The organism is Enterococcus sp. 6D12_DIV0197, assembly GCF_002174385.1.
GTDB classification, from domain to species: Bacteria; Bacillota; Bacilli; order Lactobacillales; family Enterococcaceae; genus Enterococcus_D; species Enterococcus_D casseliflavus.
Genome location: NZ_NIBN01000001.1, coordinates 2,800,337 through 2,858,007 on the forward strand (window position 1 = coordinate 2,800,337; position 57,671 = coordinate 2,858,007).

The 57,671-nt window shown below is 42.0% G+C and carries 50 protein-coding genes, 2 tRNA genes, 1 rRNA gene, 1 other RNA gene and 1 other annotated feature (2 of these 55 running past the window's edge); of the genes, 19 read left to right on the forward strand and 35 right to left on the reverse strand.

The window, feature by feature from the left end:
• Nucleotides 1–167 (reverse strand) — a sequence feature (23S ribosomal RNA rRNA prediction is too short) (it extends 605 nt beyond the left edge of the window).
• 179 nt (nt 168–346) lie between these two features.
• The 10 genes from A5867_RS13090 to dnaE all read right to left on the reverse strand — a co-directional run bounded on the left by A5867_RS13090 (nt 347) and on the right by dnaE (nt 13,917).
• Nucleotides 347–419: transfer RNA gene (locus tag A5867_RS13090), tRNA-Ala, on the reverse strand.
• 76 nt (nt 420–495) lie between these two features.
• A 16S ribosomal RNA gene (locus tag A5867_RS13095) occupies nt 496–2,055 on the reverse strand.
• 614 nt (nt 2,056–2,669) lie between these two features.
• Nucleotides 2,670–4,175 carry a HAMP domain-containing histidine kinase gene (locus A5867_RS13100; RefSeq protein WP_034696083.1) on the reverse strand — a complete coding sequence of 502 codons (1,506 nt, stop codon included), beginning with the start codon at nt 4,173–4,175 and terminating at the stop codon, nt 2,670–2,672.
• Between the two features lie 14 nt (nt 4,176–4,189).
• Nucleotides 4,190–4,876 carry a response regulator transcription factor gene (locus tag A5867_RS13105; RefSeq protein ID WP_005229193.1) on the reverse strand — a complete coding sequence of 229 codons (687 nt, stop codon included), beginning with the start codon at nt 4,874–4,876 and terminating at the stop codon, nt 4,190–4,192.
• 139 nt (nt 4,877–5,015) lie between these two features.
• Entirely contained in the window at nt 5,016–6,437 is a 1,422-nt protein-coding gene (gene gndA, locus A5867_RS13110) for an NADP-dependent phosphogluconate dehydrogenase (RefSeq protein WP_005229192.1), read from the reverse strand.
• Nucleotides 6,438–6,621: 184 nt separating this feature from the next.
• Nucleotides 6,622–6,801: a 50S ribosomal protein L32 gene (rpmF, locus tag A5867_RS13115; RefSeq protein ID WP_005229191.1), complete on the reverse strand. Its 180-nt coding sequence runs from the start codon at nt 6,799–6,801 to the stop codon at nt 6,622–6,624.
• 56 nt (nt 6,802–6,857) lie between these two features.
• Nucleotides 6,858–7,418, reverse strand: coding sequence for a DUF177 domain-containing protein (locus A5867_RS13120; protein ID WP_010749661.1), 561 nt, complete (start codon nt 7,416–7,418; stop codon nt 6,858–6,860).
• Nucleotides 7,419–7,613: 195 nt separating this feature from the next.
• Complete coding sequence (gene pyk / locus A5867_RS13125) at nt 7,614–9,398, reverse strand: pyruvate kinase (protein WP_005229179.1); 1,785 nt, start codon at nt 9,396–9,398, stop codon at nt 7,614–7,616.
• An 83-nt stretch (nt 9,399–9,481) separates the two neighbouring features.
• Nucleotides 9,482–10,444 carry a 6-phosphofructokinase gene (gene pfkA / locus A5867_RS13130; protein WP_005229169.1) on the reverse strand — a complete coding sequence of 321 codons (963 nt, stop codon included), beginning with the start codon at nt 10,442–10,444 and terminating at the stop codon, nt 9,482–9,484.
• Between the two features lie 161 nt (nt 10,445–10,605).
• Nucleotides 10,606–13,917: a DNA polymerase III subunit alpha gene (gene dnaE / locus A5867_RS13135; protein WP_087627787.1), complete on the reverse strand. Its 3,312-nt coding sequence runs from the start codon at nt 13,915–13,917 to the stop codon at nt 10,606–10,608.
• Between the two features lie 147 nt (nt 13,918–14,064).
• Here dnaE and A5867_RS13140 point away from each other — a divergent pair, with 147 nt between their 5' ends.
• Complete coding sequence (locus A5867_RS13140; protein WP_008377814.1) at nt 14,065–14,247, forward strand: YjzD family protein; 183 nt, start codon at nt 14,065–14,067, stop codon at nt 14,245–14,247.
• 47 nt (nt 14,248–14,294) lie between these two features.
• Here A5867_RS13140 and A5867_RS13145 read toward each other — a convergent pair whose 3' ends face one another.
• Both A5867_RS13145 and A5867_RS13150 read right to left on the reverse strand, forming a co-directional pair.
• Nucleotides 14,295–15,500, reverse strand: a complete 1,206-nt coding sequence (locus A5867_RS13145) for a multidrug efflux MFS transporter (RefSeq protein ID WP_005231893.1) — start codon at nt 15,498–15,500, stop codon at nt 14,295–14,297.
• A 101-nt stretch (nt 15,501–15,601) separates the two neighbouring features.
• Nucleotides 15,602–17,041: an NCS2 family permease gene (locus A5867_RS13150; RefSeq protein ID WP_005237180.1), complete on the reverse strand. Its 1,440-nt coding sequence runs from the start codon at nt 17,039–17,041 to the stop codon at nt 15,602–15,604.
• Between the two features lie 261 nt (nt 17,042–17,302).
• On the opposite strand from A5867_RS13150, the gene A5867_RS13155 reads away from it, so the two are divergent.
• The gene (locus tag A5867_RS13155) at nt 17,303–18,106 is read left to right on the forward strand and encodes a Cof-type HAD-IIB family hydrolase (RefSeq protein WP_005229159.1); all 804 of its coding nucleotides are present in this window, start codon (nt 17,303–17,305) and stop codon (nt 18,104–18,106) included.
• A 54-nt stretch (nt 18,107–18,160) separates the two neighbouring features.
• On the opposite strand, the gene asnB is transcribed toward A5867_RS13155, so the two are convergent.
• Complete coding sequence (gene asnB / locus A5867_RS13160; protein WP_010749664.1) at nt 18,161–20,056, reverse strand: asparagine synthase (glutamine-hydrolyzing); 1,896 nt, start codon at nt 20,054–20,056, stop codon at nt 18,161–18,163.
• 466 nt (nt 20,057–20,522) lie between these two features.
• Here asnB and A5867_RS17995 point away from each other — a divergent pair, with 466 nt between their 5' ends.
• Nucleotides 20,523–20,672 (forward strand): hypothetical protein, encoded by a 150-nt coding sequence (locus A5867_RS17995; RefSeq protein ID WP_005229155.1) that lies wholly within the window; start codon nt 20,523–20,525, stop codon nt 20,670–20,672.
• A gap of 59 nt (nt 20,673–20,731) precedes the next feature.
• Here the strand turns inward: A5867_RS17995 and A5867_RS13165 are convergent, their stop codons facing one another.
• On the reverse strand, nt 20,732–20,920 hold the full coding sequence (locus tag A5867_RS13165; RefSeq protein WP_087627788.1) for a hypothetical protein: 189 nt from the start codon (nt 20,918–20,920) through the stop codon (nt 20,732–20,734).
• 228 nt (nt 20,921–21,148) lie between these two features.
• Here A5867_RS13165 and A5867_RS13170 point away from each other — a divergent pair, with 228 nt between their 5' ends.
• Nucleotides 21,149–21,808, forward strand: coding sequence for an Ltp family lipoprotein (locus A5867_RS13170; RefSeq protein ID WP_087627789.1), 660 nt, complete (start codon nt 21,149–21,151; stop codon nt 21,806–21,808).
• Between the two features lie 215 nt (nt 21,809–22,023).
• Here the strand turns inward: A5867_RS13170 and A5867_RS13175 are convergent.
• A tRNA-Ser gene (locus A5867_RS13175) sits at nt 22,024–22,111 on the reverse strand.
• Nucleotides 22,112–22,195: 84 nt separating this feature from the next.
• Complete coding sequence (locus A5867_RS13180; RefSeq protein ID WP_010749693.1) at nt 22,196–22,762, reverse strand: TetR/AcrR family transcriptional regulator; 567 nt, start codon at nt 22,760–22,762, stop codon at nt 22,196–22,198.
• Nucleotides 22,763–23,040: 278 nt separating this feature from the next.
• On the opposite strand from A5867_RS13180, the gene A5867_RS13185 reads away from it, so the two are divergent.
• The 4 genes from A5867_RS13185 to A5867_RS13200 all read left to right on the forward strand — a co-directional run bounded on the left by A5867_RS13185 (nt 23,041) and on the right by A5867_RS13200 (nt 27,029).
• Nucleotides 23,041–23,799 (forward strand): threonine/serine exporter family protein, encoded by a 759-nt coding sequence (locus tag A5867_RS13185; protein WP_010749694.1) that lies wholly within the window; start codon nt 23,041–23,043, stop codon nt 23,797–23,799.
• Nucleotides 23,796–24,266 carry a threonine/serine exporter family protein gene (locus A5867_RS13190; RefSeq protein WP_016608602.1) on the forward strand — a complete coding sequence of 157 codons (471 nt, stop codon included), beginning with the start codon at nt 23,796–23,798 and terminating at the stop codon, nt 24,264–24,266. Before A5867_RS13185 ends, A5867_RS13190 begins: the two co-directional genes overlap by 4 nt.
• 188 nt (nt 24,267–24,454) lie before the next feature.
• Nucleotides 24,455–25,054, forward strand: coding sequence for a VTT domain-containing protein (locus A5867_RS13195; RefSeq protein WP_005229140.1), 600 nt, complete (start codon nt 24,455–24,457; stop codon nt 25,052–25,054).
• Between the two features lie 172 nt (nt 25,055–25,226).
• Nucleotides 25,227–27,029, forward strand: a complete 1,803-nt coding sequence (locus A5867_RS13200; protein ID WP_087627790.1) for a glycerophosphodiester phosphodiesterase — start codon at nt 25,227–25,229, stop codon at nt 27,027–27,029.
• A gap of 61 nt (nt 27,030–27,090) precedes the next feature.
• Here the strand turns inward: A5867_RS13200 and A5867_RS13205 are convergent, their stop codons facing one another.
• The 3 genes from A5867_RS13205 to gdhA form a co-directional block, all read right to left on the reverse strand.
• Nucleotides 27,091–27,300 (reverse strand): hypothetical protein, encoded by a 210-nt coding sequence (locus A5867_RS13205; RefSeq protein ID WP_005229136.1) that lies wholly within the window; start codon nt 27,298–27,300, stop codon nt 27,091–27,093.
• A gap of 361 nt (nt 27,301–27,661) precedes the next feature.
• The gene (locus A5867_RS13210; RefSeq protein ID WP_005229134.1) at nt 27,662–29,008 is read right to left on the reverse strand and encodes a glucose-6-phosphate isomerase; all 1,347 of its coding nucleotides are present in this window, start codon (nt 29,006–29,008) and stop codon (nt 27,662–27,664) included.
• Nucleotides 29,009–29,110: 102 nt separating this feature from the next.
• On the reverse strand, nt 29,111–30,460 hold the full coding sequence (gdhA, locus tag A5867_RS13215) for an NADP-specific glutamate dehydrogenase (protein ID WP_087627791.1): 1,350 nt from the start codon (nt 30,458–30,460) through the stop codon (nt 29,111–29,113).
• A gap of 160 nt (nt 30,461–30,620) precedes the next feature.
• Here gdhA and A5867_RS13220 point away from each other — a divergent pair, with 160 nt between their 5' ends.
• Together A5867_RS13220 and A5867_RS13225 are read left to right on the forward strand one after the other, a co-directional pair.
• Nucleotides 30,621–31,883, forward strand: a complete 1,263-nt coding sequence (locus A5867_RS13220) for an NAD(P)/FAD-dependent oxidoreductase (protein ID WP_087627792.1) — start codon at nt 30,621–30,623, stop codon at nt 31,881–31,883.
• 137 nt (nt 31,884–32,020) lie between these two features.
• Nucleotides 32,021–33,058, forward strand: coding sequence for a tagatose 1,6-diphosphate aldolase (locus A5867_RS13225; protein WP_087627793.1), 1,038 nt, complete (start codon nt 32,021–32,023; stop codon nt 33,056–33,058).
• Nucleotides 33,059–33,113: 55 nt separating this feature from the next.
• On the opposite strand, the gene ybaK is transcribed toward A5867_RS13225, so the two are convergent.
• The 3 genes from ybaK to A5867_RS13240 are packed head-to-tail and all read right to left on the reverse strand — an operon-like array spanning nt 33,114 to nt 35,583.
• Nucleotides 33,114–33,605, reverse strand: coding sequence for a Cys-tRNA(Pro) deacylase (gene ybaK, locus A5867_RS13230; RefSeq protein WP_087627794.1), 492 nt, complete (start codon nt 33,603–33,605; stop codon nt 33,114–33,116).
• Nucleotides 33,606–33,655: 50 nt separating this feature from the next.
• Complete coding sequence (gene aroD / locus A5867_RS13235; RefSeq protein WP_005229128.1) at nt 33,656–34,408, reverse strand: type I 3-dehydroquinate dehydratase; 753 nt, start codon at nt 34,406–34,408, stop codon at nt 33,656–33,658.
• A 5-nt stretch (nt 34,409–34,413) separates the two neighbouring features.
• A complete protein-coding gene (locus tag A5867_RS13240) occupies nt 34,414–35,583 on the reverse strand; it encodes a class I SAM-dependent rRNA methyltransferase (protein WP_283160467.1) in 1,170 nt (389 codons plus the stop codon).
• Between the two features lie 237 nt (nt 35,584–35,820).
• Here A5867_RS13240 and A5867_RS13245 point away from each other — a divergent pair, with 237 nt between their 5' ends.
• The 3 genes from A5867_RS13245 to A5867_RS13255 all read left to right on the forward strand — a co-directional run bounded on the left by A5867_RS13245 (nt 35,821) and on the right by A5867_RS13255 (nt 39,276).
• Complete coding sequence (locus tag A5867_RS13245) at nt 35,821–37,905, forward strand: LTA synthase family protein (RefSeq protein WP_087628183.1); 2,085 nt, start codon at nt 35,821–35,823, stop codon at nt 37,903–37,905.
• 181 nt (nt 37,906–38,086) lie between these two features.
• Nucleotides 38,087–38,824, forward strand: a complete 738-nt coding sequence (locus A5867_RS13250) for a hypothetical protein (RefSeq protein ID WP_010749703.1) — start codon at nt 38,087–38,089, stop codon at nt 38,822–38,824.
• Nucleotides 38,803–39,276, forward strand: a complete 474-nt coding sequence (locus tag A5867_RS13255) for a hypothetical protein (RefSeq protein WP_005229123.1) — start codon at nt 38,803–38,805, stop codon at nt 39,274–39,276. The genes A5867_RS13250 and A5867_RS13255 overlap by 22 nt, the downstream gene beginning before the upstream one ends.
• A gap of 117 nt (nt 39,277–39,393) precedes the next feature.
• Here A5867_RS13255 and A5867_RS13260 read toward each other — a convergent pair whose 3' ends face one another.
• Genes A5867_RS13260 through A5867_RS13270 form a run of 3 tightly spaced genes read right to left on the reverse strand, consistent with a single transcriptional unit; the run spans nt 39,394 to nt 41,898 of the window.
• Nucleotides 39,394–40,854, reverse strand: a complete 1,461-nt coding sequence (locus A5867_RS13260) for a HAMP domain-containing sensor histidine kinase (RefSeq protein ID WP_087627796.1) — start codon at nt 40,852–40,854, stop codon at nt 39,394–39,396.
• A complete protein-coding gene (locus A5867_RS13265) occupies nt 40,854–41,567 on the reverse strand; it encodes a response regulator transcription factor (protein ID WP_010749704.1) in 714 nt (237 codons plus the stop codon). The genes A5867_RS13260 and A5867_RS13265 overlap by 1 nt, the downstream gene beginning before the upstream one ends.
• On the reverse strand, nt 41,548–41,898 hold the full coding sequence (locus tag A5867_RS13270) for an SdpI family protein (protein ID WP_015510109.1): 351 nt from the start codon (nt 41,896–41,898) through the stop codon (nt 41,548–41,550). Before A5867_RS13270 ends, A5867_RS13265 begins: the two co-directional genes overlap by 20 nt.
• 145 nt (nt 41,899–42,043) lie before the next feature.
• Between A5867_RS13270 and A5867_RS13275 the strand changes: the two genes are divergently transcribed.
• Together A5867_RS13275 and ssrA are read left to right on the forward strand one after the other, a co-directional pair.
• Nucleotides 42,044–42,814, forward strand: a complete 771-nt coding sequence (locus A5867_RS13275; RefSeq protein WP_005231883.1) for a Cof-type HAD-IIB family hydrolase — start codon at nt 42,044–42,046, stop codon at nt 42,812–42,814.
• Between the two features lie 62 nt (nt 42,815–42,876).
• Nucleotides 42,877–43,240, forward strand: a transfer-messenger RNA (tmRNA) gene (ssrA, locus tag A5867_RS13280).
• Between the two features lie 586 nt (nt 43,241–43,826).
• Here ssrA and A5867_RS13290 read toward each other — a convergent pair.
• Entirely contained in the window at nt 43,827–44,072 is a 246-nt protein-coding gene (locus tag A5867_RS13290; RefSeq protein WP_087627797.1) for a nitrogenase subunit molybdenum-iron protein alpha, read from the reverse strand.
• Nucleotides 44,073–44,563: 491 nt separating this feature from the next.
• Between A5867_RS13290 and A5867_RS13295 the strand changes: the two genes are divergently transcribed.
• Nucleotides 44,564–44,932 (forward strand): ACT domain-containing protein, encoded by a 369-nt coding sequence (locus A5867_RS13295; RefSeq protein WP_010749708.1) that lies wholly within the window; start codon nt 44,564–44,566, stop codon nt 44,930–44,932.
• A 508-nt stretch (nt 44,933–45,440) separates the two neighbouring features.
• Nucleotides 45,441–46,541: a mandelate racemase/muconate lactonizing enzyme family protein gene (locus A5867_RS13300; RefSeq protein WP_081116486.1), complete on the forward strand. Its 1,101-nt coding sequence runs from the start codon at nt 45,441–45,443 to the stop codon at nt 46,539–46,541.
• 53 nt (nt 46,542–46,594) lie between these two features.
• Here A5867_RS13300 and A5867_RS13305 read toward each other — a convergent pair whose 3' ends face one another.
• On the reverse strand, nt 46,595–48,010 hold the full coding sequence (locus A5867_RS13305) for a glycoside hydrolase family 1 protein (RefSeq protein ID WP_087627798.1): 1,416 nt from the start codon (nt 48,008–48,010) through the stop codon (nt 46,595–46,597).
• A 15-nt stretch (nt 48,011–48,025) separates the two neighbouring features.
• Nucleotides 48,026–49,330 (reverse strand): PTS transporter subunit EIIC, encoded by a 1,305-nt coding sequence (locus A5867_RS13310; protein WP_015510115.1) that lies wholly within the window; start codon nt 49,328–49,330, stop codon nt 48,026–48,028.
• Between the two features lie 171 nt (nt 49,331–49,501).
• Here A5867_RS13310 and A5867_RS13315 point away from each other — a divergent pair, with 171 nt between their 5' ends.
• Nucleotides 49,502–50,203, forward strand: coding sequence for a GntR family transcriptional regulator (locus A5867_RS13315; protein WP_010749712.1), 702 nt, complete (start codon nt 49,502–49,504; stop codon nt 50,201–50,203).
• A gap of 53 nt (nt 50,204–50,256) precedes the next feature.
• On the opposite strand, the gene A5867_RS13320 is transcribed toward A5867_RS13315, so the two are convergent.
• From A5867_RS13320 to A5867_RS13335, 4 genes are all read right to left on the reverse strand, one after another.
• Nucleotides 50,257–51,021 carry a serine hydrolase gene (locus A5867_RS13320; protein WP_087627799.1) on the reverse strand — a complete coding sequence of 255 codons (765 nt, stop codon included), beginning with the start codon at nt 51,019–51,021 and terminating at the stop codon, nt 50,257–50,259.
• 36 nt (nt 51,022–51,057) lie between these two features.
• Nucleotides 51,058–51,969 carry a C40 family peptidase gene (locus A5867_RS13325; protein ID WP_170927538.1) on the reverse strand — a complete coding sequence of 304 codons (912 nt, stop codon included), beginning with the start codon at nt 51,967–51,969 and terminating at the stop codon, nt 51,058–51,060.
• A gap of 21 nt (nt 51,970–51,990) precedes the next feature.
• On the reverse strand, nt 51,991–53,064 hold the full coding sequence (locus A5867_RS13330) for a dipeptide epimerase (RefSeq protein ID WP_060792528.1): 1,074 nt from the start codon (nt 53,062–53,064) through the stop codon (nt 51,991–51,993).
• A 188-nt stretch (nt 53,065–53,252) separates the two neighbouring features.
• Nucleotides 53,253–54,914 (reverse strand): peptide ABC transporter substrate-binding protein, encoded by a 1,662-nt coding sequence (locus A5867_RS13335; protein ID WP_016608695.1) that lies wholly within the window; start codon nt 54,912–54,914, stop codon nt 53,253–53,255.
• A 710-nt stretch (nt 54,915–55,624) separates the two neighbouring features.
• Here A5867_RS13335 and A5867_RS13345 point away from each other — a divergent pair.
• Nucleotides 55,625–55,960, forward strand: coding sequence for an antibiotic biosynthesis monooxygenase family protein (locus A5867_RS13345; RefSeq protein WP_005229087.1), 336 nt, complete (start codon nt 55,625–55,627; stop codon nt 55,958–55,960).
• Between the two features lie 74 nt (nt 55,961–56,034).
• Here A5867_RS13345 and A5867_RS13350 read toward each other — a convergent pair whose 3' ends face one another.
• The 3 genes from A5867_RS13350 to A5867_RS13360 form a co-directional block, all read right to left on the reverse strand.
• The gene (locus tag A5867_RS13350; RefSeq protein ID WP_087627801.1) at nt 56,035–56,808 is read right to left on the reverse strand and encodes a hypothetical protein; all 774 of its coding nucleotides are present in this window, start codon (nt 56,806–56,808) and stop codon (nt 56,035–56,037) included.
• A gap of 158 nt (nt 56,809–56,966) precedes the next feature.
• The gene (locus A5867_RS13355; RefSeq protein ID WP_005229082.1) at nt 56,967–57,194 is read right to left on the reverse strand and encodes a hypothetical protein; all 228 of its coding nucleotides are present in this window, start codon (nt 57,192–57,194) and stop codon (nt 56,967–56,969) included.
• Between the two features lie 178 nt (nt 57,195–57,372).
• Nucleotides 57,373–57,671, reverse strand: the 3' portion of a protein-coding gene (locus A5867_RS13360; protein WP_015510123.1) for a GAF domain-containing protein. Its footprint extends 163 nt past the window's final position; 299 of the gene's 462 nt are visible here — the last part of the coding sequence; its start codon lies beyond the right edge, outside the window; its stop codon occupies nt 57,373–57,375.

Genomic DNA, 57,671 nt, shown 5'->3' on the forward strand with positions numbered 1-57,671 from the left:
ATGTATTCACGCAGACGTAACATCCTATAAAAGATGCTGGGTTCCCCCATTCGGAAATCTCTGGATCATAGCTTACTTACAGCTCCCCAAAGCATATCGGTGTTAGTCCCGTCCTTCATCGGCTCCTAGTGCCAAGGCATCCACCGTGCGCCCTTATTCACTTAACCTTTGACCTTACGGTCGGTTTTGAGTACTTCTTCTAGCGATAGAAGGTTGCTCAAGAAAATAAGCGTTGAACTTATTAAAAAACTCTTTTAACATTTCAACTCGGTGTGTGTTACTTGTTTTGATTATTTCTTCGATATCCAGTTTTCAATGAACAAAGCTTAACGACCATTGTCGTTAATGGAGCCTAGCGGGATCGAACCGCTGACCTCCTGCGTGCAAAGCAGGCGCTCTCCCAGCTGAGCTAAGGCCCCGGGTATTTACTTGAGAGTAGACCTCTCAAAACTGAACAAAGGCAAACGATGTGTAGTCTTCCGAAATATTCCTTAGAAAGGAGGTGATCCAGCCGCACCTTCCGATACGGCTACCTTGTTACGACTTCACCCCAATCATCTATCCCACCTTAGGCGGCTGGCTCCAAAAAGGTTACCTCACCGACTTCGGGTGTTACAAACTCTCGTGGTGTGACGGGCGGTGTGTACAAGGCCCGGGAACGTATTCACCGCGGCGTGCTGATCCGCGATTACTAGCGATTCCGGCTTCATGTAGGCGAGTTGCAGCCTACAATCCGAACTGAGAGAAGCTTTAAGAGATTAGCTTAGCCTCGCGACTTCGCAACTCGTTGTACTTCCCATTGTAGCACGTGTGTAGCCCAGGTCATAAGGGGCATGATGATTTGACGTCATCCCCACCTTCCTCCGGTTTGTCACCGGCAGTCTCGCTAGAGTGCCCAACTAAATGATGGCAACTAACAATAAGGGTTGCGCTCGTTGCGGGACTTAACCCAACATCTCACGACACGAGCTGACGACAACCATGCACCACCTGTCACTTTGCCCCCGAAGGGGAAGCTCTATCTCTAGAGTGGTCAAAGGATGTCAAGACCTGGTAAGGTTCTTCGCGTTGCTTCGAATTAAACCACATGCTCCACCGCTTGTGCGGGCCCCCGTCAATTCCTTTGAGTTTCAACCTTGCGGTCGTACTCCCCAGGCGGAGTGCTTAATGCGTTTGCTGCAGCACTGAAGGGCGGAAACCCTCCAACACTTAGCACTCATCGTTTACGGCGTGGACTACCAGGGTATCTAATCCTGTTCGCTCCCCACGCTTTCGAGCCTCAGCGTCAGTTACAGACCAGAGAGCCGCCTTCGCCACTGGTGTTCCTCCATATATCTACGCATTTCACCGCTACACATGGAATTCCACTCTCCTCTTCTGCACTCAAGTCTCCCAGTTTCCAATGACCCTCCCCGGTTGAGCCGGGGGCTTTCACATCAGACTTAAGAAACCGCCTGCGCTCGCTTTACGCCCAATAAATCCGGACAACGCTTGCCACCTACGTATTACCGCGGCTGCTGGCACGTAGTTAGCCGTGGCTTTCTGGTTAGATACCGTCAAGGGATGAACATTTTACTCTCATCCTTGTTCTTCTCTAACAACAGAGTTTTACGATCCGAAAACCTTCTTCACTCACGCGGCGTTGCTCGGTCAGACTTTCGTCCATTGCCGAAGATTCCCTACTGCTGCCTCCCGTAGGAGTCTGGGCCGTGTCTCAGTCCCAGTGTGGCCGATCACCCTCTCAGGTCGGCTATGCATCGTTGCCTTGGTGAGCCGTTACCTCACCAACTAGCTAATGCACCGCGGGTCCATCCATCAGTGACGCAAAAGCGCCTTTCAACTTTCTTCCATGCGGAAAATAGTGTTATACGGTATTAGCACCTGTTTCCAAGTGTTATCCCCTTCTGATGGGCAGGTTACCCACGTGTTACTCACCCGTTCGCCACTCTTTTTCTTTCGGTGGAGCAAGCTCCGGTGAAAGAAAAAGCGTTCGACTTGCATGTATTAGGCACGCCGCCAGCGTTCGTCCTGAGCCAGGATCAAACTCTCATAATGATTTGTTCGAATGACCATACGGTCATTAAGCTCATAAAAATTAACTTTGCTAGCTATTGCTTGCATGTATTTGTTTCAATATATTGAAACGTCCTACACATTGGTTCGTTTGCTTGCTTTGTTCAGTTTTCAAAGGTCTACCGTGCTGTGTTAGCAACTTTTATATCATATCAGAGCGACGTTTGTTTGTCAACTCTTTTTTTAAAAGTTTTTTCAAGAAGTTGTTATTTAACTTCTTTCTTAACCTCAGCGACTTTTTTATCTTACCATCTCAACCGTTATATGTCAAACACTTTTTTGAAAAGTTTTTTTGATTTATTAGGTTTTTCAGAGATGATATTTTTTCGACTTTGTTATAATAACACTTGTAAAATGTTTCGTCAACAACTAATTTCAAAAAAGATCAATCAGTGTTTGTTACAAATGCCTTAACAAGGACAAGTAATAATATAGCAATTCTTAAAGGAAAAATCAACTAAAAAAATAGGCTTTTTGGCAACTATTTTTATAAGCGAATTATTCATTGTCAAACGATTCGAACGTTCGTTTATAAGAAGTATTTTGCGGCTAAATCTATCATTAATGGATAAAAAAAGAGAACTTAAGCTTTTCGCCTAACGTTCTCTTTTCGTCCGATCTTCTGATTGAACGATCGGTATATAGATTCGAAAGATCGTTCCTTGACCGATGACACTCTCTGCTGAAATTTTTCCTTTATAGCTTTCCAATAACTGTTTCGCAATAGAGAGCCCTAGCCCGTTTCCGCCTTTGGTTCTAGCACGGGCTTTATCTACCCGATAGAAACGATTAAAGATCTTGTCGAGGTCTTCTTTGGAGATCCCCTCACCAAAGTCTTGAATGGCAATTTCAAAGGATTGCCGATCCAACGAAATGGATAGATGAACTTCTTTTCGATCAGTGGAATATTTCACTGCGTTATCCAAGACAATAATAATGATCTGTTCAAAATGATTGCGATAGATTTTCAGCTTCAACTCATGGTATAAGTCATCATCCAATGTAAAAACAAAATCCGGATACAGTATTTTAAAGTTATTGAAGACTTGATAGACAACTTCTTTTGCATTGGTTGTTTCATTTGCATAATGAACATCCACTTGTTCCGCTCTTGAGAGATCCAACATTTCCTGTACTAGCGTCTTCATCCGACTGATCTCTTGCATACTGGCTGCCAGAGACTCATCCAAAATCTCTGGATCGTCTTTTCCCCAACGCTGCAACAGATTCATATGTCCTTCAATGATCGCCACAGGCGTTCGCAACTCATGAGAAACGTCTTCGACGAATCGCTCTTGCTGTTCAATGTATAGGCGCATGCGATCCAGCATTTCGTTAAAGATATCTGCTAAATCAGACAGTTCATCGTTCGTATTTAATTCTGGCATATGCACCGTTGACTGTGGGTTTTTCCGAACGGTTTCCATCGTATCTCGCAAGACCTTTAACGGCTGAAGGAAATACGCTGATAAAAAGAACCCAAGCACACTACTAAGAATCAGAGAAACGACTTCTAAGATAATCAAAGTCAGCAGCAGTTTGCTGCGTATTTCGTAAAAAGAAGTCAATTCATAAAATGTTTGTGCATAGCCAATCCGCTCTCTGGTGCCTTTTGAATAGATGGGTTGGATCGAGAGAAAGCCTGTGATACCATCCAGCGTTACGATGGTTGGCGCTTTGCGCTGCGTGTCGATCAGTGCTAAATCATTCTCATGGGTTTTAAACACAAGATCCTCATTCAAATTATAAACAAACAAGCTCAACGGCGCTTGGCCTAATTCCGAAATAAAGGAATCGATTTTCATTAAGTTGCCATCGATCGTTGAAGTGCGATCATAAATGCTCGTCGTCCCCGCATCATTTTTGGTTAAATTACGATACGTCCGAACCAATGTTAGTTCTTGATCCGAATTGGCTAAACGAGAAGCAACCTCTGACATCGTCCGCTCCACATTGTTTTCTTCTTTAGCGACGATCAAATTCACCGATGTTTTATAGGTGATCACAGCAAAGATCGTAAATACGACGAATATAAAGAAAGAACTTGCGAAGGCCCACTTTACAGTTAAAGAAGGCCCCTTCAGTTCTTTTAATTTTTTCATTCTTTTTTTAAGGTTCACGACCGCATCACATAACCTGTACCACGAACGGTTTGGATATAGCTTTCCTCCCCTGGCACATCAATTTTATTTCGTAAGTAGCGGATGTAAACATCGACAACGTTGGTTTCAACTTCTGTCTCATAGCCCCAGACTTTGTTTAATAAAACATCTCTGGCTAAAACGACATTGACGTTTTCCATTAAAGTCAACAATAGCTCATATTCGCGTTTTGTTAGTTCAATGACATCTGTTCCACGTCGAACGACACGGTTTTCTTTTTCAATCGTTAGATCGCGGTAAGTGATCGTGGTTTGTTTTGCGACGTTTTTGTCCCCTTCGATATCGATACGGCGAAGCAACGCACGTAAGCGTGCCAGCAATTCTTCAATTGCAAAAGGCTTCACAATATAATCATCAGCACCATGATCCAAACCTGATACTCGATCAATCACAGAATCTCTCGCGGTCATCATGATGATCGGGGTGTTCTTCGATTGACGCACACGTCGGCAAACTTCTAACCCATTTAGCTCTGGAAGCATTAGATCCAATAAGATTGCATCCCATTCATTATTCAGCGCAGCATCCAGTCCCGTCCGTCCGTTGTAATGAACTTCGGTATTATACCCTTCATGCTTCAATTCTAATTCCACAAATCGAGCTAAGTTCTTTTCATCTTCAATGATTAGAATATTACTCATTATTGATAGCCCCTTTATTGATTATTCTGCCTTTAAAATAGACATTATCTGTCTTATTTTATCATGTATCTAAAAAATAAAAAAGAGATTGACCGAAAGTTCTCACTTTCGGCCTTTCTCTTTTGAATTCTCTTGAAGCTTACGCTTCGTCATACCATGAATAATGGAAAATTCCCTCTTTATCTGTCCGTTCATACGTATGCGCGCCGAAGTAATCCCGTTGTGCTTGGATCAAGTTCGCTGGCAAACGATCAGAACGATACGAATCAAAGTACGCGATCGCAGAGGAGAACGTCGGCACAGGGACACCCGCTTGGACAGCTAGCGCAACTACTTCACGTACAGAAGATTGATAGCGTTTGGTGATGTCTTTGAAGTAATCATCTAATAATAAGTTTTCGATGTCAGCGTTCTTGTCATAAGCATCCGTGATTTTTTGTAAAAATTGCGCACGGATGATACAGCCTGCACGCCAAATTTTGGCAATCTCACCAAAAGGAAGATCCCAATCGTACTCTTTTGATGCTGTACGTAATTGCGCGAAGCCTTGTGCATAGCTCATGATTTTACTGAAGTATAAGGCTTCACGGATCTTATTGATAAATTCTTCTTTGTTTCCTTCAAAAGCAACCGCTTCTGGTTTCGGTAATACTTTGCTGGCATTGACCCGTTCTTCTTTGTAAGCTGAGATATAGCGAGCAAAAACAGATTCAGTGATCAATGGCAATGGAACACCTAGATCTAAGGCACTTTGGCTCGTCCATTTCCCAGTTCCTTTATTGCCTGCAGCATCTAAGATCACATCAACGATCGGTTTGCCTGTTCCTTGATCATCTTTACGTGTCAAGATATCCGCTGTGATCTCAATTAGGTAGCTATCCAATTCACCTTTATTCCATTCGGCAAAGATATCAGCCATTTCATCAACAGATAGACCTAAAATGTTTTGCATCAAGTCATAAGACTCCGCAATCAGCTGCATGTCGCCATACTCGATCCCATTATGAACCATTTTTACGTAATGGCCTGCACCATTTGGTCCAATATAAGTTACACAAGGTGTACCATCTTCAGCTTTTGCTGAAATTTGTTCTAAGATCGGTGCAACCAATTCATATGCTTCTTTTTGTCCACCAGGCATGATCGAAGGACCTTTCAAGGCGCCTTCTTCCCCACCAGAAACACCCGTACCGATAAAGTTGATTCCTGAGTTTGCCAACTCTTCGTTACGACGAACGGTATCTTTAAAGAAGGTATTTCCGCCATCGATCAAAATATCGCCTTTGTCTAGATGAGGCAATAGTTCTTGGATCGTAGCATCCGTCGCAAATCCTGCTTTTACCATTAATAAAATACGACGTGGTTTTTCTATTGATTGGACAAATTCTTCTATCGTATAAGTTGCTTTAAAATTTTTATCTGGATGTTCTTTTACTACTTCTTCTGTCTTTGAACCAGTACGGTTAAATAAGGCAACTGAATAACCGCGGCTTTCGATGTTCAACGCTAAGTTTTTGCCCATAACAGCCATACCGACAACGCCGATTTGTTGTTTTGTCATCTTTCATCCTCCTAAGATTCAATTATCTTTTTCATTATAGCGCAAATGTACCTGCTTTTGAACTATTCTCTTTCGATGGACAAAAAATATTTCTGAAAAGTTCCATCTTTTCCAAAAAAACAAAAAAACCTCAGGCTCCATGGTTAGCCTAAGGTTTTAGAATCCTCTTTCTGAAAAAAAGGAATTATGCTTCTTTTGTTGCTACGTCTTTGCCATCGTAATGACCACAGTTAGAGCAGACATGGTGGCTTTTTTTCATTTCACCACAGTTTGCACATTCGTTCAAACCGTTGATTGTCAATTTGTAATGTGTACGACGTTTTGCTTTCTTCGCTTTCGAAGTTTTTCTAGCTGGTACTGCCATTTTGCTACACCTCCTTGTTAATGAACGCAACCTTGAGGCTGCAATTTATTCCAATCCTACGCGTTATCGTCATCTGATTCATTGAATAATTCGGATAATTTTGCAAGACGAGGATCAACTTGTTGAGCTTGCGCTTCTTTTTGATTTGCAAAGTCTTCTTCTGACAAAACAGCCCAATCGTTGCCAGATGGCATTGCTGAACCTTGTTTTTCTTCTTCTGTCAGGACTTGCAAAGGAATCGCAAGTAATAGGTTATCAGCGACCGATTCATCTAAGCTGATGGTTTGACCTTCAATGATCAAAACTTCTTCTTCGACGATCGTTTCATCGCGACGCTGAAATTGCTCTGGTGTCATGAATTGTTCATCCACTGAAAAATCAAAAGGAATCGCTACAGGTGTCAAAGAACGAGTAGATGGCAATGTCATCGTCGTTTCCACTTGATAGTGCAGCAAGTATCCTTGCTTATCAACACTCATCAGCCCTTTTACTTTTACAGGAGACAAATCAATGATCTGTCCATCGCGTTTTATCAGTTGACTTTTTAGGTCAAGTGTTTCTTCAAACATCAGCGGTGTCTCTTGGTATTTTTTTAATTCCAATAAAGACCATTTCATTTTTATCACCCCTAAGCAACAAAAGCAATTATACAGGGCTTCTGAGGCTTTGTCAATGAAATTTTCTTGACACCTTTTTCATTTTTGATCGTGTCATTTTAATGCCTTTTCTCAAGGGATTTCGACACTCTCAAAAAAACAACAGGAAGCGCACAACGTGCACTTGCCTGTTGCTTGATCAATCGTTAAAAATCATTAGATCGCTGTTGTTTCTCCACGATAAACGATACCGCGACGAGAATCAAGAGTAACCAATTCGCCATCTTTGATGGTTGTTGTTGCGTCTTTGGCACCAACGATCACTGGTAGATCTTTCGCGATTCCGACAACTGCTGCATGAGAAGTCAAGCCGCCATCTTCAACAACTAAAGCTGCTGCTTTTTCGATTGCTGGCATATATTCTTTATCTGTTGTTGGTACAACTAAAATCATGCCATCTTTTGCTTTCGCAATTGCTTCTTCGGCACTGTGAGCGATCACGGCATTGGCAACAACTGATTTTTCACCAATTCCTTGCGCTTCAAGCAATTTTGATCCGATCAATTGGATCTTCATTACGTTGGTTGTTCCGCGTTCACCAACAGGAACACCGGCTGTGATTAAGATTAGATCGCCTTCTTTAGCAAAGCCTAAATCAACTGCTTGTTTTGCTGCTAATTCAAACATTTCATCAGTTGTTGATGGTTTTTCAGCAACGGTTGGGTACACACCCCAGTTAAGCATCAAGCCGCGTTTTGTGCGTTCGTCAAATGTGACAGCTAAAATGTCAGCATCTGGACGATATTTAGAGATCATTTTTGCAGTGTAGCCAGATTCAGTGGCAGCAACGATTGTTTTAACCCCTAAGTTTTTCGCTGCACGAGCAACAGATAAACCGATTGTTTCCGTTACATCTGTTTTATCAAATTGGTTGATTTGGAAAGTGCTGTTTTCTGATAAAGCTTTTTCTGCTTCCACGTCGATACGTGCCATTGTTGCTACTGCTTCAACAGGGTAGTCACCGTTTGCTGACTCACCAGAAAGCATTGTTGCATCAGTACCGTCAAAGACAGCATTGGCAACGTCAGAAGCTTCTGCACGAGTTGGACGTGGGTTTTGTTGCATTGATTCTAACATTTGTGTTGCTGTGATAACTGATTTACCAGCAGCGTTACATTTTTTGATGATGCTCTTTTGAACCATTGGTACTTCTTCAGCAGGGATCTCAACACCCATGTCACCACGGGCAACCATGATACCATCAGAAACTTTGATGATTTCATCGATATTATCGATACCTTCTTGTGATTCGATTTTAGAGAAGATTTGCACATGAGTCATGTCTTTTTCTTCTAAAATTTCACGAATTTCTAAAACGTCTTGCGCTTTACGTACAAATGAAGCGGCAATGAAGTCGATATCGTTATCAAGACCAAAACGGATATCTTCTGCATCTTTTTCAGTAATACCAGGTAAGCTGATTGATACGCCAGGAGCATTGACTCCTTTACGTGATCCTAACATTCCAGCATTTTTAACGACAACCACTAATTCACGGGTTGCTTCGTCTTTTTCTTTGATTTCCATGTCGATCAAGCCATCATCAAACAAGATATGTCCGCCCACATGAACATCTTCAAATAAACCAGGATAAGTTACAGCAATTTTTTCTTTTGTTCCTTTGTGTTCTGGATCCATTGAAATACGTGTTTCATCGCCAACGTTGAATTGGATGTATCCAGCACGACCAAAGTCTGCTTCTGTCGTATTTTGTACAGTTGTACGGATTTCAGCACCTTTTGTATCTAAAAGGATACCGACATCTTTACCAGTTTTCTTTACGGCTTCACGAACCATTGTCATACGCGCTAATTGTTCTTCATGATCTCCATGAGAGAAGTTAAAGCGGAAGACATTCGCACCGGCTTCAATCAGTTGAGAAATAATTTCCACACTGTTACTTGCTGGTCCTAATGTACTTACGATCTTTGTTTTTTTCATTACTAAACGCTCCTATTCATTTATTTAAAATAGCTAATAAGCTTTTTTTACAAAATTACTGTTGCGTTGCTTTAAAAATCTCTTTAGAATGAGATTTCTTTGTTCAAGTTATACAAGCTAAGATCTGGTTTGTGACGATTGTTTTCAAGGGTATCGATGATATCAGAAGCAATCATTTCATTGTTTTCGATACCGATACATAGACCGCCTTTGCCTTGTTGCAATAATTCAACGGCATATGAACCAAATTTACTTGCTAACACACGGTCACGAGCGCTTGGTGAACCACCACGGACAACGTGTCCTAGAATTGATACACGGGTATGGAAATCGCCGTATTCAGAAAGTTTGTCAGCAAAATCATTTCCGCCCATCACACCTTCGGCTAAAACGATCAAGCAATGTTTTTTCCCGCGGTCGCGTCCTTCACGGATACGATCAGCAACAACTTGCATGTCAAAATCATGTTCTGGGATGATGATTTCATCCGCACCACCGGCCACACCTGACCATAAAGCGATATCGCCAGCACCACGACCCATTACTTCGATCACGAATGTGCGGACATGTGATGTCGCTGTATCACGGATCCGGTCAATCGATTCCAAGACAGTATTGATCGCTGTATCAAAACCAATCGTGAAATCTGTTCCTGGAATGTCATTATCGATCGTTCCTGGAATCCCGATCGCTGGGAAACCGTGACGAGTAAGTGCCATCGCACCATGGTAAGATCCATCTCCACCAATCACGACTAGCCCTTCGATGCCAAATTTCTTTAATTGTTCGATTCCTTTTAATTGTCCTTCTTGTGTCGCAAATTCTGGATAACGTGCTGAATATAAGAATGTTCCACCACGTTGAATTTTGTCACCAACATCAGCAACATCTAAGCGACGAATGTCGCCTGCGACTAGTCCGGCATAGCCATAGTTGATTCCGTATACTTCAAGTCCGTCAAAAATACCCTTTCTGACAACTGCGCGAATCGCTGCGTTCATTCCTGGTGCATCGCCGCCACTGGTTAGAATTCCAATGCGTTTCATTATTCTTTCACCTCATCAAAAGATTTTGTTTAGGGAAGCCCCTGTTTGCTAGTTTTCAAGTAATAACCACGAGACATATTCTACCATTATTCCATGAAAATGTCTTGAAATAGTGGGAAAAAGTTGAAAAAAGTGTAAGTTGAATTACCGTTTTCGGAAAATTACTTGAAAATTACATTTCCATTTCCTAATAATGCGATCAGTTGTTTGACAAAGTTCGGCTCATCCGTCACCCAGTTTTCTTCTGCTAATAACACTTTTTTGCCACTGCTTTCATAGAACATCACCACTGGAATATTTCCGTGATGCTGCTTCATTTCCTTCGACAATGCTTGCAGGTGCGACGTTTCAGCTTCAGCAGAAATCTTTAAGTAACAAGTTTGTGACGCAATTTTATTTTGAACGTTTTCTGCTAAGTCTATTTTATCAGCAATGAGTTGGATTTCACCATTGTAACGACTTACCTCGACCTTTCCTTCGATATAAAGAACAGCATTTTCTTCAATCAAGGAACGTACTTGTCGATAAACGATGGGAAAAATCGTTACTGACACTTCTTTGCTGGCATCTGTTCCTTCGACAAACGCCATTTGTTCGCCCTTTTTCGTTCGAATCTCTCGAATCTTGCGCACATATAAAAGGATACGCACCCGTTCATTCGGAACCAGATCGGCAATATCAGTGATTTGTTTTAATTGGTGCAATTTTTGAAACTGTTCCACGGGATGGCCAGACAAATAAACACCTAAGTATTCTTCTTCCAAAGCCAGTTTTTCTTCTAGTTTGTAATCGGCAACGGCTTCTTCTTTTAATGCCATAGTTTCTAAGAGATCCAAACTGCCGCCACTATAAGTAATGTTTTGGATCTTTCCTTCTAGCTGGATCAGCGCTTGTTTTCGATTGGGGGCGATCCCATCGAATACGCCGATGCTCAAAAGCGGCAATAAATAATCCAATTTTAACCATTTGCTGTTCCGCTGATTCAAGCGAAGCAAAAATTGATCCATAGACGTGAAATTACCATGCTCTTTTCTTTCTGCCAAAATGTCTTGGATCATGTCGCGTCGGATTCCTTTGATACTGCTGAAACCAAAACGAATTTGTTTTTCATTTTGCAGTTGAAAACTAAACCCACTGGCATTGATCGAAGGCGGCAGTACTTCTACGCCATAACGTGCGGCTTCATTTAAATATTCTTTCATTTTGCTGGCGGTGTTGCGTACCGAGTGTAAGATCGAAGCAAAAAATGGTGCAGGATAGTGTACCTTCAGATAGGCCATTTGAAAGCCGATAAAGGAATAGGCAAACGCATGGGATCGATTAAACCCGTAATTGGCGAACCGCTCGATATAATCATAGACCAAATTGGCGGTCTTTTCATCGTACTGATTGGCCAAGGCGCCTTGCACAAAATGACGACGTTCCTCATCCAAGACGTCTTTTTTCTTTTTACTGATTGCTCGACGCAAAATATCTGCTTGTCCTAAGCTGAAACCAGCCATTTTGGAAGCTACCTGCATGATCTGCTCTTGGTAGACAATGATTCCGTAAGTGTTTTGCAAAATCGGAATCAAGCTGTCATCTGGATAAGAGACACGCTCTTGTCCTTTTTTCCGCTTAATAAAGGTATCGATATTTTGCATCGGTCCTGGACGATACAAGGCATTGACTGCGGCAATATCCTCGATGCTTTCTGGTCCTAACTTACGCAGCACATTGCGTATCCCCGCTGATTCAAATTGGAAGATCCCTGCGGTCTCGCCTTTTTGAAACAAGCGCAATGTTGCTGGATCATCAAGAGGAATCTCCTTTTGGGTAACGATTTGTTGGCTGATTCGTTTAATGCCTTTCAAGGTATTATCAATGATCGATAAGTTTCTCAAGCCTAAAAAGTCCATCTTCAATAGGCCGATGGCTTCTACGTCATTCATGGTAAATTGGGTCAGCCAGATCCCATCGCTGCCTTCTTGTAAGGGAACCAGATCAAGCAAATTCTTGTCACTGATCACCACACCAGCGGCATGAGTCGATACGTGACGTGGCAAGCCTTCTAAAATTTTGGCGACTTGAAACATTACTTGGTTTCGCTCATTAAACGACACCAATTCTCGCAGCTGATTGGATTGTTCATAAGCAAGATCTAAGGTCATTTTCAAGGCACTGGGGATGGCTTTTGACCAGCGATTGGCTTCACTTTGCGAAAGACCAAAGACACGAGAAACATCTCGCAGAACCATTTTGGCCGCCATGGTGCCAAACGTCGCAATCTGTGCCATATATTCTTGCCCGTATTTTTGGCGCACATACTGTAAAATCTCGTCTCTGCGATTGTCAGGAATGTCTAAATCAATATCAGGCATCGTGTAACGTTCTGGATTCAAGAATCGTTCAAACAAAAGATCGTATTTGATTGGATCTACGTCGGTGATCGATAAAACATATGCCACCAGTGCGCCAGCAGCCGATCCCCGTCCAGCGCCGGTAACGATCTCTTGTTGGTGGGCAAAGTCCATGACGTCCCAAATAATCAAGAAATAGTCATCAAAGCCCATCTTATGGATGACGGACAACTCATAATCCAAACGCTGTTCGTACGCCGATGTAACGTGGGCAACACGCTGAGGCAGACGCTCAAAACAAATTTTCCGCAAATAGTCCGCAGCGCTTTCTTCGGCTGGTAGCGGGTAATGAGGCAACAGCCGCTGATGCAGCGGCAGCTCGACGGCGCATTCAGCTGCAATCCGCTGATTATTCATCAATGCCTGCGACCATTCTTCAAATGCCGCGGTCAGTTGGTCTGCTGGTTGTAGAAAAAGCTGCGCAGCCCCTTGCTCTTTAGCCTGACGAAAGTCTTCAATTTGCGAGCCCTCTTTGATATGCGTCATCACTTTGACTGCAAAGGCTTCTTCTTGTGCTAAAGCCGCGATTGGTTGATACGCACATGGTGCAATGTTTTGCTCGTTAAACCAAGCGATCGTTTCTGGATCTAACCCTTTGCTAGTAATACCTAAAAACAAGCTCTCAGAATCAAATTTATGGCTGATTGCTCGCAGTGCTTCTTGATTGGCTTCTAGATCATCGTGCTGAGAAGGCAGAAATCCCTCGCCTTCAGGCAGCAAACCAAAGAGGTCCTGCAAAGAATCACAAGCAGCCAAATTCAACTGCTCGGTGATCATTTTTTCACTTGATAAACGCATCAAGGTTTGATAGCCCTTGAGGTTTTTTGCAAATACGTACAACGGAAAGGACATTGATCCCTCTCCGAAGGTACAGTCGAACAAAGCGCCAAAAATCGGCTTGATGCCCTGTGCTAGGCATTGCTGATAAAACTCGACCGCGCCATAGAGAACATTATGATCGGTCAGACCCAACGTCTGATAGCCCATCTTTTTGGCTTGCTCTATATAGTGAGGAATTTTGATCGTACTTTGCAGCAACGAATAGGCGCTTAAGGTGGTGAGCTGTGAATACATTGAAATCCCTCCAAAAATGAAAATTCTCTTTCTTTCTGCTAGTAATTAGATTTGAAAAACAAAATGAAAAAGTGAAAATCTTTACAATAAATATTTTTGTGATAAACTAAAGTCGAAATGGAAGATACGCAGAAAAGAGGTGTCGTCATGCGTTACTTAGTCACTTTATTTTGGACTTTTGTATTAGGTCAAGTCGTTGGCTATCTAGGCAGCTCACTTGCTGGAGCAACTTATGATTTTCAATTAACTTCAATCATCTCTTTGGTCACAGGTGTGGTGATCATTCTTGTTGGTATTATCGCACCAGCGCCTGAAAAGACAAGCCATTAAAAAAAAACCAGTTACCTTTATTGTAACTGGTTTTTTTTTCTTTTCAACTATTCACTAATGTCCGTTTTACGCAAGCTTTTACGGAAATTAAATCCTGAGATAAAAATATTGATCAGTACAAACCCGCTAGTTACCCAAAAGACGGCGGGATAACCAAAGCCAGCTGCCACCGTTGAGCCGACCATCGGACCTAACACTTGTCCAAAGTTAGAGAACATTTGGTTGTAGCTGTAGATGCGGCTGACCCCTTCCATCGGGGTGATCTTGCTGATCAGTGTGTTGATCGACGGCATCAACGCACCCGTCGAAAAACCAAGCAAGAAGCGCAGCACGCCCAACTGAAACGGTGTGGAGACAAAGCCCATCGGAATGAAACAGAAAAATGACAGCAATAAACCCCCTAACAATACCTTGTGATTGCCGTAACGATCACCGATTTTGCCTAAAAATGGCGAAGAGATGATTGCCGAAACACCAGCAACAGAGACGATCAATCCGCTGACAAACAAAATATTGCCACTATTCCCGCTTAGATCACGAATATATAACGTGAGGATCGGGCTGATACTCGTTACACCTAGCTGTAAAATCAGTGACGTAATAAACAAACCGACAAGCAGCTGCATATTTTTGATTTGACCAAAAATTTCTTTGATGGACAGCAAATCGCCCTTTTCAACCGGCTCAAAATCTTCTTGAACGAGAAAAATCGTAAGCAAGAGCGTAATTAGCAGCACAACACCAGTAATGATAAAAACATTTTTCATGCCGAACCATTGCGCCAACGCCCCACCCATCGATGGACCGATCAAATTCCCTGCGATGGCTCCTGTAGCCAATGTCCCAAGCGCCCAACCGCTTTTTTCTCGAGGCGCCTGCGAAGCAATCAATGCAGTCGCATTGGGAATATACCCCGATAAAATTCCGGTAAAGAAACGCATGATCAACAACCAATAGACATTCGGTACAAAAGCCAAAGACCCCATCGTCACTGTCATCCCCGCAGCCGCGCGAATCATCATTAAGCGACGACCTTTTTGATCTGCTAGATTTCCCCATACTGGAGCAATGATAGCCGCCGCAAACGCCGTTACTGAGATTGCTAATCCAGAAAACAACTCAATTTGACTCTCTGGAGCGCCTAACTCTTCTATATATAAGGGAATGAATGGCATGACAAGACTAAAACTGGCACCCGTAAAAAAACAACCTACCCATGAAATCAGTAGATTTCGTTTCCAATCAATCTTCATTTACAAACCTTCTTTCACAAATACTATACCGTATCGTGCGTAATAATCAAATAAAAAAATCTTTCTGCAGGTAACATACAGAAAGATTTTCTTCATTAAACTTAACTGATCAAAGCCAAAATGACAAAGTTTAGGATAAACAACGCATTGACGACCCAGATGATCGGAGACACTTCGTTGGCTTTTCCTTTCACTACTTTCACTAATGCGTAGAAAATGAAACCAACAGCGATCCCATTGGAAATACTGTAAGACAAGCCCATAAAAATAGACGCGAAGAAAGCGGGAACTGCTTCTTCTAGATCGGTCCACTTGATGTCTGCAAACGAAGCCATCATCATTACCCCAACTAAGATCAACGCTGGTGCTGTCGCTTGTGCGGGAACGATTGAGATCAGTGGAGAAAAGATACTGCTGATTGCAAAGAGTGCTGCCACTACAACAGAAGTCAAGCCCGTGCGTCCACCAGCACCGATACCAGCTGCTGATTCCACATAAGTCGTTGTATTTGAGGTCCCTACGATGGCACCTACAGAAGTGGCTACGGCATCTGCAAAAAGGGCTTTATCCATCTTCGTGTTCAATCCGTTACTGTTTTCAACCGCTTCTTCATCTTTTTTCGAAAAGATCCCTGTACGACGTCCAGTCCCGATAAAGGTACCGATCGTATCAAAGACATCTGATAAGCTAAACGCTAAAATCGTCATGATTACTTGAGGGATTTTGGCAGAATCACTGAATAGTGAGCCCATTCCTTCAGAGCCAAACGCAGCGCCAAATGTGATGCCTAGTTCGCTGATGGAACTTCCTAATGAGTTCCCGTGCCAATCAATCGCACTTAAATCCACCACACCCATCAAAATACCGATGATCGTCGTTCCTAAAATACCAAAAATAATTGCCCCACGAACATTTTTCACCACTAATAAAGTAGTCACTACTAAACCAATCACTGCTAACAAAACAGGTGCATTATTGAAATTCGCCAAAGCTGGGACGATCCCCCCATTAAAATTGGCACTCACGATCGTCTCACCGTCGACAACTGAACCCGTCACTGCCGCAGTGTCTGCACTAAAGTTTAGCAAGTTGGCATTTTTGATCCCTACATAAGCCACAAAGATCCCGATCCCGCCGCCGATTGCATGCTGCATGCTTTCTGGAATCGCATGAATGATCATTTTTCTGATACGAGTGACCGTGATAAAAATGTTGATCAAGCCGCAGATGAAAACCATCGCTAATGCTTGCTGCCACGTATACCCCAAACCAAAAACGACGGTAAAGGTGAAGAATGCATTAAGGCCCATTCCAGGTGCTTGCGCGTAAGGCACATTTGCAAATAAGCCCATGATCAGGGTACCAATCACTGAAGCGATGATCGTTGCTAAGAAAACAGCTTGAAACGGCATGCCTGCAGCAGATAAAATCGTCGGATTCACAAACAAAATATAACTCATCGCGAAAAAGGTGGTGACCCCAGCCATCACTTCTGTGGAAACCGTCGTTTTATTCTCCTTTAATTTGAAAAACTTTTCCATGTTATGTTTCACTCCTGAACTTTAATCGTTTCTATGAAAAGAAAAAATGAATAATTGCGCTTTTCATCGAACAATTACAAATTATAAGGGAATAATTTTCGCTTTTCAAACCTTTTTCCGAATAAAACGAACCAAAAACGTTTAATGTTCGTGTTTTGCTTTGTAAATATTATGAAAACTTATCGAAAACTTACTTGTATTGTGAAATGACAGAAATATGTTACACTTAAGCCACTACCATAAGAGAATGGAGCGAGTCTTTTGAAACCAAAAATCATCGCCATTGATTTAGATGGCACAACCTTAAATACTGAATCCCAACTTTCCCCTCGCACACGTGAGGTACTGGTTCGCGCCACCAAAGCGGGACACTTTGTTACCATCGCTACAGGAAGACCTTTTCGTATGAGCGATCAATTCTATAAAGAATTGGCGCTCACAACACCAATGGTCAATTTTAACGGTGGGTTAGTCCATAAACCTCGACAAGTCTGGGCAAATGAAATGGAGCACTCGATCTCTCGAGAAATTGCGTTTGAGCTCATGGCGCAAAAAGAGCAGCTGGGGCTGACGTTTGTGGCAGCAGAAAATCGCGAAACCTTTTTCATTGACGACCTAAGCGGATTTGATCAGCACTTTTTCTTTTCGGGCAATGCTTCCGAAAAAAATCTATTAGCAAATTTAAAAACGGACCCCACTTCATTACTGGTGAAAACCGAAAATGAATTAGCAGAATCTGTTTCTTTACGTATCAAGGATCAATTCGACGATGCGGTCGATGTTCGAACATGGGGCGGACCTCAAGCTATCTTAGAGATCGTACCAAAAGGGGTCCATAAAGCACTTGGTCTTTCGGTGATCGCGGATTCTTTGTCTTTGGATCGACAAGATATCATCGCTTTTGGTGATGAACACAACGATTTGGAGATGCTAGATTATGCGGGCTGGGGCGTTGCCATGGCGAATGGCACGCAACAATTAAAATCGATCGCCAATGATGTTACCGACAAAACCAATGCGGAAGATGGCATGGTCGATTACTTGGAAAAATATTTAGGTCTATAAAAAAAGCCGATGCGGGATGTCCGCATCAGCTTTTTTTTTGCTGCCATATTCAAATCAAAGTGTTTCATAAACGATTTCTTTGGCTTCTGGAATCGATTCATCAATAAAGAATACTTTATACCAGGTCAAGAACGTAAAGATCGTCCAGATTTTTCGCTGAAGATTCGGTTTTCCTTGGCGATGGTCTTCAAGCATTTGTAAAATTGCTGTTTGATCGAAGAAGGTTGCCGCAAAGTCTGACTCAAAAAGGCTCTTGACTGCTTCATACCCTGTTCCTTCTTTCAGCCATGCCTTGATAGGTACAGGAAAGCCGAGTTTTTCACGGTTTGCCCACTCTTTTGGCAAATGACGGTTTGACGCTTGTCGAAACACATCTTTGGTGTTGTTTTGATTGATCAAATATTTCGTCGGGATCGTTTGCGACAACTTCTGCATCTCGATATCCAATAAAGGAACACGTAATTCCAAGGAACTCGCCATGGACATTTTGTCTGCTTTTAACAAGATATCCTTCGGCATCCACTGATGAAGATCTAAATATTGCATCTTATTGACCTCGTCTTTGAGACCATTGACTTTCTCGTAATGAGGCGCAACGATTTCAGCAACAGAGGGTCCTTTTTGATACGTTGGTTTTAAAAGCTGCAATGCTTCCTCTTCTTCAAAGACCAGTGCTTGCCCGATAAAGAAGTCTTGGGCAGGTGCCGTGGCTTCATAAAGATGGATTCGACCATGGAAGTTTTTCATTTTGCCGATTTGACGTCCCAAACGAAAGCGGATGTTTTGTGGCAATTTTTTCAACCCTTGGGCAAAAACGCGCACCGCTTTAGAGTTTGTGTGGAAGCCATAAGCAGCATAACCGGCAAATAATTCATCTGCCCCTTCCCCAGATTGAACGACTCGCACTTGCTGTGCTGCCAGATTGGCTAAAAAGTACAAAGGGACACAGCTTGGGTTGGAATCTGGTTCGTCCAAGTGATACTGAATCAACGGGAATGCCTCAAAGGACATTTCACCATCGATGACCGCTGCTGTGTTGTTCAAACCAAGTTTTTCCGTCAATTTGCGGGCCTCGATCGCTTCGTTGTAGGTTTTGTCATCGAACCCGATTGAAAACGAGCGATCTGGTCGCAAGACAGAAGCTACGTAACTTGAATCGACACCACTGGATAAAAATGAGCCGACTTCAACATCACTGATTTGATGAGCGGCAATTGATTCCTGGACTGCTTGATCGATTTTGTCGACCCATTCTTCTCTTGAATGATTTTCTTTCACTGAAAAATCTGCATCCCAATACTGCTTGATCGTCAATCCCTGTTCATTAAACAAATAATAATGCCCTTCTTGCAAACGATGAACGCCTTTAAAGAAGGTTTCTCCGTTCAAAGGCGAGTATTGAAACGTCAAATAAGGTTTCAACGCCTCTTGGTTCAACTCTTTCTTGAAATCTGGATGAGGCAAAAAGCTCTTGATTTCAGAACCAAACATAAAACTGCCATTCATTTGCGCATAGTAATATGGTTTGATCCCAAAGTGATCCCGTGCGCCGAAAAGCTCTTGTTTTTGAGTATCCCAGATGGCAAAAGCAAACATTCCCCGCAGGCGCTGCAAAACATCAATGCCCCACTCCTCATAGCCATGTAAGACTACTTCGGTATCCGCATGGGTAGAAAAAACATGACCCGCTTGGATCAATTCTTCCCGCAACACTTGAAAATTATAGATTTCCCCATTAAAAATAATGACTTTTGTTCGATCCTCGTTAAAAATCGGTTGTGAGCCACCTTCTAAGTCGATGATCGATAAACGACGAAACCCTAACGCTACTTGGTCGTCGGTAAATTTTCCTGAACTGTTTGGTCCGCGATGAACGATCCGGTCCATCATGCGTTCAATAATGATTTCTTTTTGGTCTTTTGAATTGACAAAGCCGACAATTCCGCACATATTTTCACATCCGTTTTCATAATCCATTTTCATTTTTCTAAAGTAAATCATACCATAGAATTCAAGAGATACGATCTCTTTTTCAAAAAAATACAATCAATATATTTTTGCACAAAACATAATTTGGAGACAAACCTTATGATATCAAGGTTTCCAACCATCTCATACTCTCAATCTTACAAATTTGTTATCTAAGAAAATAGCTATCCTCAAAATTCTTAAGAAATTTTTTATGAATTCTATTTTTCTGAAAATATACAAAGATACTTTTCCCGAATTTACTGACTCCAGGAAACTTCTTTTGCTGCCATTCTCAGGCATTGATTTCTTGAGAATGATCAGTCAGATTCGTTCGTTTGATAGTTTTATTGGACGAATGTGAAAAAAAGTGTTATTCTAACTATGGAATTTCGTTATCAACTAACCGTTGCCTTTCAATGACAAGTTTTAAGAAAGGAGAATGACTATGACATTCTATAACACAGATCTACAATATCGTGTAACTCTGGATACCAAATTGAATTTATTTATCGTTTTCGATAAAAAAGATGCGAATCATTTTGCGACTGGAATTACGATCGAGCAAGCTGTACAAGAATTGAAAAAAACTGCATAAGGAGTTTATCCAAATGAAGGATACCGATTCGTACTGAAAGCACCTCGCTAAGGAAAAAATTAGCTAGGTGCTTTCTTGTTTTTTGGCTCGCTTTTGTCTTTTGCATTATCCGCTTCTTGCTTCTGTCCACTTTGCTGTTCATCCAGCTGTAAGATTTCATCAACAGATCCTTGCTTAATAAATTTGCTCAATCCCTGTGCCGCAATTTTTGTGTAACGCATAAAATAATCTTTTTCTTCAAAATCCATCTTCTTCCCTCCTACTGATACAACCATACTTTCATTTCGTTTACTAGCGATTTTACCAGTAATTCTTGAGCGTCACTTCTTTAATACATATGAATGATCCATTAATAGCATACACGTTACATTTGTCAAATCATTCTTTTCCTCTATTCATGAAAAGACAAATCTGTTTTCTGATTCCAGACATAGTACTATTAACTTTAGGAAACTGTTTTATTAGGAGGGATGCTTATGGCTACATTTTTCGCTGGTTTGTTTTTTATCGGTTTGATCGGTTTCATTTTTGGCATTATCTTATTTTATATTGGGTTGATAACTCAAAAAAACAAACGAGATCGAAATGTTTTTCTCATTGTCGCTTCCGCCTTTATTGTCTTGTTTTCGTATGGTGGCTTGTCCTTCTACCAAGATGTGACGTCTTTCGATAGCATCACTGCGCAATTAAGCCTTTCTTTACGTAACGAATCAGGGAAAAATGAGTCCTTTGGCGATGCCGCTGCTTCCATGGAACAACCACAAGGAGAACAAACAGCTGGCAACAACGAAGCAAGCAGCGCGCAACAAGAAGAACCCGCAAACAACGAGCAACATACACCTCAACTTTCTCGTGAAGAAAGAAATGCACTGAATCGTGCAGAAAGATACTTATCCAGCAATGCGTTTTCTCAGTCGAGCTTGAAACGCCAACTACTCTATGAAGATTTTTCGGAGAGCGCAGCAGACTTTGCCGTAGCCACTGTGGAAGCCGATTGGAATGAGCAAGCATTGAAAAAAGCAATTCGCTACTCGCAAAATTTATCCTTATCAGATGAGCGTGTGGCGAGCCAACTTTCCTTTGAAGGCTTTACTTCTGAACAAATTGAATACGCCTTAGCGCGTTTGCCCGATTGATTCTTTTCGTTTGTTGCAGGACCACAAGCAAAAAAGGGTTCGACGAATTAGTGTACATTTCTGTTGATTTCCAGATCGAGTCTAGGCTGAGGGTTTTTCAGATGGTCATCGAGCAAGCTCGGCAGTCAGTTAGCTTCTCTGCCCATTTTTCTGCCCACAACAAACAAAAAAGCCTATCTCAAAAGATAGGCTAAACGCTCCAAAGCGTTGATATAAGGAGAGTACAGGATTTGAACCTGCGCGCCGGGATGAACCGGGTCGGCGGATTTCGAGTCCGCTGCATTACCACTCTGCCAACTCTCCATAACAGTTATTTTCGCTAGTTTTATTAAAAATGTCAAGAAAAATCTGCACCCAATAAGTAATGGGATGCAGATTTTTTGTTCTTTAATCGAAGATGTAGCTATCTTTCTTTTCGATTACGCCTTCAATGGTCTCGTTGATGATTTTGATGATCTGGTCATCGGTGGGTGTGATGATACCCGCCGACATTAAGGAAGCCAAACCAGTCACAACGATCCATGCGCCATTATGTAGTGCATTTACCGCATCTTCTGAAAGATCCGCATATTTTTCTTCTGATTTGATCAAGGATTTGAAATAGGTCGATGAAAAATCATGCATCAATTTCCCACCGCCATAGTCGTCGATAAAAAGGGCGATGTAGAGATTGTGCTGCTCTTGAGCGAAGCGTATATAATTCAGGCCTAAATCAACAAGTTTGTCTCCTGTTCGAACAACTGGAAAAACATTTTCCGATAAATCTTTGAAAACAGCCTCCACCAAGGTATTTTTTAAGTCCTGCATATTTTCGAACTCAAGATAAATCGGTTGAGTAGAAATTCCCATGTGCTTAGCGATATTCCGGGCCGTAAAATTGCCAAAACCTTCTCTATTGATCAGTTCATAAGCGGCCTTCAAAATGTGTTCTCTTGTATAGACCTTCCTTCGCATCAATAAATCCCCCTTTTTATATTTATTTAATTGTAACCGAGATATTCATTTTTTTAAAATAAAACACTCCATCCGTTATCTTATTTCTATTCACTTTGTTCATTAAAAACGAATGTTTACTAATTAAAAGAAGTGCTTCTCCTTTCATTTATCACAAAAAATCCTACGCATTGGCTGCTAGTTATTTTTCAAATCTACTTTTCTTCCTTGTTGAAAACTCGCTGAAATTGTACACTAAGAATGTAGTGCGCAAATTCGATTGAAAAAGGAGTTTGGAAATGGCTGAATCAAAAGAGCTATTATTGGAGACCTGTTTGTTGGCAGGAAAAATCATGATGGAAAACGGCTCGGAAGTCTATCGAGTGGAAGATACAATGAATCGAATTGCAGCAAATGCCGGAGAGCAAGGCAGCATTAGTTATGTAACAGCAACTGGACTTTTTATGGGCTTACGCAGTAGCCACTATGCACAAGTAGAAAATGTTCATGATCGAGTCATCAATCTCGAAAAAATTGTTGCCGTCAACGGATTGTCCCGTGCCTATGCTGAAAAAAAAATCTCGTTAGTGGAACTGCACGAGGCATTAAAAAAGGTCAATCCAACGACACCAAGTTTTCCTTATTGGCTGCAGGTGTTTAGTGCGGGCGTGGTCAGCAGTACTTTAATGATTATTTTCGGCGGTGCTTGGTTTGATTTTCTAGCAACGTTTGTCATTGGCTGTCTGGGATTTTTATGCGCCTATTGGGTCAAAAAAGTCATCGATATCCGCTTTTTGGATATGTTTTGCGCCTCTTTACTGATCGGTACTTTGTCTCTTCTAGCGGTCTCTCTTCATGTCGCACAAAACGTCGATAATTTGATTATCGGTGCCGTCATGCCCTTAGTTCCTGGTGTAGCGATCACCAATTCCTTTCGGGATATTTTGGCAGGCCATCTCATCAGTGGGACTGCTCGGGGAACTGAAGCTATTTTCACAGCTGCCGCGATCGGTGTTGGCATCGCCACGGTCTTCACCTTATTTGGAGGGATCTCATGACGATTTTTATTCACCTTTCCTTTAGCTTTTTAAGCACCGTGACCTTTGGTATCTTGACCAATATTCCTAAAAGAGCCTTAGTTGCAACAGGCATCGCTGGAACGGTTGGCTGGATGATCTATTGGTCATTGAAAACGATTGGCTACGGTCTAGGAAGCGCCAACTTCTTAGCCGCATTTGCCGTCGGTTGCGTCAGCATCTTTTTTTCCCGCAGAAAAAAAATGCCCATGATCATTTTTAACATTCCTAGCCTCGTTCCTCTCGTACCGGGTGGTCCTGCCTACAAAGCCGTTCGAGAATTCGCTTTGGGCGACAACTTTGTCGGCTTTGAAAATCTGATGATCGTTGTCATCACCGCTGGGGCGATCGCTGGAGGCTTCATGATGACGAGTGTGGTTGAAAAGATCGTTAATCGTTGGCAAATGAAGCGAACGAAAAAACATCCCTCAGATAAAAAAATCTCCTGAAACTATTGGTGCGCAGAAACTATAAATTTTTCTTATTTCAGACTTTAGTACAATGTTTTCTTTTCGGACTTCTTTTATAATAAAGGCATACCTTACAAAACTGTTTGACGTTTGTCATTTGTTTTACTGGATTTTTCTGGTCTCACCCCGTATAGTGGGATTATGAAACATAAAGGAGATGAAGTCCTGTGAGCATAGCAACTTCTCGTCGTATCATTAATACGATTTCTATTATTGGCTTAGGTTTATCTATCGCATTAACGATCTATTTTATCAATCTAGGTGTTTTCAAAGACATTAATGCACTGCGAGGTCTAGTTGGAAATTCCGTTATCTTAGGACCAATCGTCTTTATCCTTTTGCAGATCTTGCAAGTAGTGATCCCGATCATTCCCGGTGGTGTCTCCAGCGCTGCAGGTGTCTTGATTTTCGGTCCTTATCTAGGATTCGTTTATAACTATGTAGGAATCAGTATTGGTTCTGTCATTATTTTCCTGCTAGGCCGACGATACGGTAAACCATTCATTTTAAGTATGATCAGTGACAAAACTTACGATAAATATATTGGCTGGTTAGATAACCAAAGCCGATTTGAAAAACTTTTCGCCCTTGCAATCTTTCTACCAGTCGCCCCAGATGATGCCCTTTGTCTAATGGCTGGCTTGACCAACATGACAGTGAAGAAATTTACGCTGATTATTTTGTTGGCAAAACCTGCTTCAATTTTCTTGTACAGCATGGCTTTGATTTATGGTGGAACATTCTTAACTGGTTTGTTAGGCGGATAAGAAAAATAGGTAAGAAAAACGATCAATTCATTGAGCCGAACATGAAGGAGCTGCTTTTCATACAGGGATCTATACCTGTGGCGAATGTGCTTCTGAAACTGTTCGACTCTTTTTTTCCGCCTTTTTAGAATAAATAGGAACCAAAATACTTACTTTTGTTAGGATGACGACCATGAATTATTTAAAAAACAGCTTAGTCAACACTTGGGATTTTTTGAAAGACAGCAACGCCTACTTCCGTGATGTGTTACTGATGCACGGTGCTTTGTTGTTCTTAGTGATCCCAATCTTATCGGCTTCCACCAAGTTCGTCTTAAAACGTGGGGGCTTGCCTTACCTTTCTTTTGATAATATTGGCAGTATCTTTACCGACCACCCAGTCGTGCTGCTCTCATTAACACTGATTTTACTTTTGATTTTATTAGCCGTCTTTTTTGAGTTTACTTTTTTACTGCTAAGTGTCTATTTTATTAAAAAGAAACAGCCGATCAGCTTGCGGCAATTGTTACGGATGACTGTTTTGCAGTTGCGTAAATTACGGCCGATGACCTTTTTATTTTTCCTGTTTTACTTCTTACTGATTTTACCGATCGGTGGGTTGAGTTTTAATTCTGATTTACTCGCAAAAATCAAAATTCCCGCATTTATCATGGATTTCATTTTTGCCAACCGTGTCTTGATCATCGGGGCAGTGCTGTTGGTTTATGTTTTGTTGATTTACTTGGGGATTCGCGTGATCTTTGCCTTGCCAGAAATGATATTACGTGATCTGCCCTTTCGAAAAGCGATCAAAGAAAGCCTCCAAGTAACAAAACGCCGTTTTTTTGCCATCGTTGGACAATTTGTCTTTATCGGTGGCAGCATCTTGTTGATTTCGACACTGGGCTTCACTTTGCTGATTACCATTCAGGCGGTGATTGAAGTTGTTACACCGGACTATGCGTTGTATAGTGCTGTTTTTATTATGACTTTCTTACAGTTTATCTTGTTACTGAATGTCATTTTATCGACGGTAGCCATTTTTTACATCATCGTTGATTTCATGGATGATGAAGGCTTTTTACCAGAGATTCCTTCATGGTTCCACCAAGAGCCATTGAACCAGCGTCATTTCTTAGGTCTAAAAAGTTCGTTGTTTACCTTGGTAACGGTGCTTTTCGGTGTCGGTGTTAGTCTATATAATATGAACTATCTGACTTCAGCTGCTTCGATCCATCCGGTAACGATCTCCCATCGAGGGGTCAGCGACGGACAAGGGGTCCAAAATTCTCTTGAAGCACTACGCTTGACTAGCGAGAAGTACCACCCAGATTATGTTGAAATGGACGTCCAGCAAACCAGTGATGGTCATTTTATTGTCTATCATGATTTTTCATACCGTCCATTGACAGGTGGTCAGGGCAAACCAGAGCAATTGCCTTTGAGTTACGCCGAATCACTGACAGTTTCGGAAAACAACCAGACAGCTCGTATTCCAACCTTTGATGAGTACTTGGCACTTGCCAACCAATTGGACCAAAAACTGCTGGTGGAGATCAAAACGCAGCGAAAAGATACCGCGGAACTTGTAAATGCCTTTTTAGCAAGATATCAAGAGGACCTCCTTGCAAATGGTCATATTATGCAAAGCCTCTCCTATACAGTTGTTGAGGAGTTAAAGGCGCAGGCGCCTCAATTGATTTCAGGATACATCATGCCCTTCAATGTCGTGGGGCCACCACTGACCAGTGCTGATTTTCTGACGATGGAATACAGTACGATCAACCGCAACTTCATCGCTTCTGCCCGAACCGATGGCAAGGAAGTGTTCGTTTGGACCCCCAATGATGCGGATACTATCAGCCGGATGCGTTTTTACGGGGTGGACGGGATCATTACTGACCAGATGGAGATCTTAAATGAAGAGTTGAGTGTGACGGAAGAAGATATGACTTATTCAGACAAACTATTGAATTTTGTGATCGGCGTTGGCTGATCTCACACGAAGAAAAATGCTGCTCACGGTGTTCCGTTGAGCAGCATTTTTTGCTAGTTGGTTAGGCAACGTTCGTTTGCGTACAAATTTTATTGAAACTGACGATCATCCGACGATTACAAGCTTCTACTTGTGCTTGATCTTCTTCTTCATAACTTGAAACGACGATCAACGCCGTATTTACGTATAGTTTTTCAACCACACCAATCACAGGCTTGCTCGCCCCGACAGGTTGGCAGACATATTTTTCACCGATCGTAATATTCTCCATATCCTCACCTCAACCGTTTTCTTTCTTAAAGATATAATAACAAAAAAGCATCAAATTGAAAACGTTTTATTTCAATTCATCACGCATTTGTCACCAAGAAATGACAGTTTCGTTCGTTGAAACACACTGGTTTGTTCGTGCCACTTCTTAAAAAGCATTTTATACTAAAGGAAATCAAAAGGAGATGAGCCAAATGCCAATTATTCAAACCTGTATCTTTGGACTATTGTCTGCTGCGTTGCTTTGGGGATTAAAAGAAGACCGCTGATTTATTGGCCCAACGATCTAGTAGCACAACAAATACGAAAATAAAACAACGCCTTGAGCCAATCAGACTGGCTCAAGGCGTTTCTTTATCGAATTATAGACGTTCGTTCAATTCTTTTGCAAGATCTTCAAAACCTGGTTTGCCAAGTAAGGCGAACATGTTTTTCTTGTACGCTTCAACCCCTGGTTGGTCAAATGGGTTCACGCCATTTAAGTAGCCAGAGATACCCACAGCGATCTCAAAGAAGTACATGGTGTAACCTAACGTGTACGCATCCATTGTAGGAATTTTTACTAACAGATTTGGGACATCCCCATCTGTATGTGCAAGTAATGTTCCTTCAAAGGCTTTCGTATTAACAAAATCAACTTCTTTTCCTTCTAAGTAGCCAAGACCATCAAGATCTGCTTCTTGTGTAGGGATCGCAATTGATTTGCGTGGTTTTTCAACTTTAACAACTGTTTCAAAGATATTGCGACGGCCTTCTTGGATGTATTGCCCAAGAGAATGCAAATCTGTTGAGAAGTTTGCACTTGAAGGATAGATCCCTTTTTGGTCTTTTCCTTCAGACTCGCCGAATAATTGTTTCCACCATTCTGAGAAGTATTGCATGCCTGGTTCGTAGTTGATCAGCAATTCGGTTACTTTGCCTTTACGATAAAGGATGTTACGCATTGCTGCATATTGATACGCTTCATTTTTTTCAAGGTCGTCACTTGCGTAAGCATCGCTAGCATCTGCTGCCCCTTGCATCAAGGCATCGATATCCGCTCCGCTGGCAGCGATTGGTAATAAACCAACAGCAGTCAATACAGAGAAACGGCCGCCGACGTCATCTGGAATCACAAAGGTTTCCCAGTTTTCAGCATCTGCTTCAACTTTTACTGCACCTTTCGCTTTATCCGTTGTTGCGTAGATCCGTTTGTTGGCTTCTTCTTTGCCGTATTTTTCAATCAAACGTTCTTTGAAAACACGAAAAGCGATCGCTGGCTCAGTAGTTGTTCCTGATTTTGAGATCACATTCACAGAGAAGTCACGGTCACCGATGATTTCGATCAAATCTGCTAAGTATGTTGAAGAAATCGAATTACCTGCAAAAAAGATTTGTGGTGCTTTGCGTTCTTCATTTGGTAGCAAGTTAAAGAAAGAATGATTTAAGAAATCAATCGCTGCTTTCGCTCCTAAATAAGATCCGCCGATCCCGATCACGACTAATACTTCAGAATCAGATTGAATTTTTTCAGCCGCTTTTTTGATACGAGCAAATTCATCTTTGTCATAGTTTTTAGGAAGGTCGATCCAACCTAAAAAGTCGCTACCAGCACCTGTTCCTTCGCGTAATTGTTTGTCTGCTGCTGTAACTTGACTTTGCATGTAGCTCAATTCGTATTCGTTCACGAATGGTGCTACTTTCGAATAGTCAAACTTGATGTGTGACATGATTTGTCCTCCTTGAAAAAATAGTTTTTCATACACTACCTACTTTACGTTTTTTTTCAACTTTTTTCAAGTAATTCCTGATAGGTAGCCTGTTGGGTGATTTTAGACAAGTCCTTGAGCAAACATTGCTTTAGCAACTTTTTCAAAGCCTGCGACGTTCGCACCTAACATAAAATTATTTTTTTGATCGAAGGTTTCAGCAGTATCACGGCATGCTTCATAGATCGACTTCATGATATCGTCCAATTTGGCATCGACTTCAGCTTTTTCCCATTGCAGTCGTTGGGAGTTTTGACTCATTTCTAACGCAGAAACGGCTACGCCGCCAGCATTGGCTGCTTTTCCTGGGCAGTAGAAAATTCCTTCTTCAATAAAATATTCTGCTGCTTCTAATGAGCTAGGCATATTCGCGCCTTCAGAAACGACCCGGACACCATTGGCTTTTGCACGTTTGGCTTGTGAGAGATCAATCTCGTTTTGGGTCGCGCAAGGAAAGGCTAATTCCGCTGGTGTATCAAAATCCCAGACAGATGCCCCTTCATGATATTCGGCTGATGAACGTTCCTTGGCGTAAGCCGTCAACCGTTCACGCTTCACTTCTTTGATCTCTTTTAACAAGGCCAGATCAATGCCGTCTTTGTCATAGATAAAACCAGAGGAATCAGAACACGTGACAGGGATCGCACCTAATTCTTGCAATTTCTCAATTGCATAGATCGCAACATTGCCGCTTCCAGAAACGATCGCTTTTTTGCCTGCAAAGGTTTCACCTAGGTCTGTCAATAAATGCTTAACGAAATACACGGCGCCATAACCCGTTGCTTCTGTGCGGTTTTTACTGCCCCAGAAGTCTAATGGCTTACCAGTTAAAATACCAGCATCGTATTGTTTCAATCGTTTGTAGGCACCAAACAAATAGCCGATTTCTCGGCCTCCGACACCAATGTCGCCAGCAGGAACATCTAAGTCAGGTCCGATATGTTTTGACAGCTCCGTCATAAAGCTTTGGCAAAAACGCATCACTTCGGCATCGGATTTGCCTTTTGGATCAAAATCACTTCCGCCTTTGCCGCCGCCGATCGGCAGACCTGTCAAGCTGTTTTTGAAGATTTGCTCAAACGCCAAAAACTTCAAGATACTCAAGTTTACACTTGGGTGAAAACGCAAGCCGCCTTTGTAAGGCCCCATTGCCGAGTTGAATTGAATCCGATAGCCACGGTTTACTTGCCAGTTGCCTTGATCATCTTGCCACGGGACTCTGAATTGGATAAAACGTTCTGGTTCAGTTAAGAGTGCAAGGATATTTGATTCAATATATTCTGGATGCTCCTCTAAAAAGGGAACGATCGTAGGTAAAAATTCATCAATTGCTTGAAGAAATTCCGGTTGGTGTTGGTCTTTCTCATGAATCTTCGCTTGAATTTCTTTCACGTAAGCTGAAGCTTTGGTCATAGTGCATTACCTCCTTTAAGATATTTTCTATTTTAAAGAAATTTTCTGAAATTGCACGCTTTTTTTTAGAATTGTCAGAATTTTTTATTATTCGAAAAAAATCGACCAATCCTTTCAGCACTCATAGCCGATGTGTTACAATCCCAAAGAGGTGAAAAGAATGGAAAAAACCTATGATGTCATTGTTGTTGGTGCAGGTACGAGCGGCATGATGGCTGCGATCACTGCTGCCAAACAAGGTGCGCGGGTGTTATTAATCGAAAAAAACAAAAAAATCGGCAAGAAATTATTGATGACTGGCGGCGGACGCTGCAATGTAACCAATAATCGGCCGGTAGATGATTTAGTTGCTCATATTCCAGGAAACGGCAAGTTTTTGTATAGCACGTTTTCTCAATTCAATAATTATGATGTAATGGCGTTTTTCGCAGACTTAGGTGTCGTCTTAAAAGAAGAAGACCACGGACGGATGTTCCCTGTGACGAACAAATCAAAAACCATCGTCGAAGCGTTGCTTCAAGCAATCAACGATCATCACGTCACCCTATTGACGAACACGGTCGTCACAAAGCTGATCCATGACGGCAGTCAAATTCGCGGCGTGCGAACCGAAACCGATGAGTTCTCTGCCCCTAGTGTGATTTTGACGACAGGTGGCCGCACCTATCCTTCCACGGGCGCAACGGGGGACGGCTATAAGATGGCAAAAAAAGTCGGCCATACCATTACGCCACTTTATCCAACCGAATCGCCGCTTGTTTCAGAAGACTCCTTTATTCAAGAGCGGACGTTGCAAGGTATTTCCTTGCAAGACATCACGTTGAGTGTCTTTGATCAAAAAGGAAAGCCCATCGTCGCCCATACCATGGATCTTTTGTTTACCCACTTTGGGTTATCTGGTCCAGCTGCTTTACGCTGTTCCTCTTTTGTGAACCAAGAATTGAAAAAGCAACAACCCGTGACGGTTGTTCTGGATTGTCTGCCAGCAAAATCCCATGAAGCCTTGACCCAGGAATTGATTCAGTCTGCGGCTTCGAAGAAACAATTGCCGAATGCTTTAGCTGGCTTTTTGCCTGAGCGCTTGATGACCTTCTTTTTGCAGCAGCTAGACCTGCATGAGCTGGTTGCTGAAAAAGCCTCACCAGAACAGTTGGCTGCGCTCGCTTTCTTGATCAAAGGCTTTTCAGTCACTATCGTTCGCACGTTCCCGTTAGAAAAGTCTTTCGTGACTGGTGGCGGAGTCCATCTGAAAGAAATCAATCCAAAAACCATGGAGAGCAAGAAAATCAACGGCTTGTATTTTGCTGGTGAATTATTGGATATCAATGGGTATACAGGTGGTTTCAACATTACAGCAGCGTTTTGTACTGGACATGTTTCAGGGAAAAACGCAGCAGAAACAGCTAGTTATTTCAGTTATTGATCGATGACCCAGGTGTTGGCAGCAATATCCTTGCCGTTGCTACCAACACCTGGGTCTCCTCTCTTTTTGCTTATTAGTTGGGTTTTTCTCAAAGTAGGCGTAGACTAAAGATAGCAAGATCGAGGGAGGTTTTTTTAATGAAACGAATTTCAAGAGGTAAATTTGAACGAATGCAAAAACTTTCAAATGAGGATGGTGTGATTGCCGCACTAGCGATCGACCAACGTGGTTCCATGAAAAAAATGATGAAGGCGGCAACTGGACCGGATGACTTTACGATGGAACACATTTATGAATTCAAGCAGTTGGTTTCCCAAGAATTGACCAAATATGTCAGCAGTATTTTGTTAGATGAGGAATATGGCTTCTTAGGGATCGAAGCAAAGAATCCCAACGCTGGCTTGATCCTTTCCTATGAAAAAACAGGGTATGATGTCAATACGCCGGGTCGTTTGCCAGAAATTCTACCCAATGAATCGCTGCAGCGCTTAGTGAAAAAAGGGGCAGATGCTGCGAAAGTCTTGGTTTATTATAATCCAGATGAACCGCAAGAGATTTTAGATACCAAACATGCGTTTTTAGAACGTTTAGGTACGGAGGCACAAGCGGCCGATATTCCGTTATTTGTAGAGCCAATCGTTTACGACGATGAGATCACAGATGACAAATCACCTGCTTTTGCCAAGATCAAACCGAACAAGGTCATCCGAACCATTCAGGAATTGACGAAAGATCACTACCATATCGATATTTTGAAAGTCGAAGTACCGGTTCAGTTCGATTTAGTTGAAGGTTTCCAAAAAGAAGGCTTAGAGGCCGTCTATACGCAAGAAGAAGCCGCCAATTACTTCAAAGAAGCTAGTGACGCTGCGACGCGACCCTTTATCTATTTGAGTGCGGGTGTCCCAGCGAATGTCTTTCGCGATGAATTGACCTTTGCTGGTCAACACGGTGCTAAATTCTCAGGGATCTTAGGTGGGCGAGCAACTTGGCGCGATAGTGTGGAAATCTATGGGAAGCAAGGCACCAAAGCATTACTGGAATGGCTGGACACCCAAGGGAAAGAAAATGTTGAAGAATTAAACGCCATTCTAAAACAATATGCCACTCCATGGTTTGACTTTTATGGTGGTTTAGAAAATATTGAGGTTTTCGATATTGAAGTAATGGAATAAAATAGTACAAAATAATCCCCGTGAACGGCATTTCAAGATGGTTCACGGGGATTTTTTATTCGTGTTCAGGTGCCAACAAATCGGCAAAGACCGCCCTAGTCAATTGTTGCAACGCTTGGGGGGCAAGCCCCATCTGCAATCCGCGCTTTCCTGCAGAAACCACGATTTCTTCCAGTGTCTCTGCCTTATGATCAATATAAGTAGGAAAGAGCTTTTTCATCCCGATCGGCGAACAGCCGCCGCGAATGTAGCCAGTCGTTTCTTCTAAATCTCTCAGATGCAGCATCTCTACTTTTTTGTTTCCACTGACTTTTGCTAACTTTTTCAGATCCACTTCTCTGTTTCCAGGAATCACAGCCACCAACGGACCTGTTTTGTTGCCCACTGCCACCAGCGTTTTGTAGATGGCTTGCGGGCGTACTAGTTGCACAGCGACGGATTGCGCATCGAGATGGTCTTCCGACCACTCATAGGTGTATTCGTTATAAGCGATTTTCTGTTGTTCTACTTGACGGATCGCATTGGTTTTTTGTTTCTTCTTCGCCATTTTATCCCTCTTTTGTTTTGGTTTCTTTTAAGAGAAGGCCTTGGCTGGTCTTACTCATTGAGTGAAAATTCTTGTAAGTAGTTGGTCATTCGTTCGATCGGTATTTGTCCAGGTGCTGAAGCACCTTGCAACGAAGCAAAAGTAAAGACCGAACCAGTCAATGCCCCACTAACCCGGCTGATTTTCCCCAGCTCCCCCATCGACATGATCGCCAACGGCAGTTGGTTGAAGCCACGCGCTTTAGTAATGATCCCCATCAAACGTAAAACATCTTGGACTTGCTTGGGCATCATCGCTAACTTGCCAACATCGGCACCAAATTGATTCATTACGCCGATCTTTAAAATCAACACAGCATCTTCTGGCGTTTTCTCAAAATCATGATTGCTCAATATCAGCTTTACCTGTGCCTTTTTGATTTCTTGAATAAAGGCTCGACCTAAAAATTCAGCTTTCTCTAATTCGACATCGATCCAATCGATCAAGCCTGAATCAGCAGCAGCTAAACACAATTCTTTGTACTGGGTCAATGTGAACGCTCGCTCGCCCCCTTCTTCCAAGGTTCGAAAAGTGAAGAGCAGCTCTTTGTGCTTTAATGTCGTGCGAATATGTGATAACGCATCTAAGACCGCTTGCTGGTCTTCGACATGTTTGTAATGATCAACACGCCATTCGACGATCTGTGCCTCTGATTCCTCAGCAGCAATGGCTTGTTTCAAGATCTCTTCATTGGTTTTCCCAATCAATGGCACACAAATCAACGGTGTTTTCCCGTCTAACGTTACTGGTTTTGATCGGCTCATCTACTTCACTCCTTTTTCATTTGATAAAAGAATACTTTCAGATAGTTCCCTTCGGAAAAATGCTTATCTACCGCAAAATCAGCTGGTAGACGATAACTTTGAATACATTCATAAGCAACGTGTGCTTTCTCTAAGGATGCTTCGATCATTTCTTGAAACTTCCTCGGTGAAAGATTGGCCGCATTCGTTGAGGCGATCAACAAGCCATCAGGCGCTAAAATCGCCAAACTATCAGTGACTAAGTCGCCATAATTTTTCGCAACCGAGAAGACCTTTTTCTTGTTGCGGGCAAAACTCGGCGGATCTAAAACGATCACATCAAAGCGCAAGTCTTTTTTGCTGGCATAATTGAAGTAATTGAAAACATCCATGACATGGATACGCTGGGTATCTGGATCAATGCCGTTGACTGCAAATTGCTCGCGGGTCTTTTCTAGACTGCGTTTTGCCAAATCGACGCTCGTTGTTTGAGCAGCGCCACCGACAGCAGCAGCGACAGAAAACGCCCCCGTATAACTGAACATATTTAAAACCGACTTGCCAGCTGCCAAGCCATCAACAAGTTGCCCACGAACTTCTTTTTGATCCAAAAAGATGCCCGTCATTAATCCTTCGTTCAAATACGTCGCATACGTGACGCCATTTTCCTTCACCAGCAAGGGTTCAGGTGCCGTTTTTCCATAGACCCATGCTGATTCAGGCAGTTCAGACGTAAAGCGGATTTTTTCATAAGCCCCTTTGATCTCGGGAAAGATTTGAAGAAAAGCCGCCACGATCGCTTTTTTATGTTGATAAAGGGTGGCATTGTACCAAGAAAAAACGACATACTCGCCATACAAATCTACGGTAAGTCCCCCCAATTGATCCCCCTCGCCATTAAACAGACGAAAGGCATCTGTCAGGTCATCTTGATAGTAAGCAATGCGTTTGCCTTTTGCTTTCGCAAAGCGTTGCGCAAAGAATGCTTGGTCGATCACTGTTTCTTCAAAGGATACGACCCATCCGATCCCTTTATTTTGTTCCCCAAGATAGCCGACACCTAAGAAATGGTTGGCCTGATCAATAAAGGTGACCCACTCCTTCGTCTCGATTGCTTGTTGAAGATCTTCTCGTTGGATCAACGGATTCTTTTTGCGAAGCTTCGCTGATCCTTGCTTCGTTAGTTTTATTTTCATGTTCATCTGCTCCATTCATTCTCCTTTTTAGTATAGCAAAAAGCGACTGTATTGTCTGTATCCTTGAAAGTAAAGAAATACTTAATTCCGCGTCATGACAAGGAATTCATTTGACACGTCTTTCACAGCCTAGTAAAATGTACTGTGATGTAAAATCGTAATTTACCGGTTATACTGGAAAAAGAGAGGACGATTCCTTTGAAAAAAAATAAAGTATCCACCTTTGTGAATACAAGAATGGGCTTTTTTTTCCTATTAGCCCTATTATTTTGGCTAAAAAATATCTTTGCCTATATGGTGGACTTCCACCTAGGTATTGAAAGCAGCATTCAGTACTTCATCTTATTCATCAATCCGATCGCAACGACTTTGTTGCTGCTGTCGATCGCATTGTACGTAAGAAGAACCAAAGCAGCTTATATCACGATGCTTGTGATTTATTTCTTGATGACTCTGCTGTTGTTCTCCAATGTTTCGTACTATCGAGAATTCACTGACTTTATCACCATCAACACGATGCTTGGTGTAGGAAAAGTGGCAAGTGGTCTAGGAGAAAGCGCAATTCGCTTGTTCCGTCCCTACGATGTGTTGTACTTCATTGACTTTATCGTGCTGATTGCAGCCTTTTCAATGAAAAAAATCAAAATGGACACTCGTCCTGTGCGGGCACGGATGGCTTTTGCGATCTCAACCTTAGCTGTCATGGTCTTTTCTGCCAATCTTTTCTTAGCAGAAGCGGATCGTCCTGAACTGCTTACTCGAACGTTTTCTCGTGACTATTTAGTGAAATACCTTGGGATCAACGCCTTTACGGTTTATGATGGCGTGCAAACCTATCAAGCTTCGCAAGTACGTGCCGAAGCAAGTCCCAACGACATGAACGAAGTAGAAAGCTATGTCAGAGAACATTACGCGGAACCGAATGATGATCTGTTCGGTATCGCAAAAGGCAAGAACGTCATTTATATTCATTTAGAAAGTGTTCAGCAATTCTTGATCGATTATAAATTAAAAGATGAAAATGGTGTTGAACATGAAGTCATGCCATTTATCAATAGTTTGTATCATAGCGATAGCACCTTTAGTTTCGATAACTTCTTCCATCAAGTAAAAGCTGGGAAGACCAGTGATGCGGAAACGTTATTCGAAAATTCCTTGTTCGGATTGAATCAGGGGGCATTATTCACTCAACTGGGTGGGAAAAATACCTTTGAGGCAGCGCCAGATATTTTAGGTCAAACCCAAGGCTATACCAGTGCGGTTTTCCACGGAAATACGGGTACCTTCTGGAACCGAAATGAAACCTACAAACGGTTTGGTTATGATTATTTCTTCGACGCATCGTATTATGATGTCAATGATGAAAATTCATTCCAATACGGTTTACATGACAAACCGTTCTTTGAACAATCGGTACAATACTTAGAACGTCTGCAACAACCGTTCTATTCAAAATTCATTGCAGTTTCTAACCACTACCCATATTCTGAATTTACCAATGAAGAGGGCGGCTTCCCGCTAGCGAACACTTCTGATCAAACGATCAATGGGTATTTCGCAACCGCGAATTATTTAGATAAAGCCGTAGAAGAGTTCTTTAATTACTTGAAAGAAAGCGGCTTGTACGAAAACTCAGTCATCGTTTTATATGGTGACCATTACGGAATTTCCAATTCTCGGAACCGCAACTTAGCAGAATTGCTTGGAAAAACAAGTTCGACTTGGACAAACTTTGACAATGCTTCATTGCAACGTGTTCCTTATATGATCCATATTCCAGGACAATCAAACGGCGGCATCAATCATACGTATGGTGGCCAAGTTGATGCGTTGCCAACCCTCTTGCACTTACTCGGTGTAGATACATCGAACTATATTCAATTGGGACAAGATTTATTCTCTGATCAAAATGAACAACTGGTTGCCTTCCGCGATGGCGACTTTGTGACACCAGACTACACTTACTATAGCAGTACATTGTATGACAATCGTACCGGCATGCCGATCAACGAACCATCCGATGAACTGCAAGCGAAAGTCGATGAGTGGAAAGCCAAAGTTGACAAACAGCTGTCGGTTTCTGATCAGATCAACAATGGTGATCTCTTACGTTTCTATGCGAAGAGCGGTTTAGAAGAAGTCGATCCTTCGACCTATAATTACAAAGACGCCCTTCGGCAAATGATGGCTATCGAAAAGAATCTAGGCAGTGATTCAACCAGCGCCTTTTCTCAAAACGGCAATCAATCGACCGTCGATCTGTACCAAACAAAAACCTTCCAAGAATACCAGCAGATGACGGAACAAGATAGCGGAGAATAACCTATAAGTACTACAAGATCGATCCAGCAAGGCGGATGCTTTGCTGGATTTTTTTCGGCTGTTTTGTTCGTAAAAACCCGATTTTTTCTATTGCTTTTTTAGCTTCGATATTTTACTACAAGAACTTCATACTTTATTCAAACTCCCCTTTTATACTATGAAATAGGATGAGGTGAACTAGATGAAAACTATACATTTTGCGATTGCCAGCATATTTTATCATAAAAAAGCCATGGTGCTTTATACGCTTGTATCCTTCTTTGCCGTGATTGGCTTGATCGTGACCTTCGCTTTGATCTACTCAATGGATCAAGTAATCGCTCAAACCAGAGATCTCTTAACAACAGAAGATTTGCAAACGAAAGTAGCGGAAGAGATCCAACCAGTCACGACGATCTATCATCAACTGTTCTATTTGATTTTTAGCGCCTTTACACTGGTCTTTATCGGCTTTCAAGTTTATTACCAATTATCGAAACGCTCAGAATACACTGCCTGGTTAGCAAGTGGTGCCACCACCAGACAATGGGTGGCGATGCAGTTGCTTGAAATGCTCTTGCCGCTTTTAGCAGCTGCCGTGACCGCCTTTGTGTTATTGCTGCTCTTCCAGCCTTATTTCCAGCGAGAATTGCTTAGCGGGCATATCATCGCTCTTGATCGTGAGCGTGCTTCGGATCACTTTTGGGAGGCTGTTCAAAGTCTTCCTGGTCAAGAATTCGCCATTACGATCCCACAAAACAGTCAAATTCTGGTCCAAAATGTTGACTTGAACAGCACCACCTGGCTGGCTATTTTATTTGAAAGTACGCGCCACACACTTATCGTATTGATTGCCGCTGTTACCAGCTTTACTGGTCTGATTGCTAGCGGACATAGTCTGTATTGGAGGAAAAAACAATGGAAAAACCAACTCAGCTAACGAAATCAATTGGTTTCTTTTATGTTGCGAAAGACAATGAAACAAAAACATCTGAATTAAGTTTGCTGCTTTCACAAAAAAAAGCAATCTTGATTCGCGCACAGTGGCCCTCCGTCCCCTTTTTATCGGTCATGGACAATGTATCTCTTGCAAATAAAAAAGGGGGCGATTTAGAGGAAGTGCTGCCTTATGTACAGCTTCCCTTATCGGCTTTGAAAAAAGATCGAACAGAGTTAACACCCTTTGAGGAGCTCAAAATTCAACTGCTCTTAGCTTTGCTTTCAGAAAGAGAAACCCTTTTAATCGAAAATGTCTTGAGCACATTAACAACGAACGAGGTTCAAACCCTGTTGCCCTTGTGTCAAGAAATCGCCGAACAATTTGCTGTTGCCATCTATTTGATTCATGAAGACGAATGCTTTGCCCATACCCCTTATACTACTTATCTATAGTTTACATAGCCCCCAAACAAGAAGGCTTGCTTGCAAAAGCAGGTCTTTTTGTTTGGACTGCTGCCACTGAACCGCAAAAAAAATCGACCGGCTAAGCGAATTGCTGCCGGTCGATTGCTATTCTTCATTTAAGTCGATATCAGGAAAAGAGATTTTAAACGTCGTGCCTTTGCCAAGTTCACTTTCTACACTGATCTTTCCTTTGTGCAGGCGTACGAGCTGTTCAACGATCGATAGACCCAAACCTGATTCACCAAATTGACGGTTTTTACGGGAAGGATCGACTTTGTAATAACGATCCCAAATATTCTTGACTTGTTCTTCAGACATGCCGATTCCCGTATCACTGATCTCAATGATCGTTTCCAAGTAGCCTTTTTCGATTCGAACCCGAATTTCTCCATCTTCCGTAAACTGGATCGCATTTTGTAAAATATTGACCATGATTTGGACGAAACGATCGTAGTCGGCATAGACATCAATTGGCTCTGTTGTTTCTAAAATCAACACATCTTTGGCGATTTCTGCCTTGCTCTCAAGTTGCGTCAGCAGATTTTTGATGGTTTGTGTTGCATCGAATTTTTTGATGACCATCGAGATTTGATTGGTTCGGATTTTCTCGTAGTCAAGGTTTTCGTTGACTAACCGAATCAAACGATTGGTTTCATTTTTCATCAAGCGGATCGCATTGTCCTTTTGATTTTCAGGAATCGCGTTGTACTCTAACCCTTCCAATAAGCCATTGATGGTCGTCAAAGGCGTACGCATCTCATGCGAAGCGTCTGCCATAAATTGTCGACGACGTTCTTCTTGTCGTTCAATTTCCTCTTGCGACTCTTTTAAGGATTTCGTCATTAAATTAAAATCTTCGGCTAACTCATCAAATTCATCCCGATTATGCACTGGCAAGAAGATATCAAAATTGCCATTGGTGATCTCCTTGGTTGCTCGTTTCATACGATTGATCCGCCTTACTTGGAACGTAGCAAATAGGTAACTGATCAATAAGGAAACGACGATCGAGATCAAACATACTTTAAACAAGTTTTGGTTAAAAGCACTGACAAGATTCAAGATGCTGCTTGCCGATTGTGAAACCACCATCACCCCGTAAAAATCCGTTCGATTGACAGAAAAAGGAATCAAAACATAGGAAGTCAGTTCTTTTTCCCCATATAGATTCGTGGGTGATGTCAGTTGCAGACGCGCCCCGTTTTCTAAGGATTGCCAGTCTTTTTCAGAAATTGGAAAATCCACCGCACGAGTATTATCTAATGGATAAATAATGTCATCGGGGCTTTTAAAGAAAGCAAAAGAAATGTCTTGGTTGCTCAAAATATTTTCAGCCAAATGCAGAGAATATTGCAGATAGCCATCTCGCGTCATATTTTGCTGCAAATATTCTGAATCGCTGATTTGCGAAATCGTCGCGACCGACGAAGCATACCCCATTAACTGCTCATAATTTCGTTCTTGTAATGTTTGGCGCGTCATTTGTGTAAACGCAATACCAATCGTCATCAAAATCACGAAGATCACAACAAAAAACGCAATCAGCTGTTGATACAAGTAGCGCATTAAGCAGCACCTGCATCGTCAAATTTATACCCCACACCCCAGACGGTTTGAATGATCTGAGGTCCCACTTTTTCTATTTTTTGTCTTAGTTTTTTGATGTGCGCATCAACCGTCCGTTCATCACCAAAATATTGGTAATCCCAAACTAGTTCTAACAATTGCTCTCGTGAAAAGACTTGCCGCGGTTTTTTCGCTAACGTATAAAGCAAATCAAATTCCTTCGGCGTCAACCCATCGATGGGTTTGCCATTTAAATAGGCTTCCCGTGTTTTTGTGTTCATTTTGAAATGATCGGTCACAACATCAAAAGTTGCATCGGAAGCTTCAGGCGTTGTTTTTTCAACCAACTCACTGCGGCGGTGTAAGGCTTTGATCCGCGCGATCAAGGTCAGTGGACTAAAAGGTTTCGTCACATAGTCATCTGCCCCCATCTCCAACCCGATGACTTGATCGCTTTCTGAATCACGGGCCGTCAACATAATAATAGGTACTGTACTGGAGATTTTGCGAATTTCTCGCGCCACCATCATGCCATCCATGGAAGGAAGGTTCAAGTCAAGGGTGATCATGTCCCATTTGTCTGGTTCAGCAGCAAAGGCTTCCAGTCCTTCTTTGCCGTCGTACTTAAAAGCCGCTTCCCATCCTTCATTCAAGAAAAACATTTGCATCATTTCAGAAACAGATTCGTTGTCTTCAATCATTAATATATTCATTTTCTTCACCTCTATGTTCTTTATCAAATCGTTGCAGATTCTCTTCGATCAGGCCAAAGATCGGCACGATGAACCAAGGGATCGCGATCATTTCAACTAGGAAAAAATTGGTCCATTCTTGCCATTTCAAGACAAACCCAATGACCGCCATGATTCCGCCAAAAAGCAGAAAATAACGGGCGCATAGTTTCTGAGCATGCCGCCAGTTGCGTTCATTTTGTTTTGCTAAATAGGAACGGTAGCCATAAATAAGGTTCATTTTTTTTGATGGAAAAAGAAAAAAAGTGAGACCAATCAAGAAAAAAATGATGCCAATTACTAAAAAAATCATCGTTTCACTCCATTCTTCCTATAGTATACTCGAATTTCTTTCTTCTACCAACAACTTCACCGATTATTCATAAAGGTTTGCCTTTTTTTCAATCTTTGATAAGATTGTGAGTGGACTATGACTATAAACCTTAGGAGTAAGATACATGACCTATAAAGCATTAACTTTTTTTGATCTTGACGGTACGCTTTTAGATGAACACTCGCAAATCACATCCGAAATCGCTGAAGCGATGGCGATGTTGCGAAAAAACCAAGTACTGCCGATCATTGCAACAGGAAGAACCGAACCTGAAGTTACCGCCATTCGTGAAGCAGCTGGGATCACCTCGAACATCGTCATGAACGGCGCCTTTATCCGTATTGACGGCAAAGAAGTTTTTTCCGATACCCTTGAACCTGAACTTTGCGCACGGATGTTCCAAGCAGTCAAAGACAATGGTGATGAACTGTGCTATTACAATGAGAAAGGCTATTGGGCGACTGGACATACCGAGGAAATGATTGGTGCGTACAACTATGTCCGCAGCCCTTTACCAGAAATCGATCCTCTGCATTATGAAACAGATCGGACCAATATGTTGTTGGTTTTAGGTGTCGGCAACGATGCTTATTATCATGAGCGTTTTCCAGAATTAACTTTTTATCGTAATACCCCCTTTTCCATCGATGTCGTAAAATCTGGCACCTCTAAAGGGACGGGCGTAAAAACCTTGGTAGAATTGTTGGGTCTAGAAGATGTACCTACCTTCGGCTTTGGTGACGGCAGCAACGACTTCGCTCTTTTAGAAGCCTGCGACCACAAAATTGCAATGGGAAATGGAATTCAAGAGTTGAAAGAGTTGGCAGACTTCGTGACCCTGAAAAATACCGAAGGCGGGATCGTGCACGCCCTGAAACACTTTGACTTAATCTGATTCTTTGCATACAGGCAAAACTATGGTATACTAATGAATGGTAGCGATACCCCTTTTATCAAGGGGATGTTACGGATTCGACAGGCATAGTTGAGCCTGAATTGCGCTTCGTAGGTTACGTCTACGTTAAAACGTTACAGTTAAATATAACTGCTAAAAACGAAAACTCTTACGCTTTAGCTGCCTAAAAACAGTTAGCGTAGATCCTCTCGGCATCGCCCATGTGCTCGAGTAAGGGTCCTATTCTAAGTGGGATACGTTTTATCTTTCCGTCTGTAAGATAAAAAAGAGAGCATCAGACTAGCGATACAGACTGCCTGTCACTCGGCAAGCTGTAAAGCGAACCTTCAAATGAGTTGACTATGAGCGTAGATTTTTAGGTAGCAATATGTTTGGACGCGGGTTCGACTCCCGCCATCTCCATAAAGAAAAATCGATTAGATTTTCGTAGTTTTTCCTAAGTGTTCAAAGCCTTGATTTAAAGAGGTTTTGAACACTTTTTTTGTATTTTCAGTTCCACAATGTTTTTCGTAGTTTTCTTGTTTGGTAGTCAAATGGTGGTTAATTATCAGCTTTAAACCGATGTGCTATTCCTCGCTTTTCTTAGATTGTATTTCTTATACCGATTGAACCTACATTAATTGTTCAAGTGAAGTCAGATGCTTTTTTTAAGCAATCAATGCTCTTCAATGGCGTACCTTTTCACCAAATTGTATACGAATCTCTTTTTTGCGAGTTTTTCTTGGGCTGATTTTTTTACTCTATTTTTGATTTAAGGCTTTTTACTCCTTAGTATCTTTAGATACACTTTTTTTCACTCCTGTTTTGCGTTCTCAACGGCTTTCTTTGCTTCTAGAATAGTTATTTTCCCTGCCTCATCGCATGAAATTTTTTGAAGATGTTTCTTATCATCAAAGCTTGATGTAAGTTTCATAATCTGCTTGATCATCAACAATCTATGATAGTTCGTTGCTGGCTTGATCTGACTCTGCCTCAGCAAAAAAAGTGCTAATTAAAGTGTTTTCGATTTCTCTACAATTTCCTTTACTCGTTCACAAAAACTATCTGGATTCATTCCAGGTTCCATTTTCTGAGCCTCATCAGGAAGTAAATCATTCAGGTACAATGTAGCTTCTTTGTTTTCGGTATACATTTCCTCGTAGTGATCGACTAAATAATGTTCCAAATCTATGGAAAACACAAAAAAATTAATTTCTTCGGAAAGTCCTTTTTCAATAAAGTTGAAAAATTTATCCATTTATCACACCTCCTTGACTAAAGTTTATCAAAATATTACAGAGCGTTCTTTACCTTCTCCTTGAATCTTGTAAGGTCTTCGTAAAATTTAGCATGTTCCTTCTTCTCTTTATGATCCTCAGTATCAATTTTTCTTCCAATCAAACAATTAGTGATTTATATTCCATTCCTCTGTCCACCATAATTTTATGTACAATAATAGTACTCAACCATTGATTTATGATTGAGTGCTATTTATCTTCTATTAACTCGATTGATTTCAAATCTGATTCAGCATAGATTGCGGATCCAATTGATATTTCTTCTTCTCCAGAAACAGAGGTATACCCATCAGTTTTAACCGCTTATTTTCTTCTGTATAGAATCTACCCGTCTGTTACGTCTCGCAGAAACGACACAACGCTTAGAATCATACGTGATCAAATGATAATCGCCTTCCCTTCTTTCTTATCCTTTGATATGATGATTGCATCAAACGAAGGACGTGATTAAATGAAACTGACCTTATTGGCACCCTCTTTTTCTGTCATCCAAGTAGAGCGTATTGATCCTTCGATACTGAAGATCGTTCCTCTATTTTTTGCCCATACGTCAGAAGAACTTTCTTTGGTGTTACCAACGGCAAAGGTTCCAGCTGAAACACTAAACAGAGAAGATGGATGGAAAGCGATGAAAATAATTGGTGTGCTGGATTTTAGCTTAATTGGCATTATTGCAAAAATCTCTTCCCTTCTAGCCGAGGAGTCAATCAGTATTTTTGCTGTTTCTACCTTCAATACTGATTATATTTTAATCAAGGAACATCAGGTAGAACAAGCTCGTACTGTTTTAACCGCCAATGATTATTCCTTTGTCAATTGAGAAAAACTTGTTCTTCCTTACGACAAGTTACTTTCGCTCGCTTTATGAAATACAAAAGAACGACTGAACCAAAGAAGTTCAGTCGTTCTTTTGTATTTCACTTGTCGTTTAACAAAGATAAGAGTACTGGGTATCCCAAATAAAAGACTTCCCCAAGCTTTCATTTGCCCCAGTACCCTTCATTGCTCGTTGTTAAGATAATCATAATACAAAAATGATTTTTATTCAATAACTATGCTTTAAAAATAAACAAAATGCTATTTTGTGACAATTTATAGGGGTTTCACTTCATTTCTAGCTAATATTCCCTATATCTGTTTATATTCTAAATGGTTCCATGAAGCATCAGTTGATGAGATGCGATCCCTTCGATAACGATCCTCCTTCTTTTAAAGTTTTGAATTTGAGGAAATTCAGCCTTGTCAATCTCGCCTTCCCATGCTACCATGATTATGCAAACGTTAACATAAAAATGCACACGTGAACATTAATTTGAGGAGGATTTTTAATGGCAAAAATTACAGATGTACAAACAGCGTATTATCGAATACCTCTTCCAGAAATCATGGAAGATGCGAAGCACGGCTTACACACCCACTTTGAAGTGCCTATCGTCAAGATCGTTACTGATGATGGACGTGAAGGGGTCGGCTATACGTATACTGGTGGCTTCGGTGGCGAATCGATCGCCAAACTGATCGATAAAGAACTAAAAGCGATCCTTTTAGGGAAAGATCCAGCATGTGTGGAAGCCTTGTGGGATCAGATGAACTGGGGAATCCACTATGTTGCCAGAGGCGGTTTAGCAAGTTTCGCCATTGCGGCTTGTGATATCGCCTTGTGGGACTTACGTGCGAAAAAAGCACAAGAACCCCTCTACAAACTTTTAGGCGGCGCAAGCAACAAAGTAAAATGCTATGGTGGTGCGATTGATCTAAACTTTCCTCTTGAAAAACTCTTAGCCAATAATCAAAAATATTTAGACATGGGATTAAAAGCGGTCAAAATCAAATTGGGACAAAAAACACTTGCCGAAGATATTGCTCGAATAAAAGCGGTCAGAGAATTGATTGGTCCCGATGTTGTCTTTATGGTGGATGCCAACATGAGCTGGTCTGTTGAAAAAGCGATCAAAGCCGCCAAACTGATGGCGCCTTATGACATTTTATTCCTTGAAGAACCAACGATCCCCGAAGATTACGAAGGCTACGCTCGTATCGCTAAAGAAGGGCAAATTGCGGTGGCAGGCGGAGAAAACTTGCGCACCCCTATCGAATTTGCTCATATGATCAAATATGGCAATGTCGATTTTCCGCAACCCGACGCTTCCAATTGCGGTGGGATCACCGGCTGGTTGAAAATTGCTGCCTTAACACAAACAAGTAACTTATCTGTTTCTACACATGGCATGCAAGAATTGCACGTTAGTCTACTGGCAGCGATGCCTAATGCTGGATATCTCGAAATGCACAGTTTCCCAATCGATCAATACACCACGAGACCGTTAGTGATCGATCCATCCGATGGCTGTGCGATTGCCCCAGAAGAACCAGGGATTGGCGTCACCTTTGACTGGGAGAAACTTGCTCCTCATAAACAACCCTTTTAACTGAAAACCCACGCTGATTTCCTTTAGGATGAGGAAATCAACGTGGGTTTTTATTACAGAATCAATGGTTTTTCTTCAAATGGAAGCCACCGTTCATCAATCAGGGAACGATACCAAGCGGCTGATTTTTTTAATGACCGAGTCCGTTCTTCATTTAGCTCGATTCGTACGAGACCATAGCGATTTTTGAACGCATTCATAGGTGAAACACAATCGGTAAATGCCCAAAGCATATAGCCTTCGCAGTTGGCGCCTTCCTCGACGGCTTTTAGCAGCCAGTAAAGATGTTCGGTAATAAACTGAATCCGATAATCATCTTGGACTTGACCTGTGGCATCCATATACTGTTCTTCATTTTCCCGCCCCATACCATTTTCAGTGATCAGCCATGGAATATTGCCATAATTTTCTTTAAGATAATTAGCCATATCGTACATGACCTTTGGATAGATTTCCCAGCCACGGGAGTTATTCATTTGTTTTCCTGGCAAATCAAAGGTCTCATAAAACATTTCTGGATGAAATGGTGTATCCGAATGCCATTGATATCGTGGTGCCCGCACGCGTTTCGGGTAGTACTGATTGACACCTAAGAAATCCACCGTATGGGTGCGGATCGTTTCCAAATCTTCTTCTGTCGGATCAAAGTAGATGTCATAGGTTTGGCAAAGTGTGATAAGTTCATCTGGATAATGCCCCTTAACCATTGGATCAAAAAAGATTCGGTTGAAAAAAAGATCGTACATTTTTTGCGCGTTTTGATCCTCTGGTGAGGAAGAGCGTGCGTAAACCATTTCTGGATTTAGCACACAACCGATGCGCCCCTCGTAGCCCTTTTCATGATAGACAGCCACCGCTTGGGCGGACGCCAATACTTTGTGATAGTTCCAAAGCATCCATTTTTTTGTGTTTTGCTCATGGGGCCAGCGGATCGCATCGAGATAGCAACGAGTCTGAATAACGATCGGCTCATTGAAGGTAACCCACTGTTTGACTCGATCACCGTAACGCTCGAAGGCGATTTCGGCATAACGAGTATATAGATCGACCACTTTCCGCGAGCTCCAGCCATCATAGGCATCCATCAAACTAGCTGGCAGTTCATAATGTTCCAAACAAAGCATCGGTTCGACCCCAGCCGCAAGCAATTGGTCGATAAGCTGATCGATATGAGCAGCATAATCCTCATCAACGATCAGCTGTTCATGGTCGGTAAAGAAGCGCGCCCAGTTGATCGATGTTCGGTAATGGGTCAAATGAACCTCCTGCATCAGTTGAACATCCTCTGAAAACTTTTCCATAAAATTCGTCGCAACAGCCGGCCCGTAGCCATTATGCCAGACAAAGCGTTCTTCTTTGTACCAGCGGTCGAGATACGAATCTTGCCCTTCTTTCTTTCCTTGCCAGCCTTCTGTCTGCCAAGCAGACGAAGCAGCCCCTAAAATAAATGTTTCAGGTATTTTTACCATTTTTTTAAAACTCCTTTATGCAACTTCATTGGTCGTACGATTCATTACCAAAACAAAAGGTAGATAGATCAAAATCGCCACGACAATACAGATAACTTGCGTGATCACAGCCCCAATATCCCCAGCAGTAGCTAGATAAGCATTGACGATCGGTGGCATCGGCCATGGGACCATTACCACCGCTTTAGCGGCAAAGCCTAGACTTGTCGCCACGTACCCAATCGTTCCTGTTACTAACGGTGTCAGGATAAAGGGAATCGCCAAAATGGGATTCAGCATAATTGGCATTCCGAAGATCACTGGCTCATTGATATTGAAAATCCCAGGTGCTAATGACAATTTAGTGATTTGGCGCATGTCCTCCCGCTTGCCGACAATCAAAATCGCAATCAGCAACCCAATCGTAACCCCAGAGCCGCCCATACTCATATACATATCCCAAAACGGCATCGTAATAATATTGGGTACTTCTTTTCCAGCTTCAAAAGCTTCCGTATTGACGGCGATCGCTGCCAGCAACAATGGTTCGCGAATGGGTTTGACCATCTGGTTCCCATGAATCCCGATGACCCAAAAAACTTGTGCGATAAACATCAACAACAAGATACCTGGCAATCCTTGGACGATCCCTTCCAGTGGTCGTTGGACGACATTGTAGATGATATCGTAAGCATACATCCCTGTGAGTGCTTTGATAGCAAAACCAGCGGTGGCGATGATGGTCACGGTGAAAATCGTTGGAAACAATGCCGAAAAACTTGCCGAAACATTCCCAGGAACACTATCAGGCATCGTGATCTGCAGCCGTTTTTGTCTTCCTAACCACGCATAAAGCTCGATGGAAACGATCGCAACGAACATGCCTAAAAATAGGCCTTTCGTGTCAGTATATTGCTTAGCCAGCACGTTTTCGGCAACCACCGTCGCATCTTCGTGCAAAAATTCAAAGATCATTGGATTAACAGAAAGATAAGACATCACTGCGATGATTCCTGGAAAGACCCCAGAAATCTTATTTAATTTTGCTAGCTCAATCCCAATCAGAAACACTGCATAGATCGTTAAGAAACTCAACGTCACATAACTGACCGCAGATGAGATCGGTTTTAAACTTTCTAAAAAGCGCAGTGCCTCGATTTGTGCCAATCCATTTTCAGCATCAAAAACCATTGCTGAAAACAATGTACCAAATGCCCCTGTAATGATTACTGGAATCAAAGCAGCAAAGGCATTTTTAATGACCATGATGTAGCGTAAATTGTTGATCCTATTGGCAAACTTTCCTAAAACGTCAGCGAGTCGATCCATAAATCCTTGCATAAAACTCCCTCCTATACCCCTATTCTTCAATTTTTAGAAAACGATTACATTACAAATGTAATTCATTTTCTGAAGAATGTAAACGCAGGAAAAGCCTTCAAAACAGGGTATGTAAAGCTCCAAGTTTACATACTTCGTTTTATCATTTATTATTATTTTGAGGTGAAGCAAATGGCGAACTACCATGACATCGCTGCCGATTTACGGAGCAAAATCAATCACGGGTTTTACGAAGAAGAGAAAAAATTGCCGAAGCAATCCGAACTGGCTGCGGATTATCAAACGAGCCGCGTGACGATTCAAAAAGCATTGAATATTTTACAAATGGAAGGCATTATTTACGGTAAAAAAGGCACGGGTACGTTTATCAGTGATTCCTATTCAACCTTCGATTACAACGCCAAGATCAATCGCGGGCTGACGAAGCGCCTTGGAGAGACAGGAAAAATCACCAGCAAGATCATTTCTTTTGCCATTCTTTTTCCCGATGAGAAAGAACAAGAAAAACTAAAAATTCGCAGTGACCAGCAAATTTATGATATCGTTCGTCTGCGTCTATTTGACGATGTACCCGTTGTTTTAGAGTATACCATCATGCCGCTTCATGTCATTCCTGGCATTACCGAAGAAGTCTTATCCTCTTCAGTCTATAGCTACATCACGAACCAACTCCACTCCTCGATTGGAACATCTGTCCGTCGTATCAAAGCGGATCGTGCAGACACCTATGACCAGCAATACTTAGCTTGTGCTGCCACCGATCCCATTTTAGAAGTTGAGCAAACAGTTTACCTCGGCGATGGGACGCCTTTTGAATTTTCCCAATCACGGCACCGCTATGATATGGGGGATTTTATTGTTGTAAATAATTAATACGCTGCGGATCAAGTGCCTCTGAGTGAGGAGCGATACGCAGCGCATTTTACTTAAAAATATTGCTGATAGACTGTTTGACCAATTTCTCTTAGCCAACTGATCCCTTGACCACTACCGGTTTTATCATAGGAAAATGCCGCAATGATGATCGTCGTTTCATTGGCTTGTAAATACGCTACATCGTGTTCGATGCGGTCAAGACGGCCTGTCTTATTAAAAATGCGGCAAGCAGGATACGCAGTTTCCGCAAAATTTCCCGCTAATCCTTCTTGAAATTGCTGCTGATTTAAGGGTGAAAACCCTAGTGCAGCTTCTTCTCGTTTAACACACCTTAGTAGTAGTTTAGCAGCCGCCGAGGGGGTCAAGCGGTTCTCTTTGTCTTTGATCGGTCGCATCATATACCGTTCAAATTGAATCTCTGGCTCCTGAATCCAGGCCTGAAGCGTGGGCAACCCTACTAAGTCCAATAGTACATTGGTCGCAGTATTATCAGATACGGCGATCATCGCCGTGAGAAGCTCACTGATGGTCCAACCTTTCTTCTGAGGAAAAAGACGGATCACCCCAGCACCCTCTGTCAGATCAACGGCGTTCACACCGATCAGCTGTTGCGGATCGATTTTTTCTTCGATAATCTGTTCAAGATAATAGGCATACAAAACAAGCTTACTGATACTCGCTGCCGAAAACGACTTTTGACTCTGATAGTCAATGAGACATTCCGTTGGCGTACCGATCCATAAACCCATTTCCAAGGTTGTCTGATAGTTTTTTAGGATAGGCTTAATTGCTACACGCAAGTCATCTTTTCCCATCAAATGCCCCTTTCCTTACGATCATGAAAAGAATGTTCATGAGCATTCCTGTGATGCATTCGGCTGGTTTTGCCAATAACGCGCCACAACTGCGAGTTCTGGTTCATAATTAGAGCCAGTGATTTTGGTTTTCATGACCCGTGACCCAGGTGTTCTTGAATGAATCATTTCGTCATCCCCCAAATATAGACCGACATGATGGACTTCGCCTTTTCCTTCTTCATAAGCAAACAGCAGCAGATCCCCTGGTTGTGCCTGACTGTAAGGTACGATGTTTGCTTGTTGTGCTTGCTCGATCGTATCTCGGGGGATTAAAATACCATGAAGTCGATGCAGCGAATACATGAATCCAGAACAATCAAAGCCACTGCCGCTAATGCCTGCCCAGACATAGGGCTGGTTTATAAATTGTTCTGCTAAGGCTATTATTTTTTCTGGGAGCTTTGCCCATGTGTCCGATAGGACGTGAGCAAAAGCTTTAGCGATCGTTGCTGGTCCATTAGGCGTAGCCACTTGATAGGAATCTGCGGTTTCCCCAACAAGTGGTAAAACTGTTCCAAAAGAAACAAGTCGTGTGGTCGAGTCAAAAACAAGCACGGCTTCTTTTGCAATCACCCCAATCCTTCTTTTAGCTGGTGCATAATCTGGTGGCAATGGCTTCAATACCTCGTTCGGCAGATAACCGGGATACCCGAGTGGGTGTTTATTGCTTTTTTGATCCAAGACGATCACATGGGACCAACCATCCGTTTGGGTGAAGACTTCTACTATCGTCCCATATAATACTTCGGAGTCCACTAAGCTTTCCTGATAAAGCCGCATCGTATCTTCATCAGTCAAAAAAGTGTGCAGCGCTTCTAAAGGAAATGCTTTGATTTTTGCTAGTACTTTGTTTTCTTTGGGTTCCTTCCATAAGAAGGAAGAGCCAGCCTGAACAATTTGTTTCATCTTTGCTCCTCTCATAACTATTTATTCGTTGATTCCTAGACCGATGCGTTCGGTGACTCTCAAACTTCCTGGACGCTGAAGAATCCCTTGCATTTCAGGGGAAGTCGTTTGGGTCTCCCACATAAAAGGAACGTCCAGATCATAAAATTGGACGTCGGCCATCCCCAAGGCAAAATGGGCGGCTGCCGCCATTCCCCCATACCCTTCAATCATCGAACCGACCATCACTGGCATTTGATGCTCTTTTGCCAAGTGATAAATTTTTTGTCCCTCTTTGATCCCGCCGCTTTTCATCAATTTAATGTTCAAATAATTGCAGCAGTTTTCAGCAATCAAACGCTTGGCATCCTCATAGGAAAAAAGACTTTCATCAGCCATGATTGGAATCGTCGTACGAGCAGTCACATAGCTGAGTCCAGCAAAATCATGGGCTTTTACTGGCTGTTCAACAAACTCGATCGGAATGTCTTGCCATTGGTCTAAAATCTGCACCGCTTCTTCTTTGGTCCAGCCTTGATTCGCATCAATTCGAAAGGGAATCTTTCCTGCCAAGCGTTCATTGATGCGGCGAATTTTCGCAACTTCCTCTTCGATCGTTCCTGCCCCTAGTTTGATTTTCAAGGAGCGAAATCCCGCCTGGACTTTCGCTTGGGCATCATGCAGCATCTGCTCCTGTGAGCCAACACTGATCGTATAGTCGGTTGTCAGTGTATTGGCAGAACCACCTAAATAGCGGTAAAGAGGCAAGTTGGCCGCTTTTGCCAGTGCATCATGCAACGCGATATCAATCGCCGCTTTAGGGCTCGTATGATGCTGGATTAGCGCATGAAGCTCATCCATTACTAGCAATTGGGCATCTACCTTTCTGCCTAACAGGAACGGGGCAAAGACCGTTTCGATATCTTTTAAAATACTTTCTTTTGTATCACCGGTGATCACTTCGGTAGGTGCTGCTTCTCCGATGCCAACGATCCCATTATCAAAAAAAAGCAGCACTCGAATCACTTCGACGGCGTGCACTTCTCTGAGCGCCGTTTTAAAGGGTGCATTCAGCTGGATCGGAATTCGTTTGGTTTCAACTGCTGTGATTTTCATTGGTGTTCCTCCCAAAAAGAAAAGCAGTTCTTATCTAGCTAAAATGAATACGTCATTGTTCGCTGCTAGAAAAAGAACTGCTTTATTCCTTGTTATCAAGTTGCTAAACATTCTAGTAACGTTTTTCTCGTCTGCTGCCCTCTTTGGCGAAGTCAGACAATGAATAGACAAAAGGAGCTTTTTTCTCCTTATTCTTCGACAAAGACATTTTTATAATCATAGGCCGCGCCAACACTATGAACGATGAGGCCTTTGATTTTTGGCGACCGTAGATGTGCTTCAGCACTTTGGAAGAGTGGAATAACGCCTAAGTCGTCGTTTAAGATTTTTTCTGCTGCTACCATATTTTCCCAACGGGCTTCTGGATCGTTAGCATTTTCATTGGAGGCTTGTTCGATCAACTGATTGTAGTCATCATTTAGCCATTTTCCACGATTATAGGAACTGTCTTTTTTGAACAATTCCAAAAAGTTGATTGGGTCTGCATAATCCCCGATCCAGTTGTTCATGACCATCTCAAAATCGCCGCTATTTGAACGATCCAAGCGCACAGAAAATGGAACGTTTGTGACTTCGACAGTCAGCCCATCCAGTGTTTGCTGCAAGGTGCCTTGAATGTATTCTGCCATTTTTTTCGATTGATCGGTATCTGATGTCAACAGTTCAAAAGACAATGTATCGATACCCAGTTCAGCTTTTGCCTTTTCCCAATATTCTTGGGCTTTTTCTTCGTCAAAGGCTAACGTGGTTGCCGCATCCTCGACAAAATCAGCCTTTGTCTCTGGATTAAACGCTAGGTCAGAAGGAACAAAACCGACCGCCGGTAAGGAGCCGTTGCCTAAAATATTGTCAACGATTTGTTGTCGATTCATACTATACGAAATGGCTTGGCGCAGATTTGCATTTCGAAAAGGCGAATCTTCTGGTGCTTGATTCATTTCTAAATACTGAGTGGTTGCACTAGGCTGAACAATGTAATCAGGATGATTCACATTCTGCATCGCCAATTCACCGCTTAAAATAATGTCATCGGCTTGTCCGCTTTCGTACAAGTTATAAGCGGTCGATGAGTCTTTCACGACATCAAAGTTAATTGTTTCAAGTTTGACCGAATCGGCATCCCAATAATCGGGATTTTTCGCCAATGTCCATTGGATGTCGGTGCCTGGTCCAGCATAATTGGTCAATAGGAATGGTCCATTGTACGCCGCGTTTTCACTGGTTAAGGCATATTGGTCACCGAACTCTTCCACGACACGCTCGTTTTGCGGGAAGAAAGTTGGAAAAGCCAGTAAAGATAAAAAGTAAGGCGTCGGTTTTTCTAACGTGATTTTCAATTCATGATCATTGACTGCTTCGATCCCTAACTCGCTTTTATCTAGCGTACCATCTGAAATAGCGGCAGCGTTTTTAACGGGTGCCAGCATATAAGCATAATTGGAAGCAGTGGCTGGATCAACGGTGCGTTGCCAGCTAAAAACATAATCAGCTGCAGTAACTGGATCGCCATTGGACCATTTTGCCTCTTCCCGCAGTGAAATGGTGTAAGAAAGCCCATCTTCACTAACTTCAGCGTCTTCGCTTGCACCAGCGATCACAGGAACATTGTTTTCATCTAAGCGATAAAGACCTTCATAGGCGTTGTTTAACGTGATAAAGCTGTAAGAGTCGGTTGCTAAAGAAATATCTGCACTGCCCATCTCTGCCGAAAATTGCACATTGATCACTTGCTCTGCAGAAGAAGCGGCTGATGAATCCGTCTCGTTATCTTCATTGCCATTTTGACAAGCTGCTAAAAATAAGCTGCCTAGTAACACAAGCGATACTGCATATTTGCTACGTTTCCCCATTTTTACTCATCTCCTTCTAACATTCAGATAATTCAAAAAATTCTGTTTGTTGTACCGAGTTTACCGCATGTTTATGCAGCCTGTCAATTTAACACGACCAAAAAATGTAAGAGGTTACACGGTTGTGTCAGAAGCGCTCTTCTGAATGTAAAAAGTAGAAAAGAGCGACTTTATACTGAATATCGTTGAAAGGAGTCGTGCCAAGAAAGCATACAAAAAAGTCCTGATCTTCTAGTAATCAGAACTTTTGATACTTTCTTATACATCATTTCGCAGGTAAAATGGATAAAAAAACTTTCTTAATTTTCCTTCCCTTTCACACAAAAAAAGAAGACATAAATTTCGTCTTCATAGCGCTTTCTCAGAGCCTTCCCACTTTTTTGCCTTTCAACTCAAGGAATAAAAGAAATCTCCTCAGAAAGTAAAAAAAACGTATCTATTTTAAAATGTGAGTGGTACACTAAACAAACGAAGAGTACTGCACGTGAGAAAAGAAAGACTTCCCCAAGTATCCATTTTCTCCAATACTCTTCGGACTCTTCAGTACGTATATTAATTATACGTACTTTTTTCATTTGTTCAAGGCTTTTGAATGATTTAATCAAAAAGTGAAAATCGATAAAAACGTACAAATTCCTTACGCTAATTGACAATGATTCTCAATTAGCGCTATACTAAATGAAATCACTCACAGTCAAAGGAGGAATTTCATGTATATCCGTACCGTCGCATTTGAAGTCATTCCAGAAGGCAAAGACATCTTTCTTGCTAAAATGAAAAAAGATACCGCCTCAATGAAAACATTTGCTGGCTGTCACTCTGCTGAAGCTTGGTTTTCAGAATCAAAAGACCGCCTCGTTTTCCAGTTGGTGTCAAAATGGACTGAGAAAAAAGCATTTCAAGCTTGGTTAAAACGCCCCGAACATCTGCAAAAGCACCGAGAGGCGTATCGAGCAGAAAAGGAAGGAACTGCAAAACCGAGCCTTGTTTTGTCCAAAACAGGTCAAGAATTTGTCTTGATCGATGAAGAGCCTACTCCTAGTTAACCTATACGAGCGATCCACCAAAGCTGATTCTGTTCGCTTTGGTGGATCGCTTTCTTTTTCAGTGTCTTTCTTTTCTATACCACCGTTCGCTCGTTCAGGGTTCTTCCTTGCTGATCTTTTAATTGAAGCCAGCCATTGGTTCCCCCATAGTAAAGAAACATGCCGACCTCATTGACACTTTTTAATACGACGTCTTTAATCGTTCGTCCCTCTTTGATCGCTGATTGATTCTCTTGCCGTATCTTTTCTGCTAATCGAGCTGAAAAGCCCACCGAGCCGTCTTTGTTCAAAGGAACCTCTTGACGCAAGGTAGCGCCTTTTTCAATTCGAACCTCGTTGCGTTTCTGCCAATAGACCGTTGCTGTACTTCCTTGATAATCCACCATAAAGGGTTCATCTTGTAATTCTTTTGACCATTTATGACGAGGCTTACCCCCTTTTTTCACCGCTTTCGTTTCCTTTTTGCTGGTAGATACATAACCCAGAAAATCGATCAAGCAATCAAATGGTTCCGCACAAATAGCGACCCCTTGTTGCAGTTCCTGTGGAATCACGATAGGTGCGTTGGAAGCATTGGACAGTTGATATTTCTCTTGATAATAGGCTGCTAAGTATGGCGCCATGATCTCCCAAGGTGGTGTAAGGATCATTAAGCGATCATATTCTTGCTTGTTATCAAATGTTTTCTCATCTGCAACTGATAGTAATTGGCCTTCTTTTATGGCTAAAAGGACGGTATTGTCTTTTGTTTCAATAAGTTTTCCTTTAACAATTTGCAGTTGCCCTGCTTCCTTCGGCAATTCAAAAAGCATCTGTTTGTCATCAATGACCGTTTTTTCTAATTCCATTTCGCTCCCTGCTTTCTGCTAGTTTCTCGCCCATTATAGCATGTATTTTTCTACGCAGCGGTGTCCAAGAATCAAAAAAAGAGGCTGCTTCCAAGAAACAGCCCCTTTGTTAAGGGAATTGGTTTACGTGCATGGCTTCGTTTGATTGGGATTAACCCTTAGCTAGAAAAGCATTCAACCAATGCTGGTTGATAGATCTCATTGTATTTTGCCACAACTCTTCCACAACGTTCTTCAAGCTCGTCATGATCAGTCTCTTCATAACGGATCACATGCAAAACGGCACAACGTTCCATTTTTCTGACCACTTCTCCGATAACGCGGCTTTCTAAGCCGACTGGTTTACATTCATATGCTTTACCTAATACAATTGTTTCTGCTTCCATAATGCGCTCCTTACTACTCGTTTCTCTAATTGTATTATCATCTTATCATCTAATTCTAATAAAATAAAGCGATATGCATGTCTATTTAAAACAAAAATGAAAAAAGTGCCCATTATTCAATGAACACTTGCTTTGTAAACGTTATATTGTTTTTTGCTAATTATTAAGAAATGACGATTTATTTACGACTCGCTACTAGGATCGCCGCAAATTCTTCAAGATATTTCTGATCGATCTCATCATAGCTGTTCGTTTTGCCACTATCGATATCCAACACACCAATCAATTGATCATCAGCTATCATAGGAACAACGATTTCAGACATAGCTGCCGAGTCACAAGAGATATAGTTCTCATGTTCTTTGACATTCGGGACGATCAATGTCGTTTGTTTTGCCGCTGACTCTCCACAAACCCCTTTGCCCATAGTGATTCTGGTGCAAGATACTCTTCCTTGGAACGGGCCTAAGATCAGTT

Excerpts from the sequence above, each read along its gene's own strand:
- A5867_RS13100 (WP_034696083.1), bottom strand. The coding sequence starts at position 4,175 with ATGAAAAAATTAAAAGAACTGAAGGGGCCTTCTTTAACTGTAAAGTGG.
- A5867_RS13105 (WP_005229193.1), bottom strand. The coding sequence starts at position 4,876 with ATGAGTAATATTCTAATCATTGAAGATGAAAAGAACTTAGCTCGATTT.
- gndA (WP_005229192.1), bottom strand. The coding sequence starts at position 6,437 with ATGACAAAACAACAAATCGGCGTTGTCGGTATGGCTGTTATGGGCAAA.
- rpmF (WP_005229191.1), bottom strand. The coding sequence starts at position 6,801 with ATGGCAGTACCAGCTAGAAAAACTTCGAAAGCGAAGAAAGCAAAACGT.
- A5867_RS13120 (WP_010749661.1), bottom strand. The coding sequence starts at position 7,418 with ATGAAATGGTCTTTATTGGAATTAAAAAAATACCAAGAGACACCGCTG.
- pyk (WP_005229179.1), bottom strand. The coding sequence starts at position 9,398 with ATGAAAAAAACAAAGATCGTAAGTACATTAGGACCAGCAAGTAACAGT.
- pfkA (WP_005229169.1), bottom strand. The coding sequence starts at position 10,444 with ATGAAACGCATTGGAATTCTAACCAGTGGCGGCGATGCACCAGGAATG.
- dnaE (WP_087627787.1), bottom strand. The coding sequence starts at position 13,917 with ATGTATTCACAGCTCACCACCTTAAGCGCCTATTCGTTGCTGCAAAGT.
- A5867_RS13140 (WP_008377814.1), top strand. The coding sequence starts at position 14,065 with ATGCGTTACTTAGTCACTTTATTTTGGACTTTTGTATTAGGTCAAGTC.
- A5867_RS13145 (WP_005231893.1), bottom strand. The coding sequence starts at position 15,500 with ATGAAGATTGATTGGAAACGAAATCTACTGATTTCATGGGTAGGTTGT.
- A5867_RS13150 (WP_005237180.1), bottom strand. The coding sequence starts at position 17,041 with ATGGAAAAGTTTTTCAAATTAAAGGAGAATAAAACGACGGTTTCCACA.
- asnB (WP_010749664.1), bottom strand. The coding sequence starts at position 20,056 with ATGTGCGGAATTGTCGGCTTTGTCAATTCAAAAGACCAAAAAGAAATC.
- A5867_RS17995 (WP_005229155.1), top strand. The coding sequence starts at position 20,523 with ATGACATTCTATAACACAGATCTACAATATCGTGTAACTCTGGATACC.
- A5867_RS13165 (WP_087627788.1), bottom strand. The coding sequence starts at position 20,920 with ATGGATTTTGAAGAAAAAGATTATTTTATGCGTTACACAAAAATTGCG.
- A5867_RS13170 (WP_087627789.1), top strand. The coding sequence starts at position 21,149 with ATGGCTACATTTTTCGCTGGTTTGTTTTTTATCGGTTTGATCGGTTTC.
- A5867_RS13180 (WP_010749693.1), bottom strand. The coding sequence starts at position 22,762 with ATGCGAAGGAAGGTCTATACAAGAGAACACATTTTGAAGGCCGCTTAT.
- A5867_RS13185 (WP_010749694.1), top strand. The coding sequence starts at position 23,041 with ATGGCTGAATCAAAAGAGCTATTATTGGAGACCTGTTTGTTGGCAGGA.
- A5867_RS13190 (WP_016608602.1), top strand. The coding sequence starts at position 23,796 with ATGACGATTTTTATTCACCTTTCCTTTAGCTTTTTAAGCACCGTGACC.
- A5867_RS13200 (WP_087627790.1), top strand. The coding sequence starts at position 25,227 with ATGAATTATTTAAAAAACAGCTTAGTCAACACTTGGGATTTTTTGAAA.
- A5867_RS13205 (WP_005229136.1), bottom strand. The coding sequence starts at position 27,300 with ATGGAGAATATTACGATCGGTGAAAAATATGTCTGCCAACCTGTCGGG.
- A5867_RS13210 (WP_005229134.1), bottom strand. The coding sequence starts at position 29,008 with ATGTCACACATCAAGTTTGACTATTCGAAAGTAGCACCATTCGTGAAC.
- gdhA (WP_087627791.1), bottom strand. The coding sequence starts at position 30,460 with ATGACCAAAGCTTCAGCTTACGTGAAAGAAATTCAAGCGAAGATTCAT.
- A5867_RS13220 (WP_087627792.1), top strand. The coding sequence starts at position 30,621 with ATGGAAAAAACCTATGATGTCATTGTTGTTGGTGCAGGTACGAGCGGC.
- A5867_RS13225 (WP_087627793.1), top strand. The coding sequence starts at position 32,021 with ATGAAACGAATTTCAAGAGGTAAATTTGAACGAATGCAAAAACTTTCA.
- ybaK (WP_087627794.1), bottom strand. The coding sequence starts at position 33,605 with ATGGCGAAGAAGAAACAAAAAACCAATGCGATCCGTCAAGTAGAACAA.
- aroD (WP_005229128.1), bottom strand. The coding sequence starts at position 34,408 with ATGAGCCGATCAAAACCAGTAACGTTAGACGGGAAAACACCGTTGATT.
- A5867_RS13240 (WP_283160467.1), bottom strand. The coding sequence starts at position 35,583 with ATGAAAATAAAACTAACGAAGCAAGGATCAGCGAAGCTTCGCAAAAAG.
- A5867_RS13245 (WP_087628183.1), top strand. The coding sequence starts at position 35,821 with ATGGGCTTTTTTTTCCTATTAGCCCTATTATTTTGGCTAAAAAATATC.
- A5867_RS13250 (WP_010749703.1), top strand. The coding sequence starts at position 38,087 with ATGAAAACTATACATTTTGCGATTGCCAGCATATTTTATCATAAAAAA.
- A5867_RS13255 (WP_005229123.1), top strand. The coding sequence starts at position 38,803 with ATGGAAAAACCAACTCAGCTAACGAAATCAATTGGTTTCTTTTATGTT.
- A5867_RS13260 (WP_087627796.1), bottom strand. The coding sequence starts at position 40,854 with ATGCGCTACTTGTATCAACAGCTGATTGCGTTTTTTGTTGTGATCTTC.
- A5867_RS13265 (WP_010749704.1), bottom strand. The coding sequence starts at position 41,567 with ATGAATATATTAATGATTGAAGACAACGAATCTGTTTCTGAAATGATG.
- A5867_RS13270 (WP_015510109.1), bottom strand. The coding sequence starts at position 41,898 with ATGATTTTTTTAGTAATTGGCATCATTTTTTTCTTGATTGGTCTCACT.
- A5867_RS13275 (WP_005231883.1), top strand. The coding sequence starts at position 42,044 with ATGACCTATAAAGCATTAACTTTTTTTGATCTTGACGGTACGCTTTTA.
- A5867_RS13290 (WP_087627797.1), bottom strand. The coding sequence starts at position 44,072 with ATGGATAAATTTTTCAACTTTATTGAAAAAGGACTTTCCGAAGAAATT.
- A5867_RS13295 (WP_010749708.1), top strand. The coding sequence starts at position 44,564 with ATGAAACTGACCTTATTGGCACCCTCTTTTTCTGTCATCCAAGTAGAG.
- A5867_RS13300 (WP_081116486.1), top strand. The coding sequence starts at position 45,441 with ATGGCAAAAATTACAGATGTACAAACAGCGTATTATCGAATACCTCTT.
- A5867_RS13305 (WP_087627798.1), bottom strand. The coding sequence starts at position 48,010 with ATGGTAAAAATACCTGAAACATTTATTTTAGGGGCTGCTTCGTCTGCT.
- A5867_RS13310 (WP_015510115.1), bottom strand. The coding sequence starts at position 49,330 with ATGCAAGGATTTATGGATCGACTCGCTGACGTTTTAGGAAAGTTTGCC.
- A5867_RS13315 (WP_010749712.1), top strand. The coding sequence starts at position 49,502 with ATGGCGAACTACCATGACATCGCTGCCGATTTACGGAGCAAAATCAAT.
- A5867_RS13320 (WP_087627799.1), bottom strand. The coding sequence starts at position 51,021 with ATGGGAAAAGATGACTTGCGTGTAGCAATTAAGCCTATCCTAAAAAAC.
- A5867_RS13325 (WP_170927538.1), bottom strand. The coding sequence starts at position 51,969 with ATGAAACAAATTGTTCAGGCTGGCTCTTCCTTCTTATGGAAGGAACCC.
- A5867_RS13330 (WP_060792528.1), bottom strand. The coding sequence starts at position 53,064 with ATGAAAATCACAGCAGTTGAAACCAAACGAATTCCGATCCAGCTGAAT.
- A5867_RS13335 (WP_016608695.1), bottom strand. The coding sequence starts at position 54,914 with ATGGGGAAACGTAGCAAATATGCAGTATCGCTTGTGTTACTAGGCAGC.
- A5867_RS13345 (WP_005229087.1), top strand. The coding sequence starts at position 55,625 with ATGTATATCCGTACCGTCGCATTTGAAGTCATTCCAGAAGGCAAAGAC.
- A5867_RS13350 (WP_087627801.1), bottom strand. The coding sequence starts at position 56,808 with ATGGAATTAGAAAAAACGGTCATTGATGACAAACAGATGCTTTTTGAA.
- A5867_RS13355 (WP_005229082.1), bottom strand. The coding sequence starts at position 57,194 with ATGGAAGCAGAAACAATTGTATTAGGTAAAGCATATGAATGTAAACCA.